39 protein-coding genes and 1 tRNA gene (1 of these 40 running past the window's edge) are annotated in these 57,671 nt (G+C 37.7%); 19 read left to right on the top strand and 21 right to left on the bottom strand.

All coding sequences use genetic code 11. The features are described 5' to 3' along the window. A partial coding sequence (locus H344_RS21975; RefSeq protein ID WP_456236335.1) for a transposase occupies positions 1-172 on the bottom strand: 172 nt, incomplete at its 3' end. A 322-nt stretch (positions 173-494) separates the two neighbouring features. Here H344_RS21975 and H344_RS0110870 point away from each other — a divergent pair. Beyond that, positions 495-1,550: an IS110 family RNA-guided transposase gene (locus H344_RS0110870; RefSeq protein WP_026810350.1), complete on the top strand. Its 1,056-nt coding sequence runs from the start codon at positions 495-497 to the stop codon at positions 1,548-1,550. A 353-nt stretch (positions 1,551-1,903) separates the two neighbouring features. On the opposite strand, the gene H344_RS0110875 is transcribed toward H344_RS0110870, so the two are convergent. The 6 genes from H344_RS0110875 to H344_RS0110900 form a co-directional block, all read right to left on the bottom strand. Beyond that, positions 1,904-3,145 (bottom strand): hypothetical protein, encoded by a 1,242-nt coding sequence (locus tag H344_RS0110875; RefSeq protein WP_026810351.1) that lies wholly within the window; start codon positions 3,143-3,145, stop codon positions 1,904-1,906. Positions 3,146-3,453: 308 nt separating this feature from the next. Then, positions 3,454-3,852, bottom strand: coding sequence for a hypothetical protein (locus tag H344_RS0110880; RefSeq protein ID WP_157378230.1), 399 nt, complete (start codon positions 3,850-3,852; stop codon positions 3,454-3,456). Between the two features lie 11 nt (positions 3,853-3,863). Then, entirely contained in the window at positions 3,864-6,392 is a 2,529-nt protein-coding gene (locus H344_RS20070) for a type IV secretory system conjugative DNA transfer family protein (RefSeq protein WP_051254265.1), read from the bottom strand. A 101-nt stretch (positions 6,393-6,493) separates the two neighbouring features. Next, positions 6,494-8,038 (bottom strand): toprim domain-containing protein, encoded by a 1,545-nt coding sequence (locus H344_RS0110890; RefSeq protein ID WP_026810353.1) that lies wholly within the window; start codon positions 8,036-8,038, stop codon positions 6,494-6,496. Positions 8,039-8,102: 64 nt separating this feature from the next. Next, complete coding sequence (locus H344_RS0110895; RefSeq protein ID WP_157378232.1) at positions 8,103-8,801, bottom strand: hypothetical protein; 699 nt, start codon at positions 8,799-8,801, stop codon at positions 8,103-8,105. A 254-nt stretch (positions 8,802-9,055) separates the two neighbouring features. Continuing rightward, positions 9,056-10,279, bottom strand: coding sequence for a hypothetical protein (locus H344_RS0110900; protein ID WP_026810355.1), 1,224 nt, complete (start codon positions 10,277-10,279; stop codon positions 9,056-9,058). A gap of 60 nt (positions 10,280-10,339) precedes the next feature. On the opposite strand from H344_RS0110900, the gene H344_RS21045 reads away from it, so the two are divergent. Together H344_RS21045 and H344_RS0110910 are read left to right on the top strand one after the other, a co-directional pair. Further along, a complete protein-coding gene (locus H344_RS21045) occupies positions 10,340-11,179 on the top strand; it encodes a M23 family metallopeptidase (protein ID WP_051254266.1) in 840 nt (279 codons plus the stop codon). Between the two features lie 376 nt (positions 11,180-11,555). Further along, complete coding sequence (locus H344_RS0110910) at positions 11,556-12,017, top strand: JAB domain-containing protein (RefSeq protein WP_051254267.1); 462 nt, start codon at positions 11,556-11,558, stop codon at positions 12,015-12,017. 525 nt (positions 12,018-12,542) lie between these two features. Here H344_RS0110910 and H344_RS0110915 read toward each other — a convergent pair. Further along, a tRNA-Met gene (locus H344_RS0110915) sits at positions 12,543-12,616 on the bottom strand. A 142-nt stretch (positions 12,617-12,758) separates the two neighbouring features. Here H344_RS0110915 and H344_RS0110920 point away from each other — a divergent pair. Beyond that, a complete protein-coding gene (locus H344_RS0110920) occupies positions 12,759-13,142 on the top strand; it encodes an START-like domain-containing protein (protein ID WP_026810357.1) in 384 nt (127 codons plus the stop codon). Between the two features lie 52 nt (positions 13,143-13,194). Then, positions 13,195-14,040, top strand: coding sequence for an aminotransferase class IV (locus tag H344_RS0110925; protein WP_026810358.1), 846 nt, complete (start codon positions 13,195-13,197; stop codon positions 14,038-14,040). Positions 14,041-14,055: 15 nt separating this feature from the next. Here H344_RS0110925 and H344_RS0110930 read toward each other — a convergent pair whose 3' ends face one another. The 5 genes from H344_RS0110930 to H344_RS0110950 all read right to left on the bottom strand — a co-directional run bounded on the left by H344_RS0110930 (position 14,056) and on the right by H344_RS0110950 (position 18,570). Further along, entirely contained in the window at positions 14,056-14,616 is a 561-nt protein-coding gene (locus H344_RS0110930; protein WP_026810359.1) for a YqgE/AlgH family protein, read from the bottom strand. Between the two features lie 112 nt (positions 14,617-14,728). Continuing rightward, complete coding sequence (locus H344_RS0110935) at positions 14,729-15,001, bottom strand: HU family DNA-binding protein (protein ID WP_026810360.1); 273 nt, start codon at positions 14,999-15,001, stop codon at positions 14,729-14,731. A gap of 178 nt (positions 15,002-15,179) precedes the next feature. Then, a complete protein-coding gene (gene fmt / locus H344_RS0110940; RefSeq protein ID WP_026810361.1) occupies positions 15,180-16,127 on the bottom strand; it encodes a methionyl-tRNA formyltransferase in 948 nt (315 codons plus the stop codon). After that, positions 16,127-18,028, bottom strand: coding sequence for a RecQ family ATP-dependent DNA helicase (locus H344_RS0110945; RefSeq protein WP_026810362.1), 1,902 nt, complete (start codon positions 18,026-18,028; stop codon positions 16,127-16,129). Before H344_RS0110945 ends, fmt begins: the two co-directional genes overlap by 1 nt. After that, entirely contained in the window at positions 18,028-18,570 is a 543-nt protein-coding gene (locus tag H344_RS0110950) for an AAA family ATPase (protein WP_026810363.1), read from the bottom strand. Before H344_RS0110950 ends, H344_RS0110945 begins: the two co-directional genes overlap by 1 nt. A 117-nt stretch (positions 18,571-18,687) precedes the next feature. Here H344_RS0110950 and H344_RS0110955 point away from each other — a divergent pair, with 117 nt between their 5' ends. From H344_RS0110955 to murA, 3 genes are all read left to right on the top strand, one after another. Continuing rightward, a complete protein-coding gene (locus tag H344_RS0110955; protein ID WP_026810364.1) occupies positions 18,688-18,975 on the top strand; it encodes a DUF493 family protein in 288 nt (95 codons plus the stop codon). Positions 18,976-19,067: 92 nt separating this feature from the next. Beyond that, complete coding sequence (locus H344_RS0110960; protein WP_026810365.1) at positions 19,068-19,721, top strand: DUF4290 domain-containing protein; 654 nt, start codon at positions 19,068-19,070, stop codon at positions 19,719-19,721. A 15-nt stretch (positions 19,722-19,736) separates the two neighbouring features. Further along, positions 19,737-21,044: a UDP-N-acetylglucosamine 1-carboxyvinyltransferase gene (murA, locus tag H344_RS0110965; RefSeq protein WP_026810366.1), complete on the top strand. Its 1,308-nt coding sequence runs from the start codon at positions 19,737-19,739 to the stop codon at positions 21,042-21,044. A 111-nt stretch (positions 21,045-21,155) separates the two neighbouring features. Here the strand turns inward: murA and H344_RS0110970 are convergent, their stop codons facing one another. The 4 genes from H344_RS0110970 to H344_RS0110990 form a co-directional block, all read right to left on the bottom strand. Continuing rightward, positions 21,156-22,652 (bottom strand): SusD/RagB family nutrient-binding outer membrane lipoprotein, encoded by a 1,497-nt coding sequence (locus H344_RS0110970; protein ID WP_026810367.1) that lies wholly within the window; start codon positions 22,650-22,652, stop codon positions 21,156-21,158. Between the two features lie 11 nt (positions 22,653-22,663). After that, complete coding sequence (locus H344_RS0110975) at positions 22,664-25,693, bottom strand: SusC/RagA family TonB-linked outer membrane protein (RefSeq protein ID WP_157378235.1); 3,030 nt, start codon at positions 25,691-25,693, stop codon at positions 22,664-22,666. A gap of 493 nt (positions 25,694-26,186) precedes the next feature. Next, complete coding sequence (locus H344_RS0110985; RefSeq protein ID WP_026810370.1) at positions 26,187-27,692, bottom strand: RagB/SusD family nutrient uptake outer membrane protein; 1,506 nt, start codon at positions 27,690-27,692, stop codon at positions 26,187-26,189. An 11-nt stretch (positions 27,693-27,703) separates the two neighbouring features. Further along, the gene (locus H344_RS0110990) at positions 27,704-31,003 is read right to left on the bottom strand and encodes a SusC/RagA family TonB-linked outer membrane protein (protein ID WP_034256462.1); all 3,300 of its coding nucleotides are present in this window, start codon (positions 31,001-31,003) and stop codon (positions 27,704-27,706) included. Positions 31,004-31,336: 333 nt separating this feature from the next. Here H344_RS0110990 and H344_RS0110995 point away from each other — a divergent pair, with 333 nt between their 5' ends. The 6 genes from H344_RS0110995 (at position 31,337) to H344_RS0111020 (ending at position 39,205) form a co-directional block, all read left to right on the top strand. Continuing rightward, on the top strand, positions 31,337-32,239 hold the full coding sequence (locus H344_RS0110995) for a dihydrodipicolinate synthase family protein (protein WP_034256464.1): 903 nt from the start codon (positions 31,337-31,339) through the stop codon (positions 32,237-32,239). A gap of 112 nt (positions 32,240-32,351) precedes the next feature. Beyond that, complete coding sequence (locus H344_RS0111000) at positions 32,352-34,379, top strand: GDSL-type esterase/lipase family protein (protein ID WP_051254268.1); 2,028 nt, start codon at positions 32,352-32,354, stop codon at positions 34,377-34,379. A gap of 45 nt (positions 34,380-34,424) precedes the next feature. Continuing rightward, complete coding sequence (locus tag H344_RS0111005; RefSeq protein ID WP_026810374.1) at positions 34,425-36,476, top strand: family 20 glycosylhydrolase; 2,052 nt, start codon at positions 34,425-34,427, stop codon at positions 36,474-36,476. 13 nt (positions 36,477-36,489) lie between these two features. Continuing rightward, a complete protein-coding gene (locus H344_RS0111010; protein ID WP_026810375.1) occupies positions 36,490-37,143 on the top strand; it encodes a GDSL-type esterase/lipase family protein in 654 nt (217 codons plus the stop codon). An 89-nt stretch (positions 37,144-37,232) separates the two neighbouring features. Next, positions 37,233-38,009, top strand: a complete 777-nt coding sequence (locus H344_RS0111015; protein WP_034256466.1) for a creatininase family protein — start codon at positions 37,233-37,235, stop codon at positions 38,007-38,009. A 59-nt stretch (positions 38,010-38,068) separates the two neighbouring features. Then, positions 38,069-39,205: a sialidase family protein gene (locus tag H344_RS0111020; protein ID WP_051254269.1), complete on the top strand. Its 1,137-nt coding sequence runs from the start codon at positions 38,069-38,071 to the stop codon at positions 39,203-39,205. 56 nt (positions 39,206-39,261) lie between these two features. On the opposite strand, the gene H344_RS0111025 is transcribed toward H344_RS0111020, so the two are convergent. Then, complete coding sequence (locus H344_RS0111025) at positions 39,262-39,981, bottom strand: FadR/GntR family transcriptional regulator (protein ID WP_026810378.1); 720 nt, start codon at positions 39,979-39,981, stop codon at positions 39,262-39,264. Positions 39,982-40,158: 177 nt separating this feature from the next. On the opposite strand from H344_RS0111025, the gene H344_RS0111030 reads away from it, so the two are divergent. Then, positions 40,159-41,325, top strand: coding sequence for an AGE family epimerase/isomerase (locus H344_RS0111030; protein ID WP_026810379.1), 1,167 nt, complete (start codon positions 40,159-40,161; stop codon positions 41,323-41,325). A 773-nt stretch (positions 41,326-42,098) separates the two neighbouring features. Continuing rightward, positions 42,099-44,711 carry a sodium:solute symporter family transporter gene (locus tag H344_RS0111035; RefSeq protein ID WP_026810380.1) on the top strand — a complete coding sequence of 871 codons (2,613 nt, stop codon included), beginning with the start codon at positions 42,099-42,101 and terminating at the stop codon, positions 44,709-44,711. A 1-nt stretch (position 44,712) separates the two neighbouring features. Here H344_RS0111035 and H344_RS0111040 read toward each other — a convergent pair whose 3' ends face one another. Next, positions 44,713-47,697, bottom strand: a complete 2,985-nt coding sequence (locus H344_RS0111040) for a ligand-binding sensor domain-containing protein (protein WP_026810381.1) — start codon at positions 47,695-47,697, stop codon at positions 44,713-44,715. Between the two features lie 249 nt (positions 47,698-47,946). On the opposite strand from H344_RS0111040, the gene H344_RS20080 reads away from it, so the two are divergent. From H344_RS20080 to H344_RS0111055, 3 genes are all read left to right on the top strand, one after another. After that, positions 47,947-51,060, top strand: a complete 3,114-nt coding sequence (locus tag H344_RS20080; protein ID WP_084148782.1) for a SusC/RagA family TonB-linked outer membrane protein — start codon at positions 47,947-47,949, stop codon at positions 51,058-51,060. Between the two features lie 12 nt (positions 51,061-51,072). After that, the gene (locus tag H344_RS0111050; RefSeq protein WP_026810382.1) at positions 51,073-52,812 is read left to right on the top strand and encodes a RagB/SusD family nutrient uptake outer membrane protein; all 1,740 of its coding nucleotides are present in this window, start codon (positions 51,073-51,075) and stop codon (positions 52,810-52,812) included. Between the two features lie 310 nt (positions 52,813-53,122). Continuing rightward, positions 53,123-54,718 carry a sulfatase family protein gene (locus H344_RS0111055; protein WP_034256468.1) on the top strand — a complete coding sequence of 532 codons (1,596 nt, stop codon included), beginning with the start codon at positions 53,123-53,125 and terminating at the stop codon, positions 54,716-54,718. 304 nt (positions 54,719-55,022) lie between these two features. Here H344_RS0111055 and nhaA read toward each other — a convergent pair whose 3' ends face one another. Both nhaA and H344_RS20085 read right to left on the bottom strand, forming a co-directional pair. Then, the gene (gene nhaA / locus H344_RS0111060; RefSeq protein WP_026810384.1) at positions 55,023-56,321 is read right to left on the bottom strand and encodes a Na+/H+ antiporter NhaA; all 1,299 of its coding nucleotides are present in this window, start codon (positions 56,319-56,321) and stop codon (positions 55,023-55,025) included. Between the two features lie 180 nt (positions 56,322-56,501). Beyond that, on the bottom strand, positions 56,502-57,671 hold the 3' portion of the coding sequence (locus tag H344_RS20085) for an arylsulfatase (protein ID WP_051254271.1). 408 nt of this gene lie beyond the right edge of the window; the window shows 1,170 of its 1,578 coding nt (coding positions 409-1,578); its start codon lies beyond the right edge, outside the window — the gene reads right to left on this strand; it ends in the stop codon at positions 56,502-56,504.

The following is a 57,671-nucleotide window of genomic DNA, read 5'->3' on the forward strand; positions in this document are numbered from 1 at the left end:
GCCTGGAGGACCGCATGCGGTTCATATAACCGTAGATATAGAGTTTCAATAAATCTGCCGGATTGTATGGCGGTCTTCCCTGGGCGGGCAATGGATCAAAGCCCAATTCTCGCAGATCCATGCTTTCCACAAACTGATCGATAAAACGTACTGAATTGTCCTGCGGAACCATGTCGTCCAAACAAGTGCTGTAAAGTGTTAACTGCTCCCGGTCTTGTCCTTGTTGATATTCCATACCTTAAGTTACAAAAAACCGAGGTTGGATCTGAAGATGATGCAACGGGTTTTCAACAAGGTTATTAAGTTTTGAGACAGTCTGACGGTCTCGTATAACCGTCAGTTACGGGTTAATAATATGCGTTAATTTTCGGTTTAGCACAGACCTTAGCAATTCCGCGTGGATTCGGACGTAGTCGAATCCGCCGTAATTGCGGTTAGCATCTATGTAAAAGCAGTAAGTCGAGTATCTTTAAGATGAACTAAAAATTAAAGATATGAACACTCAAATTACTGCCACACCTAAGTTATTCATTGGTATCGACATACACAAGCGTAGTTGGAAAGTACATTGTGCGACTGATCTTTCATCCGGCAAGACTTTTAGCATGCAGCCTCATGCGGAATTGCTTTTGGAATATGTAACCAAACATTATCCAGCTTATGAAGTGTCTACCGCCTATGAGGCAGGCTGCTGCGGGTACCACGCACATCGTTGCTTTGTAAGTTACGGTTGGCGCTCATTGGTAGTCAATCCAGCCGATATTTTCAGAAAGGGCAAGGAGCGTCACACTAAGACAGACCGAATAGACGCGCAGCTTATAGCGCGTGAATTAAAAGATGACAGACTGAGTAGTATATGTGTGCCAGATAAATGTAGAGAGCAATTACGTAGTTTGTTTCGTCGTAGGAATGATTTGGTAAAGGATATGCGTCAGATCAAGAGCTATATCAAAATGCAGTTGTTGTATTATGGTATTAGCATACCACAGGATCTTGATAACGACCATTGGAGCCATAAGTTTAGGGATTGGGTTGATAGTCTGGATTTTGAGTATGATACTGGCAATGAAGTTTTGCGAAGCCGTATGCGCAGCTTTCGGTTTATTGATCAGGAGTTTCGTGATGTTTCTACATTATTGCGTCGATATACTAAAATACATTTCAAGAAAGATTATATGCTTTTACGAAGTATTCCTGGGATAGGTCCAATAGTTGCCAGTGGTATTTTGAGTGAATTGGGAGACCTACGCCGTTTTAAGAATATTAAACATTTGGCCGGATATGTAGGTCTGGCGCCGGGCATTTACCAAAGTGGTGATACCGTCCGCCATACCGGTGTGAGTATGCGTGCTCACCGCTTAATACGAAGTTATTTCATAGAAGCTTCTTGGCAGGCTATTCGAACAGATCCCGTGATGCAGGGCTATTACCGCAAGCATCATGGAAAAAATGTGAAGAGTGTCATTGTAAAGGTAGCTAGGAAACTATTAAGTAGAACATTAGCTGTAATAAAGACGGAGACCCCTTATGTGATAGGGGTATTGGAATAAAATTAAGAGGATGAACGGTAATACAATAACTAAGCTCACCAAGAATAGTAGATTTGCTTGGATCACAAAACAATGTAGGTGGACATTACCCATGTATCACATCGGTTAGCAAGTGACCAGGCTTATTATAACTTATAATCATACAGATGCTGGTGACCACTTCTGCTAAGACGAGGATCACATATAGGATGCCGAGCAAGTTATATGGTATTGAATTTTAAATGATGCACAGCCTCATTCATAATTCAATACGCTTAAAACTAATATTATGAGATAGTTAAAGGATAAAATATTAACTTTAGAGAACTGGACTAGTGCTTTTCATAGGATACATTGTTAGCTGTAGTACTTTTTTAATCAGGTAAATGAAACGCTAAAACTCCTAAATTAATTTCTCTGTTTCTATCTCCATTAAGGTGAAAGATATAATTCCACCAAGTCTCACCATTTTGTTTTTCAGTCCGAACATAATTCGGGTGAGTTTCTGTTATTTCCGAAATCGTTGAAATCACATTACTCATATCTTTGTTTTTTACAAATATTACTACTGAAGTTTTAGAATTGCGAAATGTTAGATAACCTAACAATTGGTCAATAGTCTCAAGATAAAGTTTTTGTCCACCCCAAAACTTGCATTCAGCAACGAAAACTACATCACTATCATATCGAATTAGAATATCTGTTTTTCCTGTTTTATTGAATGTTTCTCCACTTGCACTTCCAAGTTCGAAATTTGGGTCAAGAAACAATAATATATGGTCTCTTAAATCTTCTTCACCTTTTCCCGAATAAGTTGATGTCATTCTTTCAAAGTTCTTTCCTACATCGTAAATTATTTTTAAGATTTCCTCGTAATTTTCAATTGATAAAGTAGGTTCTGGTTTAAACCCTTTTTCATATACTTTTGGTTCAATTCGGATTTTCTTCCTTAACTCGGGTTTGGGTACAACAAAAGTTTCTGCAACATTTTCCTTTTTCTTAAGTGGTACACCAAGAGAAGAAAGCAAATCATTTTTTGAGAGTAGTTTTTGTTTTCGCTCCTTTATTTTTCCTAAAGCAAAATCCAAAATTTCATTGTTGAAATTTTGGCAATCTTTCTTCACAATGTTGTAGTCGGATAAGATATAGCGTTTGCTATCCTCAAATGACCTTTTAATTTTTTCAGGGTCGTTATTAAAATTTATTATTTCAGTAGTTATACTGTTCTCGGTAACACCAACTTCTATACTACCTGAAACAGAAAAGGAACTTTCTCCTTGATTCGCTAATATGTAAATATCGCCAGTGTAAGGAATGTGATAAACTATAACATCACGTTTGTATTTTTTACCGCTATAAACGTCAAAACTGCCAGGAAATCTTTCAGCTGGTATATCTTTTTCGTAGCTCTCAACATATACATTTTCAAAATCTAATTCCGGAAAGTCAATAAGATGGTCTTGAATTAAAAATTCAGCAAACTCGACTTCGCTAACATTTAAAATGTAATCTTCTGATTTTTGATTTATTTGGCTTTCAATCGTACGAGCAGAATTTCCAAAAACATTCTTTAGACTACCTTCTCTATATAATTTTATTCTATTTCCTCGATACATTTTTTTTGTATTAAAGCTAACGTAGGTGTATAGTGTGAATTGGTTATATATCTATTTTAGGATCCACCAATGTAAGACTTTATTTACTGTTTTGGAAGTGGTTTTACAAAGTGGTAGTCGTCCTGTTGGTAAAATTCGATGAAGTAGTAGGATTAATCGATGGGTAATGGGAAACCTTAAGCCTGATTATCGGAAAAATGAAGAGATAACACAATTAGCTCCTCATTCTTCAAGTGAGGATGGTTTGCAGTAGGGGAGAAGACTCACGACTTTACATTGGAAGAGACTATCTTAGAGGTGGTTCCAATTTAAATCTTCTTTTTAAACTCGGTAAGAGCACTTACAATAGCGGCTTCCATTTCCTTGTATTCCTCTTGTACATCGGCTTGGTATACCACGTTTTCGCCAATATTGGTCTTTGGGATAAACTCGTTGTCCTCAGAAAGAATCCATGCCGGATTATACCCAAGGGAATAGTAGTATAAAATCAATTTAATGGTTGTTAAGGATATGGCCCCTCGTTCTACATTGACCAAGGTATTGTAGTCCATATCGAAACGCTCGGTTATCGCTTTAATGGAAAATGCGCTTGTACGTCGGTTACCGGTATCTTTTTGTATCAGCTCCTCCCGTATCAATTTTAAGCGTTCACTGATATAATTAAAATCCTCGGTAGGGGCTTTCATCAACTCGTAAATGTCTTTCATGTTTTGAATGATTAGTTTTCTATGTCCATTATTGTTGGAAAGCTAGAATACAAGCTGTCCAAATCCCTTTCCTTACTATTGGTAGGCTCGATACAGTCCGATTCCACTAGCGTTTCAAAGTTAGTGATTTCATATTGTTTACGATAAGCATCTGCCAATGCCTTTTTGGGCCTGCTATGAAAATCGGTAATAAAACCCCTGGCGATAATGTCGTTCTCCTTTAGAGACTTTTCTATTTCACCGCCTATCTTATTTTTGTCAAATACCGCTAACTTCGGTTTTTTTCCTGTGGCGCGATGATACTCACGTTCCACCAGGGTATTAATATTTTGGATTACTTTCATGAAATTTTCCTCCAAAACCCTGTTTTTCTCTTGCTCTCTGAACATCCGATCTATCAAACTCGTAATATATTCTTTTATAGAGTTTCTTGAATCCATATTCTCTCTTATTAAGCTCTCTACTCTTGGCAGATGATCAAATAGTTTTATTTTCTTTGTCATTAATATAAACTGGGACTGCGTTAAAGAATTTTTATAACGTGTTTTGGTAAACTCTTCAAGGTAGTTCTCGTAGAATTTTTCGGGATCCCTCTGATGGAAATCGAGATGCGTCACCACCTCAAAAAAATCGAGGTTTTGTAAAATGCTCATTTTTGAGGCAACCAATTTCTGATGGTGCTTATTTTTAAATTCGGTGTGAGAAGGCAGTTCGTATTTACCCTGGATTTTCTTTGCTTCCATGTTGGGTTTTAACAATCCACAACATAGTTTTTGTGCTATCGGGTGCTCAAAGGTGTCGGCCACAATACCTGCAAAATGCCCGGTGGACATACTGGTTATCCTGCTCTTTGGTAACAAAGAGGAAAGGATGGTGCTAAAATTGACCGTAGTATCTTGGTTGGAAACCGCTTTGCTTCTTTTTTCTTGATGGATACGGCCAAAAATCTCACTGATCCGACGGGCGGTTTCTCCTTTTGCAGCACCACTAAAGACATTGGAGCAGTTGTCAAAAATCACCTCTGCCAATTCCCTGCCGTAATCGGCTATTAATTGAGTGATACTCTGTATGCCCAGTACGGTGGCTACGTAGTTGGCCCTTCCCGTATCGATAATCCTACGCAGTCCCATAATGAATACAGTGGGAAGTTCATCCAAGATCAATCCCATGGGCCTACACCCTGGTTTGTTTACCACCTGAAGTGCTTTGTTAATGTACAGGCCTATGGGAGCAGCATATATTTCAGAACGGTCTGGATTGTTTTGGATGCAGACTATTTTTGGGCGTTGGGGATTATTGATGTCCAATTGGAAATCGTTACCGGTCATGATATAATAGATTTCCTTGCTGGCCAGCATCGAGAGGGAAATCTGGGCACTGGCGGTCTGTCCGGCTAATTGCTGACTTGCTTTTCGCTCCATGGCATCCTTAAAGGGAATCATTAGACTGCGGACTTCCACCTCCTGCATCATAATTTCCAAGAGGTATTCGATGTTGATGGTAGATAAGGTAATCACATGGGGCAGGGTACAGAGGTATTCTCCTGTTTCCTCGGATTTCTTTTTTAAATACCAGATCAGCCCGGCTACAAAACTAATGGCGCTTTTGGAGAAAAAATCACCTCGTTTGATCCATTCCCTGTTCAGGTTCTTCATGATAATGGTAGCGGCATCCGAAGCGTCCGTCTGGTTTTGCATAAGGTAAGGGTCTATAGGATTGCAACGGTGCGATTTCTCAATGTTGTCAAAGCTCAAGATGTAGAATTCGGGTAGCCTTTGTGATGGGTCTGCTTTGTGGGGTTGCTCTTTTTTCCGGCGCCAATAATTGTAGGCGATTTTACTGAGCGTGTCCAATTTAAAATCGTAGATCAGCATGGTAAAGTTTTTAGTGATCATCTGCTCAATAATCTCTTCGATCAAGGCAAAGGATTTCCCACTACCTGGGGTGCCTATGACCAACAAAGCCCGAAACAGGTTTACGAAATTCACCCACCCTTTGCGGAGTTGTCCCCTGTAACGATACTCATAAGGGATGTTTACGGAATGCTCGGTAGCTATCTTTTCTTCCATTTGCAGGAAGGATTCGTTCTGGTCGTTGAAGGGGTCCTCCTTGGCCTCGTTGGAAAAGCCTGTCACTTGGAATAGGTAAACGGTGCCGGTGACCGACCATATAAAACCAAGGCAGTACAATAAAAGGGAGTACCCTAGTAATGTAATATGAACAGGTTTAAAATATGCTGTAATGAACAGTAGCAGACTCCCGAATGAAAAGTATACCAATCCGGTGACAAGGGAGCTGCTTTCTTTTTTTCTGGGATTATAGAGCAACACGCTTCCCAAAATAATCAGTAGCAATAAGGCCCTACTGAGAAAAGGTTTTTGCAATGTATTGAAACGTCCTAGAAACTCATGAACCAATTCGGAAAGGGGTGAATCCCATTCCAGGTATTGCAGTAATGGGTAGTACGGAATATATCCCAATACTGCGAAGAAACCTACCGATAGTAGCATGGCCGAAAAAGCCAGATTTTGATTGTTCATAATCGGTTTGTTTTAGTTATGCGTACTCTACTTATTCTATGACTGTATTTTACTTTGGTTAAAAGAAATACCGTGTTCACTGAGGAATTTTAATAAGCTCTCTATAAGCCCCTATTTAAAGAAGGAGCGTCTTGCTCCCTCAATAGGTTGTTCCTTCTAGTGATTTTCTCAACGGACGCCTGCTTAAAATGCCCTTTTATATGTCCGAAGGGCAGCGTAATGGTATCCCCAGGGCCAAATTGGCAGCTAATGCCGTCCTGGTTGATGGCTACTATAGTCCCAATGCTATCCGGGTTATGGTGTCCAACGCTGTATTTTAAAGTTACCTTATCTCCAACCTCCATACTATTGGGCTTACAAGCTTCCCTCTCTTGAAACTTTTTCTTTTGGGAATTCAATAGATCGTCGTTCCAGTCCTTTCCAATCGATTTGTGGATGGTGATGTGAAAAGGTAAATAGATCGTACTAATGGTTTCGATAAGAGCCTTGAAGGGATGTGTTTCTCCTTTCTTTATGGGAACGTTCATTACCTTCTGTATGTTGAATTTCCACGAGATTTTATCGTCCGTTTTAATCCATTGGACCCATCCTCCCTGTTCTAAGGCCGTGGTTGTTTCCGCTAAACTATGTACATGAGTTCTTAATTTATTTCTGCTATCGTCGAAATAGTTAATGGAAAAATTAACATCTCCGCGTCGGAACAGTGCTTCTGCCTGTAGATCCTGATTATGAAAATTCAATAAACTTGTGAGCAATTTTATATCGAACTCGAATCCCTTACGATCGTTGTCCATGATGGATTTTAGGATCGTCTTCTTGGAGCCGAGATAGGGGGCGGTTAGCTGGTTGAAGAAAACGAGTTTTTGAGCGTAGACGTTTCCGCTGAAGGAAACATAAAAGTGTTGAGGGCTTCCATGGAGTTGATGGTAGGAGAGGAGGTCTACGGCACTTTCCCCAACAACAATCGCAGAGGGATCTTTTATGGGAGCGGAATAAAACAGGAAGTGGTCCTTGCGGTTAAGAACAAGACGAAACTTTCTAAGCTTATTCTCATTTTTACTTCTATAGGCCTTGTTGAACAATATGTAATTCTGTGGGTTGCCTGCCAAATCGTATTTTGGAAAGGCGATATTCGCTATTTTACGCCCATTTTTTTTATTGGGATAGGCATTATAGATACGGCCACAAAAGTTCACGCTTTTCAGGGTAGCCATGGTTATCCCCCTTTGATGCAATAGGTAACTGGGATTTTCCAAAGGGGCAATAGTAAAACTCAGTTCCAAGGGTTTGTTTTTGGAAGTAGTCTGTCTTTTCTTTAAGGGGATGCTGACTATCTGTGCACTGGAATTCGCAATTTTTAGTCCTTCCCGTACGGCCTCGTAAAAGTTGTTGCTCCGCTTTAAAAGAAACTTAAAAAAAAGTCCCTTGTCCAGGGAATCGTTTCGGTTGAAATAGGTCACCGGATCGCGGCCTGTATGCAGTACAATGCGGTCCTTGGAATTCTGGAACTCCAGGGAGTTCGCACTTTTCTTGATTAAGGTATAGCCACTTCGATGGAGGAAACCAGAAAAGTGAACCTCAGAATTGATTTTAGAGATCAGTGTTTTATAGTGCTGAGGATCGTCTATATAATTGGGCCCGTTCATGGCAATGAAGATAAAGGCCGACCTATCCCGTAGACCGACCATTGGTTATATTTGTACTAAGAAACTACCCCTTGAGGGTATTGTTGAGGGGATCTTTTTGTGGTTCAGCCAGAGCGGATAGTTCAGCCTTTTGCTGTTCCATAGGTTCACAACTGCGATATAGGAATCGTTGCCCCTTGGCGCTCCATCGTACCTTATAGGTCAACGGTCCTTTTTGTGTTTTCTTTATCGTAATCTTAACCTCTTGGCCCTGGTTTAGTTTTTCCGCTTGGGAGGCGGTCAGCTGTTGGCCCAGCACATACATATTTGCAGAGACGGTAGACTTAGTGCGAATGTTGTTCAGTTTGGGCTCATAATAGGCCAGCTTTTGAAAGGTCTGCCCATCCAAGGAACTTCCTGTAAACAGGACGGTCTTCCCCTCTTCCACCATGGCATGGAATTCCTCCTTGGTGAACTGGTACCGATAGGCAATCGCCTCCTCCCATTTAACTGGTTCGGTGCGTTTTACCTGCACGTCCAATTTTGAGCCATAGGTAGGATGGTAGAGCATTTGCACCATTTTTACGGATTCTTTTAACTTCCCGTCCTTGACGTAAGTAGTCGTTAATTGGGCTTCCTTTCCCTCTACAATGTTCTCCTGGATGTTGGAAGCTAATTTCTCGAAGCTTATATAGGCCCCTTCCAAGCGTCTTTTGGCATCGGCCACAGCAAATTGCTGATCCCTGGTTTTTCGGACTTCCACATGAATGCTGTTCTTTGGCATTTCGAAGGGTGGATGGTTATGGATCTTTATCTTAAAAGTGGTATCGTCTATGGATACGGCTTCGCCCTTTTGCCATACTTGGTTGACATAGACGAAAACTCTTTGAACTGTGTTTTCTACTTGATTCTCCATTTTTGAGTGATTTTAATTGTTACGGAATTTGAATTTGTTACCTTTGAATAACTTTCAGATCAGGAGTGATTTGTGAGTTACGGAATTTGAAGAAAAGAGGGCGGGAGCGTCCTCTTTTCATTTTAAAGCGCTATTCTGTATTCTTTCAATGGCACCTCCTTCCCTTCATTGACCTGGTTGCACGTATTTTCCCATTCGACATACCAATTCGCCGATCGTGGTTTTAGAATGTCGATCGTTTTGTTCAGGTAATATTTGTAATAGGACCAGACCAAAACCTTGATTGCGTGCGATTCTATAGGCAATCGCACCCTAATATCACCATTGTCCTTGGAAACCAAAATGCTGAATTTATTGAGCGTGTTTTGGTCGATGATTTTAGTGTATTCCAGCATTCGCTGGCCCAAGGCCTTGTTATAACGCCTTATATGATCGTATAATCGGGTAAAGGATCTATCACTTCCCATGGGGAACCGTACCATAAGCGTACGGTCGGTATGGGTCAGTTGCAGCTTGGAACCCTGTAGATAGGTGAGTAATTGCAGGTCCCGTAAATATCCTTCTATCTTTCCTTGGCCCGTGAAACTCAAATACAGTTTATCCACCTTTGTAATCCGCTGTATTTGGAAGAGGATATTGGTTGTCTTGTAATTAAGGGTGCCCAAGGCGAGATAGACCACATTTTCCAATCGGAATTTCTTATGGAAGGCCAGGGCTTCCTTGGGGTTGCTAAATAGAAATAGGCCGTCTATTTTCTTGGGGATATTGGAATACCATAGGGAGTGCCCTATGGCCGACTCACCAAAAGGGACAACCTCCTTGCCCATATCACGGAAATAGCCGCATACCTCATTCTGTAAGTTGAACAGCGGGAACAGTGGATCTCCTTCCTCGCTAAGAAAAATGCGTCCAGTAAAGGGACCGTTTTGCGCTATCTGGAAAAATTGCGTTTTCGATGATTCCTCTAGGGGTTTGCGATAGGAATGAAAATGGTTGAAATCCATCTCCACCATTTTTAAACCAGAGTTTGGGTTATTGGCTATAAGGAGGGATTCTGTTTGGATCACTTCCTCATAGCACTTGGATACCTTGTCCCAAATCAATTCTTCTTTGGCCCCCTCCATTTTTGATACATGGGCCGTAATTAGGTCCGAAGCAGCAAGTTTTTCCTGAGGCCGTTGTACCGTATAATAGAGATATCCCTTCTCCGTGTGTATGACTATACAATGCTTTCCGCCCTTTTTAAATAGAAGGTAAGTGTCCTCGGAGCGGAGGAGTTGGAACCCCAAATATTCGAAAAGTTTGGGGAGATGTATGAGATGGATTTTTGTTAGCCAATGGTCCATAGATATAAATTAGTTATTAATTTGTATATTATTAGTGAATTTGCGTATAAATACAAATATATGAAATTTTTCACTTTCTTTTGGCTTTGGAATAAAAAAATAGGAGGTAAGGAGCTGGAAACCAAGATGGTTTTCGGGAAAAAGGGACTATACTATATGGTAGTGTTCATGGTGATCAGTCTTTTCTATATCCTTCAGTATGGCTTGGGTAGATCGGATCAACAGTTGGAAAATGCCGTGAAAACAATGGAGTTATATGAAGTACGGTTGAAGATGAACATGAATGATAGCCTGACTACTGGGCAGGAGGCAGTAATGGAGCGGGAGCGATTGTTGATGGCTATTGAAACGCGCATAGTAGGTTTTCTATATCGAATACCGGATTACTCATACGTAAGCTCACTGGAAACCTACCTAAAGTACCGTCCAAATTTGTTAGCGCAATTTCCTGCTGCCGTACCCTTGGGAAAGGGCAACTACTCTATTTCCAGTAACTATGGGATTCGTACTCATCCCATTTCTCAAAACGAGAAAACCCATTTTGGGATCGATTTATCCGCCCCAGCCGGAACCACCGTACATGCAACGGCGTCCGGTACCATCAAGGAGGTAGTGTATTCCAAAAAGGGGTACGGTACCCATATTGTTATATGGCATCGCTTTGGCTTTGAGACGCTATATGGACACCTGGAAAAAGTCTTGGTCCATAAAGGAGAGTCAATAGCTCAGCACCAGATTATTGGCACGGTGGGAAGTACAGGAAGCTCTACAGGTCCTCATCTACATTATGAAATACTTAAAAACAAAGAGAAGATCGATCCGCGACCTTCCTTTGATCTAAAAAAGAAAATCTATGATGAGTTGTTCCTTAGCAACTCCGGAACGGAAGGAGTCGAGTAGGAGTCTTCCATTAATGGATTCTTAATATTATAGGCTCCTGGTTCCATAAACTATCGATCCAAGTTTCCAAACTGTTACTGATTGGTTCCAATTAGGCCCCTAATTGTTTTATGGGGACAAACTCAATCCCGGTTTTTATTAGCTCGAATATCTTAGTAGGTCGAAGGAATTGCCAAGACCTAATAAGTCAATTTTCATGACCATGCTGCAAGTTAATCAAGCCGCCTTTGCCCGGTCCATGTAGTATTTGAAAAAATGGGGTATCCCTCCTGTCGGGGGAGCCCACCGCAATTTTTTAAAATCTCCACTTGGACTTATCCGCACCGCTGCGCTGCTGTTGATTGTGTTGGCCGCATAATCTTAAAAATTTACTATCATGGAAAAAACTAGAATCGCAACCTTTAAGGATTTTGTTGGAGAATTAACGGCTATTTACAAAAGAACCACACTGCCTACGTTTAAGATAACCACTTCCAGTGATGTGAGAACTTTTATTTATCCTTACTTCGAGGATATTATGGATGATCACGAGGAGGTGAAGGTCATCCATCTGAACCGAAAAAATCAAGTGGTAAACGTTCACCATCTAACCTCCGGAACCGATAGTGGCTGTCTGATCTCGGTAAAAGACGTACTCCGGCAAGCAGTCCTGATTAAGACACATAGCATAATTCTTGTTCACAATCATCCCTCTGGGAACCTAAATCCCTCAGAAGCCGATAAGCAAATATCAACCAAATTGAGGAATGCTTCTAAACTATTGGATATTCCCACGCTAGATAGTATCATCGTTACCAGGGAAGGATACTACTCCTTTGCGGATGAAGGGCTTTTATAGGCCCTTTTTTTGATTGTTTATGCTCTGATTGTATTCGAAAATGGACTGCACTAATTTCCCAGATGCTTTATCTTCCGTTGGAGAAACTCAAAGGCTGGTAACTAAAATAGTTCCAATAACGGCCCTGACCTTTTCAGATTCGCCGTTTAATCATATAATTTCTCACCCATAACTTCAAAAATTATCGTCTAATCCAACTTTTAGGGATAGGAATAAATTTAAAGAAGAGGCTATTATCCTTTAAAAAAGAGCAAGGAGACACGACGAGACAAGATGAAAATAATCAAGTTTTTTAGAAGGGGGGAGCCTAACTGTGATTGTTTCCTAGTAAAATCGACCAACAATAGACTGTTGAAACACGCTAAATAAGTTCAAATTGGGACAGTTTTTTGAGTCTGAGAAAGACGACTGTAACTATATAAGTTGTTGGATAATAGGCGAAATAGTGGACAAAATGTTTTACCTATGTTTTACCTAAGAAAAAAACCCAGAAGATGAATCTCCTGGGTTGCCTGTATTTACTTGTAGCGAGATCGGGAATTGAACCCGAGACCTCCGGGTTATGAATCCGACGCTCTAACCGACTGAGCTACCTCGCCATTTGTTTTTTTTAACGGGTGCAAATATATAGTTTAATTTTTAGTCTTTCAAAATTTGAACGCAAAAAAAATTAATATTCTTCTTTTATTTTTTTATCCTATATAAATATATATATTGACACCCATTAAACACTACATAGTAATGAACGATAAAGTTAAATTTGAACTCGAATTTGTGATACAGGCTTCACCTCAGCTTCTGTATCAATATATATCCACTCCCTCAGGGCTTTCGGAGTGGTTCGCCGATAATGTAAACTCTAGAGGAGAGAAGTTCAGTTTTATTTGGGACGGTTCCGAAGAGGAGGCGAAATTATTAAAACGTAAAAGCGAAGAATTCGTAAAATTTACGTGGGTAGCCGAGGAAGATGAAAGTTTTTTTGAATTGAGAATTCGAGTTGATGAAATAACGAAGGATGTTTCTTTATTTATCACCGATTTTGCAGAAGAAGATGAGGTGTCCGAGTCTAAAATGCTTTGGGAAAACCAAGTATCTAGTTTAAAACAAGTTTTAGGATCTACTTAGGCCTTTTGTGAAATAAATGTATCTTTGGCCTTGATTTTTCAAGGCTTTTTTTATGATTAATTTTAATGGAGACCTACTTTCCAACGATTCATTTTTTCTAAACCACAATAATAGGGGGCTACGCTATGGGGATGCCCTTTTTGAAACTATAAGGGTGGTGAATGGCAAACTATTCTTTTGGGAAGATCATTACCTAAGACTAATGGCCTCTATGCGTATTCTACGTATGGAAATACCCATGTCTTTTACTATGGAATATTTAGAGGAGCAGATAATGGCATCAGTTACTTCAAATGCTCTAGAAAATACTGCGGCGCGCGTACGACTAACTGTTTTTAGGAATGATGGCGGACTCTATTTACCCGATACTAATGATGTCTCTTATCTTATTGAGTCGGCTAAATTAGATGCTCCTTTTTTCGTTCTTAACACAGATCCATACGAAGTGGAACTTTTTAAAGATTTTTATGTCAACCCAGACATGCTATCTACCTTAAAGACCAATAACAAGCTTATAAATGTTGTAGGGAGTGTTTTTGCAAAGGAAAATGGATACCACAACTGTTTGCTTGTAAACAATAATAAAATGGTGGTAGAAGCGCTAAATGGAAATCTATTCTTGGTAAAAGGGAACCGAATTAAAACTCCTTCATTAAAAGATGGTTGTTTAAATGGGATTATCCGTAAAAAATTAATTGATATTCTGGAGAATCTAGATCAATATGAATTAGAAGAAGCTCCAATTTCACCTTTTGAACTTCAAAAAGCAGACGAACTATTTATTACCAATGCGGTGGTAGGGATTCAGCCGATTAGCAAGTATAGGAAAAAGGAATATGCTACTACCGTAGCTATGGATCTTTTAGGCAAGTTAAATGCTGCTGCGAGGCTAAACTAGACAGGGCTAATTAAATCAGTTTAAATTAGGGTTTTCAGGAGAATTGGACCATATAAGATAATTGCCACCCAATTCTAACATCTTTTCTTTCCAAAATGCATTTGCAGATTTTTGGATGATGGAGCAGTGGTACACATTATCTACTACAATCCAAGATTTGGAATTGAGTTCTGCATCTAATTGAAGTGAAGACCAACCAGAATACCCTAAAAAGAAGCGAATGTCATCTTCAGTAATTACCTTATTGTTGATCATTTCTACAATGCTGTTAAAATCGCCTCCCCAATAAATACCATCGGAAATTTCAATACTGTTTTCTACCAACTCCGGAACTTTATGAATAAAATAAAGGTTGTCCTGTTCTACAGGGCCTCCATTGTAGACCTGAAAAGGTACTTCAATCTCGGTTACTAAATCGCTTATAGTGTAGTTTAACGGTTTGTTTAAAATAAAACCAACAGATCCTTCTTCATTGTGTTCTGCAAGTAATACTATAGATCTGTGAAAGGAAACATCACCAGAAAGAGTTGGCTCGGCAATAAGTAGTTTACCTTTTTTTGGTTTTTCCGCAATCATAATATTCTCTTATATCTTCTAAAGTAATGAATTTAATGTAATTAAAAAGAGTTTTTTATAAAAAAAAAGCACTTCTAATGAGAAGTGCTTTAGACGTATTCTTAATGTGGGACTAGTTTACAGAGTTACTTAAATCTGAACCTGCCTTAAACTTAACAACATTTTTTGCTGCAATTTGAATAGTTTTACCAGTTGATGGGTTTCTACCTTCTCTTGCATTTCTTTTAGATACAGACCATGATCCGAAACCTACTAAAGATACTCTATCACCTTTCTTAAGAGATCCTTCTACATTTCCTAAAAATGACTCTAATGCTTTTTTAGCAGCTGCTTTTGTAATGCCAGCATCGGCTGCCATTGCATCTATTAATTCTGTTTTGTTCATAATTTCAATAAATTAATTGTTATTATTTATATTTTAATACTCCAACAAAATTATACGGATTTGGCAGTAACGCAAGTAAAACGGGGGTAAATCGCTAATATTGTTAATAACTTCGGGTCATTGTTGATAACGTTGGGCAAATTAGGCGATTCTCGCTACCGTCAATGTACATAGGGGTTTAGCGCATATGGGCGTTTTTATCCAATTTTAAGCCGTTTAATACTTCTTTTGTCGTCATCCTACGTTTTCCTGGAAGTTGAATTTCTAGAAGGTTTATGTAGCCTCCCATTACTGCAACCTTTAACTCGTTTTTAGTGAAGCTTATAGCACCAAACTCCTCTTTGTGTTCTGCTTCTTCTTTAGTTGCTGTATAAATTTTCATGGTTAATTTATCTTCCCCATTATATAAAGTACTCCAAGCTGTAGGGTAGGGGCTTAATCCCCTTATTTTATTATATACCTTATCTATAGGTTTATCCCAAGCCAATTTACACGTATCTTTATGTAACTTGTGCGCAAGCTTTAATTGGCCATCGTCTTGCTGTTTCTCTGGGCTTACTTCTCCGGCCATTAGCTTTTCTACAGTTTTAATTACTAGTTTGGCTCCAAGAACCATTAATCGGTCATGAAGCGAGCCAGCTGTATCCTCTTCGCTAATAGAAGTTTTTTCTTGTAATAAGATTTCGCCTGTATCTATTTTTTCATCAATAAAAAATGTGGTAGCACCAGTTTCTTGTTCCCCGTTTATAATTGCCCAATTTATTGGCGCCGCTCCACGATAATTGGGGAGTAGGGACGCGTGTAGGTTAAATGTCCCCATATTAGGTATTGCCCATACAAGCTTTGGAAGCATTCTAAAAGCTACTACAATTTGTAAATCTGGTTTTAGGGCTCTTAGGTTTTCTAAGAATTCCTCATCTTTTAAATTAGTAGGCTGTAAAAGTGTTAACCCATTGGCGGTAGCATATTTTTTAACAGCAGATTCGTTTAATTTTCTTCCTCTACCAGCAGGTTTGTCTGGAGCGGTGATTACGCCCACTATGGGAAAACCTTCTTTGTGCAAGGCTTCTAATGTGGCTACTGCAAAATCTGGGGTGCCCATAAATACGATTCTCGGTTTTTCCATCATCTGTTTATTTCGTATTGATTTATTGAATTTATTCTAATCTTTCCGTCTTCTAATAATCCCTGTAAGGCTATAAGAACGGAGCTGTCCTTATAAGTTAGGATACGGGTTAAATCTCGGGAACTTTGACTATTTATGGATAAGTGCTTTAAAATTTCTTCTTTAATAATGGAGATAATATGTTGATCTACAGGATTCTTTTGAATACAGACATCACATTTACCACAATTAGGAGTGGTTTTCTCACCAAAATAGGAAAGGATTTGTTTGCTTCTGCAAACGGTGCTATTATTGGCATACGCCAAGATTTGATTCACATTCTCCGTTTTTACGGCTATAATCTGCTTTATTTTACTAGCAAAAATATTGATGGTACGTTCGTCTTCCCTAGGAACTAAAAAGGTAATCTCTAAGTCATTGTGTTGTGCATGATACTTAATAATTTCATCCTTCTCCATTTTCTCTAAAATGCGGATGATATCTTTTTCTGTTTTATTAACTTTTTTAGCGATTAAAAGCACATTTATTTTGGTGTTAAAATCGAACACGCCACCATAAGTACGCAAAATAGTCTGTATAATAGGAGCCGATACCTGATGCTTATCTATATAATCGAAAATTTCCCTTTTTGATGTAATAAATTGGATAGTAGTTTTCTGAGAAAACGATTCCGTAAGGGAGATAACCGAATTTTGATCTAATATTCGAAGTCCATTGTAGCTTAGGTTAGCTTTTAATTTATAGGTGTCACAAAAAGAATTAAAGGGTAATTGGAAGGTTTCTCCACTGCCTTCCCCAAAAGGAATTTGGAAATAATTGTTCAGTTTGTTGTAGAGGAGTTTTATAAAGGTCACATCTGGTAATGCTCCTAAAAACTGATTGCGTACTTGGGATTTATCCTTTTGGTTTAAAATCATCACGGCTTGAGCTGGCTCCCCATTTCTTCCTGCTCTTCCAGCTTCTTGGAAATAATTCTCCATACTATCAGGAATTTGGTAGTGGATTACCAAGCCAACATCGGCCTTATCTATTCCCATCCCAAAGGCGTTTGTGGCTACCATCACTTTTACCTTGTTTGTTAGCCAATGGTCTAACCGCTCTTCCTTTTCCTTTTTGCTTATTCCACCGTGAAAAAAAGTGGCCGTATGCCCTAATTGGGTTAAATAATTCGCGATTTCAACCGTCATTCTTCTATTGCGAACGTAGACAATGACACTAGATTTCGCTTCTCGGCATAATTCTCTTAACCTATAGTTTTTATCTTCATCCCATATAACATTAAAGGTAATATTATTTCTTGCAAAGGAGTCTTTTACCTTAAGGGGGGCATTTAGTTTTAGGTTTTCGCAAATATCCTGTATAACCAAATCGGTTGCAGTAGCAGTTAGCGCTATTACAGGCACATTGGGCACTAGATCCCTAATTACTGAGCATTCTAGATAGGCAGGCCTAAAATCGTTTCCCCACTGCGATATACAGTGAGCCTCATCTATGGCGATAAGGTTTACGTTCATTTGCTGTATGCGATCCCTAATTAGTGTTTGTTGTAAGCGTTCTGGAGAAAGATATAGAAACTTATAATTTCCATAAAGGCAGTTGTCTAAAAGCTGGTTCACCTCTTCATGGGAGATTCCACCTGTTAGGGCAATGGCCTTTATCCCTAGGGATTTTAATGATTCTACTTGGTTTTTTATCAATGCAACAAGGGGTGAAATTACTATGCAAATTCCGTCATTAGCTAAGGCAGGAACTTGAAAGCAGATCGATTTTCCTCCACCCGTAGGGAGGAGTGCCATCACATCCTGTCCGCCCAATACCGCATGGATAATTTGCTCCTGTGAATTTTTAAAATCCTGGAATCCCCAATATTTTTGTAATATCTCCTTGGGTTGCAATTGCACTAGATAGTATTTAAGCTATTTAATATAAAAGTAACTCTTTCATCTACACTTCCCTTGGGGACTTCAATAATGTTGTATCCATATTCCTTATAGGTTTTTTCTAAAAATGAATGGATACGGACGGCTTCTTCATAGCTTTCATACCGCTCATTGTCCGAAGCGTGAATCTCTTTCCAAGGTGGAAGTAAAAAAACATGGTCATATCTTGGCGTTTTACATTGCTCTACAAAATGAGGTCCGTAAGCTTGACCGAAACAATCCATATAAGCAATGACATCTGGGAGGCCACGATCAAAGAAAATTAAGGGCTCGTCAATTTTTTCTGAAGCATAAAATTGTTTTGCTCTCCCTTCCATAATACGTTCACTAAATAGTAAGGGATCCGTTTTAAACAATTGTGGAATTCCCTCTTCCCTAGCTTTTAAGGTAATTTCTCTGGAAATTTCTTCGTAGCAAAAATGACCAAGTGCTTCTATTTTATTAATGATAGAAGTCTTGCCAGTGCTAGGTCCACCTGTGATGACAATTTTTTTAGAATTCAAATAATGAAATTTAGTGTTTCGAAAAATATATGAGAAAATAGTCCTGCAAAGAAAGGAAATACCCCAAAGATTAAAAAATTGACAAGGATACTTTATATATTTGCCAAAAAAATGGGCATGGATCAAGATAAATCGAAGGAATTTTATAGTCGACTTAAAGAGCAATTATCAACCGTAAGTAAGTGGCCATCTGACTACTTGTATAAGTTTATAGTTCCTACTAATGAGTTAAAGATTAAGGAGATAGAGAATTGCTTCAATAATACAGGGGCCGTAATAGAATCTAGAACTTCTAAGAATGGTAAATATACCAGTTTGTCCATCACGGTTAATTTGAAAAACCCAGACGAAGTTATTAAATTATATAAGGAAGTAGGGAAGGTAGAAGGGGTAATATCGCTATAAAATAGCATATCTAGCATAATTTTATTAATTTGCAACCGTTATTAAGAATACTTCTCTTATCATAACATAAATCATAGCAAAAACATTTCAATTTGAATTTAGTAGAAAACTTAGAATATAATACTGAGCGCTCAAAGCTTATTATTCCCGAATATGGTCGTCATTTTCAAAAAATGGTAGACTATGCGGTTACCATAGAGGACGATGAAGAGAGAAATAAGGTGGCAAATGCTATTGTTAGCGTAATGGGTAATATTCAGCCACACTTACGTGATGTTCCAGATTTTCATCACAAATTATGGGATCAGCTGTTCATAATGTCAGATTTTAAACTGAACGTAGAATCTCCGTTTCCAATTACTTCCAAGGAAGTATTGCAAAAAAGACCAGAACCTTTAGAATATCCGCAAAACTTTCCAAAATATAGGTTTTATGGTAACAATATTAAAAGAATGATAGATGTTGCTGTAAAATGGGAGAAAGGCGATAAGCGTGCGGGTTTAGAGTACGCTATAGCCAATCACATGAAGAAGTGCTACCTTAATTGGAATAAGGATACAGTGGACGATAAAGTTATTTTTAAGCACTTATATGAGCTTAGCAACGGGGAGATTGATCTTGCTACTGACGGTGAAAACCTAACTGATAGCGGTCAGTTTTTAAAAAATCGCGTAGCTAAGACCCCAAGAAACTCTTCGTCAAAAAAATCTCAAAGAAATCATTCTCGCGGTAAAAAGCGTTACTAATATTTTCCACCTTTTATGGGAACATTTAAAATAGAGGGCGGTCACCAATTACATGGTGAGATAACGCCACAAGGGGCAAAGAATGAAGCCCTTCAGATACTTTGTGCTGTATTACTTACCCCAGAAGAAGTATCCATAACCAACATTCCAGATATTGTAGATGTCAATAAACTGATCTCCTTATTAAAGGATTTGGGAGTAAAAGTCCAGAAAAAAGGTCAGGGGGCTTATAATTTTAAGGCCGATGATATCAATCTGGATTACCTTCAATCTGCTCAGTTTAAAGAAGATGGTCGTGGATTGCGTGGTTCAATAATGTTGGTAGGACCCTTATTGGCTCGGTTTGGGAAAGGTTATATCCCAAAACCAGGAGGCGATAAAATTGGTCGTAGACGATTAGATACTCATTTTGAAGGCTTTATTAAATTGGGAGCCAAATTTAGGTACAATAAAGAAGAACATTTTTACGGGGTAGAAGCAGATCGTTTGCAAGGAACCTATATGTTATTAGATGAAGCTTCCGTAACAGGAACTGCTAATATTGTAATGGCAGCTACGCTAGCAGAAGGTAAGACTACTATCTATAATGCCGCCTGTGAGCCTTATTTGCAGCAGTTGTGTAAGATGCTCAATAGAATGGGGGCGAAGATTAGTGGTGTAGGATCTAACTTGCTAGAAATAGAAGGAGTAGAATCTTTAGGAGGTACGCAACACCGAATGCTTCCAGATATGATTGAAATTGGTAGTTGGATAGGGTTAGCAGCCATGACCAAAAGTGAGTTGACTATTAAAAATGTAAGCTGGGACGATTTAGGGCAAATCCCTACTGTTTTTAGAAAACTAGGTGTACAGCTAGAGCGTAGGGGAGATGATATTTTTATCCCTGAGCATAAAGATGGTTATAAAATTCAAAATTATATAGACGGATCTATTTTAACGGTATCGGATGCTCCTTGGCCAGGGATGACTCCAGATTTGTTAAGTATTATCCTTGTGATGGCTACCCAAGCGAAAGGGGAGGTCTTAATTCACCAGAAAATGTTTGAAAGTCGACTTTTCTTTGTAGATAAGTTAATAGATATGGGCGCTAAGATTATTCTTTGCGACCCGCACAGAGCTACTGTAATTGGGCACAATTTTAAGTCGAACTTAAAGGCGACCACTATGGTTTCTCCGGATATACGTGCGGGAGTTTCCCTGCTTATAGCCGCTCTGTCTGCTAAAGGTACTTCTACCATTCACAATATTGAGCAAATTGACAGAGGTTATGAGAATATAGACACCCGTTTAAGAGCTATAGGAGCTAAAATAACTAGAGTATAAGAATGTCTATGAGGAGAGAGATTTATCTTCTTTAGAGGTTATTAAAACGTAAAAAAAACTCCCGTGAAGATGATTCACGGGAGTTTTTTTTATGATGAGTGACAACGGTTATTATTCGGCAGTATTCCACCAAAGTGGCGTAGTTAACCGGATATAGGGATTGTTATCGGGCATATTAACATAGTTCCTATCTTCTTCGTTATACTCGTACATCATGGCTTGAATCCAGTCATCGTCATTAGGAAAAATATCCAAATTTACGTTTTCAGGTCTTTGCAAGCCATGATAAATAGCTTCACTATAGTCCATTCTTCTCATATCTACCCATGTCTCAGGGTTTAAAACATTGGCAATATATTTCTGAACAAAAATATGGGATAGCCCCAAATTATCTTCTCCTATCTCTACGTCCAACATCGTCATATAGTCCAAGATCTGATTAGAGGGCACCATTAGCTTTTCAAAATCAGCTCTTACTCCTTCCTTAAAATCTGCATAGGCACCGGCCTTGTCTCCTTTTCTAAACTTAGCTTCAGCAGAAATAAACTTAACCTCGCTATAGGTAATCATGTAGGTGGGAGAGCTTGCACTGGTATAAAAGCCACCATTACCTAGGGAGTAATCGTCTGCAGGGTTCCCTGCAAGACCGCGACCAATAACTACCCCATGGTAACCACCATTAACGGCTTCTGGAACAATAATTTCTAATCTAGGATCTTGAAAAGGAGTACTTAGGTTGAGTGGATTTTTTAACAAATTCACAAAGAAATCTGAAAAGAAATCAAACCTAGAGGAGCCATATCCGTTGGCGCTAAAGGGTTGATTGTCATTTTCTGCTTCACCACCTCCATAGTTTTTCTGAGCGTTTAATTCATTAGAATTTATAGCATTGTTGCAGGCTTCAATGATAGCATCTGGATTATACGCCATATCACCAGAAGATTTCTTGCTTAGATGATTTAGATATCTCGCTTTAAGGGAATACGCAAATTTTTTCCAGTTTTCCTGATTGCCGCCATAAAGTACGTCACCATTTTCTTGGTTAAGAGTAATTGTGCTACTTTCATCCAAGTGCATTATTGCTTCGTCTAATAACTGGAAAATGGTTTTATAAGCTTCTTGTTGTGTTACAAATTTAGGCGTAATGTTCATGGAAGACTCTCCGTCATAAGTGTCTCCAATTACTATATCGCCATATTGATCAGTAGTCATTCCCAAAATATAAGCTTTTAGGATTTTTCCAACAGCTACAAAATTCGGGGATTCATGTTTTTTACCTAGAACAATTAAATCTGCTGTATTAGGCAGGGCATAAACATAGGCATTTTGCCAAAGGAAATACCTTCCTGTTGTAAAGGTATTGCTCCAAGTTTCAGAATCGTAATTAGCAACGTTCTGTGCTCCATACTGTACAACTCCCAATACTTCGCGCATCCCGCGATACTGTGCAGTTCCCGTAGTATTTTCAATTGCGCCCTGAATTCGGTACTGAGGGGCTAGTGATGTGGTTGTAGGGGCTGTTTCAGAACCATTCACATCAAAATAATCATCTGAACAGGAGGTGCTCGCTATAAGCACCGTTAACCATAAATATTTAACTATTTTCATCTTTGTCTTTTTTAGAAAGTAAATTTTAATCCTAGATCGAATCCTCTTGTACTTGGAGTTCCCAAGTTGTCTATGTACATAGATCCTGCTCCAGATATGCCGGCACCAAAAGTGTTAATTTCAGGATCAATTCCACTATAGTCGGATATGGTAAATAAATTTCTACCGGTTGCATAAACTTGTAGTGAATTAATTGAAATTCTTTCTAGTATATTTTTAGGGAAATTATAGGATAGCGTAACATACCTTAATCGGGCAAATGATCCATCTTCTATAAAATTCTCTGAATTAGCGGAATAGTAATTTTGAAAATAATTTTGATTCTTTAAAATAGGAACCTGATTTGGATTTCTATCTACTGTAACCCCAGTAATAGTTGTAGTCTGACCCCTATCTAGTGTATTAGTGCTAAGCCCATAATAAGCTAAAGCAGATTCGGTAGCATTGTAAATATTTTGTCCCTGAACGATATCTAGCAAAAACGATAATTTTAAGTTTTTGTAACCTACACTATTGGTAATTCCTAAGGACCAGTCTGGCAGCCTATTTACATTAGTATAGGTATCATCGGTTAGGATAGGGTAGCCGTTAGAGTTTACTACTACCTCTCCATTGTCATTTAGTTGTGGACGTTTCCCTCGTAGTCCAAATAAAGAGCCATCCAAGATAGCGGCACCTGCTGCAGAATTTCGGAAAGTCCAAGAGTCAGAAAGGTATACTTCACTTAAAAATCCGGGAAGATCTAACACTTTGCTTTTATTCATGCCGAAGTTGAAATCCATTCCCCAAGAAAATCCATTGTTAGAATCCATAATTCTAGTAGTAAGTAAGGCTTCAACTCCAGAGTTTTCAATGGTTCCACCATTAAGGGTGGCGTAGAAAGTCCCTGTTGTAGGAGGGACGCGGATATCTCTTAGAATTTGATTCTCTGATTTATTTTTGTAATAACTTAGGTCTAATGACATCCTATTCCCTAAAAACCTCATATCAGCACCTATCTCCAAACTGTTGGTAAATTCTGGCGCTAGATTTGGATTACCTACATTTACACCGTTCCATGTGTATGCAGAACTTGCTAGACCATTAATGTTGGTACCCAGTGAGCTTTCTAAAGCCCCAATAGGCGCATCTTTACCTACCCGAGCCCATGTGGCCCTAAGTTTTAGGTAGTTTAACCCATTGTCCGTTTTAAGATTATCGATTAAATCTGTGAGGACTGCAGAAGTACCTACAGACGGATAGAAGAAAGACCTTTTGTCTTTCGGAAGGGTAGAAGACCAGTCATTTCTTCCAGTTGCCGTTAGAAATATGGCATCTTTCCATGCAAATTGAAGTTCTCCAAAAACACCTACGATTCGTTTTTTGGTAATTATCTCATTTATTTGCTGATTTTCAATAAGGATATTTCCTATACTATATATCCCAGGTGCTTGAAAACCACGTCCGCTACTATAGGTAGTTCTAACATCTAGCTCTTCTACCGAGTTTCCAGCCATAGCGTCTATAGTGAAATCTGTGGATACCTCTTTGTTATACCGCAATATAAAATTGGAGGTAAGGCTACTGTGGTCTTTTTCAAATTGACTTATACTGCCTTTGTCCTGATTTTCGATTAAAGAACCGTCGCCGATTACTTTCTTATTAAATTCGGAATAGGTATCAATCCCTAACTTGTAGGACAGGTTAAAGTCCTCCAAAAACTTGTAATTAAGGCTAATTACCCCTAGAAGTCGTTTTACCTGATCTGTATTTGGGCTATTATTAATACTCCAATATGGATTATCGAATTGCTGATCTAGGAAAAATTGCTTCTGAGAGCCATCTGCATTGCTATAATCTTTGGCGTTTACGTTGGAAGGATAGGCAAGCAAACTTCTAAAGCTTCCTCCGGTTGCATTTCCTTGTCTAGTACTTGCTGTTTGAGTGTCAATATAATTACCAGACACTCCTAAGGTTAGATTTTTTCTTATATTGGAATTTAAATTCACTTTAAAAGAGGTCTTATCATAACTGGTACTCTCGATAACTCCTTCTTGGGAAATGTCTCCAATAGAGAAATACATATTCCCCTTTTCGTTTCCATTAGAGTAACTTACATTGTGGTTTTGTGTAATAGCGGTTTGGTAGATATCCTTTAAGTTATTGAAAAGCGGTGAACCTGAAGCGATTGGCTCTCCCCAAGAGAATTCGGATTCTGGATCATAGGTAAAGGAACTGTCTGTACCTATTTGCATGCCTTGACCATATGTAGTTTGTACTTCCGGGGTTCCCAACACATTATCTGCGGAAATGGATCCCGAGTATGATACTTTGCTAACTCCGGCTTTTCCTTTTTTAGTAGTGATGATAACGGCTCCTTCAGATGCCTGAATTCCGTATAGTGCAGCGGCAGTGGGCCCCTTAAGTACTGAGATACTTTCAATATCCTCAGGATTAATATCAGATGCACGGTTGGTACTAGCTACAATTAAACTAGAACTAGTGGAATTATCTATTGGAATACCATCTACTACAAAAAGAGGTTGGTTGTTTCCGGTTATAGAAGTACCTCCACGGATTAGGATTACAGAGGAAGCTCCAGGAGCACCTCCAGAATTTACTACCGTAACTCCAGAGATTTTTCCCTGAAGACCATTAACCATATTGTTTTGGTTCCCTTCCAATAATTGTTCCGCATTAATGGCTTGTACGGCATTGGTAAGAGATTTCTTTTTACTTTCATTACCAAAAGCGGTAACCACTACTTCATCTAAACTAGTGGTATCTTCTTTTAAGGTAACATTTAAAGTGGTTTGTGACCCTACGGAAATTGTTCGGGGTTGCATTCCTAGATAGGAGAATAATAGATTATCACCTTCTTTTGCGTTAATGGTGTAAAACCCATCAAAATCCGTAGTGGTTCCTGTAGTGGTTCCTACAACCAGTACAGTGACTCCTGGTAAGGGGACACCGCTATCGTCGGTAACCTTACCTTTTATGCTTTGTCCATGTCCAACGATGGAGCATAGCATAATACATGCAAGCATTAATTTTAATTTCATAATTGGTTTAGTTGATTTATTTAATACAAGTATATTAAAATTTGTCCATACGATTCACTTAGAACAAGTAGTAAATTTTATTGAAATTAAATGCGAATGTGCTGGTGTTGATGGTAAAGTTCTGGTTTTCAGGATGGTTATGTCTTCAATAAAAGAGTGTTAGGTGGTATGGTATTAGATTAAGTGGCTGATAATAAAGTTAAAAGGAGAGAGAGTAGGTTTAGGAGCGTTCTAATATGAGGAAGGGCAGTATAAGTTTGTTTCTTTAACTGCAGTAGAAATCACGCTTAAAGTTGATTACTCAATAATTTATCAGGGTGATCATACTAATCCGTTCTGGGCCTCCTATTCCGGTGTGGACGTGATTACCCAAGGTAGTTGCTATAAATGCGCGGGTTGCGTTGACTAAGAGAAGTATTAAACAAAAAAAAGGAGGGGTTGATTCCCCTCCTTTAATTAAAAAAAACAACTAAACTAATTAACTAATACTAACTTAATTATACCCAGGCGTTTGTTCCAACAATGGGTTTCTTCCGATCATATCCGTGGTAATAGGCAATACCATTTTGTATTCATCCCCAGGGCTTAAGAATTCAATATTGTCCAGTACATAATTGGTACCAGCCCTTCTTAGGTCCCACCATCTTTTACCTTCTCCAATAAACTCTTTATAGCGCTCATTAAGTATGGCATTGGTATTGTCTGTCTCGGAACCGTTGGTATAACCGTGGGTAAGAACATCATAATTATCCCCGTAGGCTCTCTCACGAATTTCGTTTATTTCGCCTGATGGATCTTCGCCCAAAAGGTTTTTGGCTTCAGCCAAAAGCAACAACACATCTGCATATCTATAAATTGGCACGTCATTCTCAAAGATTCTTTCGGAACCAACGATAGGACCAAGAAATTTATTGAATACAGAGCCAAAATAGGCAGACTCGTCATAGGTAGGATATCCCGTTCCCCCGTTGTCGTCCGTGTATAACCTAATAAAAGTGGCATCCTTACGGCTATCGTCATTGTCATCCAATAAAAGGATGGTTTTTTCGGACTGCCCGTAACGGTTGGCGCCATCGATTACAAAAGTTTCCATGGAATCCCCGTTATCATTAAAAGTAGGGTTGATTTCCGTACTTCTACCGGTATGGCTATTGTAAAAGTTTTCAGCTTCGTCTTGCTTATAATCCAGAGCAAAAATAAACTCGATGTTATCTTCATTGTCAACTCCCCATAAATCTTCAATACTAGGAGCTAAGTCCACACCAAGTGAGGCAATCTGCTCCAAAGCAGTTTTAGCCTCTGTAAAATCGGCATTGCCGCCACCAAGTAAGTTTCCGGACCAGATGTAAACATCACCTTTAAGGGCCAAGGTTGCCGCTTTGGACCAATAGGACCTACTGCCCTCAAAAAAACTGTTGTCAGATCCAAAAGCACTCAAAGAGGCTGTTATGTCCGACTTGATCAAGTCCATTACCGCACTTTGTGGAGATCTTTCCCTAGCTAAGGACGCAGGATCTACAACACCTAATGGTTCCAATGTAATTGGAACATCGCCCCATGTCTTCAATAAAGTGTAGTAATACAAGGCACGTAATCCGTAAGCTTGACCTAACATATGGGTTTTGTCACCTTCATTAATGAAATCAATATTGGGTACATTTACCAAGAAATCGTTCAATCTATGGATTCTGGTATATAATCCTGCCCAACCTCCAAAAGGGGCCGTCGCTACCGTAATATCCGATCTGATCAAAGACTCGTTAAAAGGTGATTCAAAAGCTCTTCCGCCCCATATATCACTTCTAATTTCTCCCAATAACCATAGGTTTTGGGCGGAAGATCTTAAGTTTCCGTACAAGCCCGAATGGGCGGTTCTTGCTCCAACTTCTGAATCCCAGAAACCTTGTGCCGTTAATTCACTGGGACTGGTCAGCTCCAATTCGCTCTCACATGCCCCTAAGGCAAATGAAACTATTAATATGTATATGTATTTTTTCATTTTATTAAAATTTAAAATGTTAAGTTAAGTCCAATTGTAACAGTTCTTGGTACTGGGAAGGCTCCATATTGTATACCTCCTACTTCTGGAGTTTCCCCAGTATAGCTCTTAAAGTAATGTAGGTTGCTTCCTGTAACAAAAATGTTCAGTCTTTTAATAACATCCTTAAAATATTCTGAAGGAACGTCATAACTTAGGGTTACCTCCCTTAAAGCGAAGTAATCCCCCTTCTCCCAGAACTGGGCATTTCCAGCGTTTAATAAACTGGAACTATCGTCATATTCTCGTCCTTCACCACCTCTCCAAACATTCTTTGTTCCGTTTACAAATACAAAACGTGGCCATTCGGTGTCTGTATTATTGGGTGTCCAAGAATCCAACACTTCTGTTGGTTGGTTTAGGTTACCCTGTGTTTGACCATAACCTTTGTTTCTAATATGGTTCCATATTAAATGTCCTGTCGCAAAATCCGTTTTTACAAACAGGTTGAAGTTCTTGTACCTTAAACTAGTTGTTAAACCCCCAAGAAAATCCGGGGTAATTCGTCCAATAGCCTTTCGGTCCAGGCTATTGATAACGCCATCGCCATTTTGGTCCTTCCATTTTACATCTCCGGCAAAGTGCTTAAACTTGTCCCCAGGTAAAAAGGTATCCTCAATGCCTGCATCTGCATCTGCATCTGCTTGATCGGTATAAATACGTTCTTGTTCATAGGCAAAAACAAGGTCGTTCCCTACGCGTTGTCCTTCCTGTAGACCCCCAACCCATTCTTCTTGACCAGTTTTTGCATTCCAGATCAATTGTCCGTTCTGCCTATTTAAATCATTGGCATTTTCAGGAAGCTTTATCACATAATTCTTATTGGAAGTAATGGTTGCCCCAACATTCCAAGTCAAATCTTCGTTCTTGATAATATCGCCGTTCAGCTGCAATTCAAAACCTTTGTTCCTTATTGTACCGTTGTTGGTCAATATACTGCTAAACCCAGTATAATAAGGTAAGGTAAGATCGGCTAACTTGTCTTTAATGTCCCTTGAGTAGACATCGGTTATTATTGTAAGTCGGTCATTAAAGAACGAGATATCCAGACCGGCATTAAGGGTGGTCGATTTTTCCCACTTTAGGTCCAATGTAGGCAATAGGGAGTTTGCATAACCAGTTTGTCCACTATAAATACCTTGACTACCATAAGCGCCAAAAACCCCATAATTAACAGGTACATTAAAACCTCGTATGTCCTGTGTACCTCCCAAAACTTCCTCATTACCATTGACACCATAGCTCAATCTTGGTTTTATCCTAGAAATGGTATTGCTGATTTCAGAATCAGAAAAGAAACTCTCATTATGCAAGTTCCAACCAAGGGATACACCTGGAAAAAAACCGGTTTTATTGTTCCCCAATCTGGACGACCCGTCATTTCTAAAGGTAAAGCTAAATAAATATTTATAGTCAAAATCGTATAATAATCTACCAAATGCGGATGAAATTACATACTCAGTTTCAAAGCTAAAAGGAACACCATCGGCTTCTGCGCCTTCGCTCAAGGTAGGAATTAAATCTGAAGGAGAATTTCTTGTTCCCGCAAAAGTAGTGTAGAAATTATTTTTAAAATACTCCGCACCGATCAGTGCATTGAAATTATGTTTATCAAAACGCTTTGTATAATTTAGGGTTCCGGTCAATTGATTTCTCAAAGTCCTTTCTAAACTCACTGAAGCCTCCCTAGTAGTTCTTAATGGGCCTGTAGTACTTCCCGTCCTATACGCTTTATTGAAGCTTTCGTCATGATTGTTAATGGTGAAATGGCTTCCATTTACGGCGAGGATTAAATTATCCAATATATTCCAGTCTAATCCAACAGATGCAGATAAACGCTGCTCTAGATTTTTTCTGATAAACTTATCTTGGAAGTAAAGAGGGTTACCAAATCCTTGGTTTTGTCCAACAGTATAAGTGTTAGAGAAGGTACCGTCAGGATTATTGTCATAAGTTCTAGAAGTAGGTGCTTGACTTTGGAATCTTCTAAATACAGTATCATCACCTCCTAAAGGACTCCTACTTAAATTAGAATGAGAGTATAGTACATTAGAGTTGACTTTTATTTTGTCTGAAATTCTATAAGATCCAGAAAATTTACCAGAATACCTTTTAAATCCAGAGCCTAATGCCAATCCATCGTTATCTAAGTATCCTAAACCTAAATAGTAAGATCCTTTTTCGTTACCTCCGTCAAAAGATAGGTAATGATCTTTAGAGGCACTTGTTTGATAAATACGATCGCCAACAGTTTTGTTATCGTAAAACAATATTTGTTGAGATGGGTTTAAAACATCTGGTATAGCATTCCATCCAGGCTGGTTTAATAAATACTGGTTGTCTGCGTTTAGCAATTGTGTGGTAAATGGGGAGTCAATAGTGTTTCCTCCAGTACCCATTGCGTTGGCTCCATCCAAAAATGCGCCAAAAGATCCAGGATTGTTAATTGCTTCTCTGTACCAAGCAATTGATTGTCTGTTGTAGTTAATGAAATCTGCTGCACCAATATACTTTTGGTCGTTTCTTTCCTCGTTCATACTATACTTATACTTATAGTTGATAGAGGATTTTCCAACTTTACCTGTTTTAGTGGTAACCAAGATAACGCCATTAGCAGATCTTGCACCATATATTGCTGTCGCTGCAGCATCTTTTAAAACTTCAATAGACTCAATATCGTCCGAGTTTAAGGCGTAAAACGATCCGGGAATTCCGTCAATTAATACTAAAGGTGAACCTGTCCCATCAAAATTAGTTCCTCCACGTAAGACGATTTGCGGAGTAGAACCAGGCTGACCAGTGGTATTTGTAACCCTTAAACCTGCGATAGTTCCTTGTAATGCTGTAGCGGCATTAGACCTAGTGGAGCTCTCTAAAATTTTGGTGTCTAATTTAGAAACCGAAGTGGTTAAGGTGGCCCTAGTTTGCGAACCGTAACCGGTTACAACAACCTCGTCTAATAAGGCTGAGTCTTCCTGTAGTACAACATCTATGGTGTTTTGGATGCCTACTGGAATACTTTGAGTTGTAAATCCAATATAGCTAAACACCAAAATAGCACCCTCGCTAGCTTGAATGCTGTAATTTCCGTCAAAGTCTGACTGAGTACCTGTTGTGGTGCCCTTGACTAAGACGTTAGCCCCAGGTAGAGGCTGCCCACTGCCATCGGAAATAGTTCCGCTGACTGTTTTTTCCTGTGCATACAAACCGCCCATAAATAGAAAGGCAGATAGTGCGAGCACATACTTCAAAAGTTTGTTTTTGTGTATCATTTTGTTAGTTCTTATGTATTACATAATGCAATAATATCGAAAATATAAACATTAACAAAACTTTTTGATTTATTTCTAAGGGGTGAATTTTGAGATTTAAGGGGTAATTATTAGTCAAGTTTGTTAATATCTTATTTTAGTTAGTTGTTTTTTAATATTACTTTAATCTAATCTCAGATTGAGAATAATCTGGTTTAGCATTGTATCATTGGGGATTGTTGGGTTTAGAGGTTTTGGGATAAATAATTTCTATATTTCCGAAATAATATATATTGTACAGCTCAAAATCTTTAATTAAGTTTGTATTATGTATAACATAATTGAAAAATAGATATGAAAGGACTTATAGCAGCGACCTATGCACCAATGCACCAGGATTCTTCGCTTAATTTGGGGATTATTCCACAGTATGCGGAATTCTTAATTGGTAATGGGGTTAAAGGCGCATTTATAAACGGATCTACAGGGGACTTCGCTTCACTGTCCGTTGCTGAAAGGAAAGAAATTACCACGGCATGGGGTGAAATTAAATCGACTGATCTTTTTGTTATAGATCATGTAGGGCATACCAGTTTAAAAGAAGCAAAGGAATTAGCTAAACACGCTGCAGATAAGGTAGATGGTATTGCTGCTCTTGCACCTTATTACTTTAGATTGTCTGATATTAATAAGTTGGTAGAATATTGTAAAGAGATAGCCGCTTGCGCTCCTAATATTCCTTTCTATTACTACCATATTCCTGTGCTAACAGGAGCAAATTTCAATATGGCAGAATTCTTAGAACTCGCTACCCCACAGATTCCAAACCTTGCCGGCATTAAGTTTACTAACAATAATCTTATAGATTATAAGTATTCCAAAGAATTTAACAATGGCTCTGCTAATATCCTTTTTGGGTTCGATGAAATATTGCTTTCTAGCTTGCCTTTTGGTGCAGATGGATGGGTAGGTAGTACTTATAATCATTTGGCGCCATTATACTTAGCTGTTATTGAAGCTTTTAATAACAACGATCATGAGTTGGCCGCAGATCTTCAACAGAAATCCATGAAATTTGTGGATACATTAAATGCTAAAGGCGGATTTAACGGTGCTGCAAAATCGTTTATGAAAGCATTAGGTCTAGATCTTGGTCCAAGTAGATTTCCACATGTTACGCTTACCGATTCACAGATAGAGGAGGCAAAGGCTGAATTAGATGCATTGGGAGTTACGTCTTATTTAGGTAAGATTTAAAGGGATACAAGCCTTAAGCGAGTTTATTGTTCGCTCCCTGTGGAAGATGAATTGTTTTAACAGTATTAAATTGAGATATTTTTATTTGCTTACAATTTTACTTACTTTTTCTATGCAGGGACAAAAAATAAAAGTCGCCTGCGTAGGGAATAGTGTTACCTATGGTACCCGGGTAGCAGAAAGGGAGCGAAACGCTTATCCTGTGCAATTACAGGAATTGCTTGGTGATAATTATGAAGTGGCCAATTTTGGTTATCCAGGAGCAACGGCACTTAAAAATGGGCATAAGCCCTATTGGGATAATCCTATTTTTAAGGAGTCTAAGTCCTTTCAGCCCAACCTAGTTATTATTCATCTTGGTCTTAATGATCAGGGGAATAATAATTGGCCAGCGCATAAGGAGGAATTTGTCTCTGATTATCTAGACCTAATTCAAGAATACAGAAACCTTCCTTCTTCTCCTGAAATTATTATCTGTAAAATGTCCCCTTCCTTTTCCGGTCATCATTGGTTTGAAGAAGGGATGCGCGAAAATTACCAGGAAATTCAAGCTAAAATCGACACAATAAGAGAACTAGCAGGTGTTGATGTGATAGATTTACAAGAACCTTTGTATCGCTTCCCCGAATATTATGCAGATGATCTTCATCCCGCCAAGGAAGGAGCTACAATTATCGCTAATAAAATAGTTCGTTTTATAAGCGGGAATTACGGTGGATTAAAGCTTCCCTTGCTATATGGGGAAAATATGGTTTTCCAAAGAAATGTACCCTTGGTTATTAATGGTACGGCCAACGCTTTGGACAACATAACGGTACGTTTTAACGGTGAGACAATACGAACAAAAGTATCCCCGCACGGACAATGGGAGGTGGCATATCCTGCTAAAGAGGCTGGCGGACCTTATAAGCTTTCTATAAAGTCTAAGAAATCGGGAGAGATTAGTATATCTAAAGTCTATATAGGCGAAGTGTGGCTAGCTTCCGGTCAGTCCAATATGGGTTTTAAAGTAAAAGATGAGCAAAACGCGACTTCTATCTTAAAAGATTCCCTAAATGCGAATGTTTTCCTTTTTTCAATGGATCCTAAGGCGCATACCAGTAATCATACCTTTACAAAAGAAGAGTTGCAAAACAGTAATGCAGCAAATTATTTTGAGCCTTCTGGTTGGAGTAATAAGCCTGGTGCTATTATGGGAAATTTTTCTGCTATAGCTTATTCCTTTGCATATAACCTTCAAAAAGAACTAAATATACCCATAGGAATTGTAAATAACGCGGTAGGTGGTTCTACCACCCAGAGTTGGATTAGTAGGGAAGCTATGGAAACAACACACCAAACCATTAGTTTGCTAAATGATACCCATCTAAATCCCTTGGTACAGCTATGGGTGTCCGAGCGAAAAGCAAAAAATTTAGCTAGCATGAAGGACTTTGGAATAAAAGCCAGACACCCTTTTGATCCTACTATGTTGTTTGATGCGGGTATTTACCCTATTAAGGACTATGCTATAAAAGGTGTAATCTGGTATCAGGGGGAATCCAATGCAGAGCGAGAGGAGTTGCATTCTAAATTGTTTAAAATGTTGGTTTCCGATTGGCGTAATCATTGGAATAATCCAGACCTGGCATTTAACTTTGTACAGTTGAGTAGTATAAACAGGCCTAATTGGGGGGTGTTTAGGGATTCTCAACGGAGATTGTTGTCCATTCCCAATACAGGAATGGCCGTATCTTTAGATGTGGGGCATCCTACGGATGTGCATCCCAAAGAGAAGTGGGTATTAGGTAAACGCTTGTCTAATATCGCTTTAGCAAAGAATTATGGCTTTAATATTCCGCATTCAGGACCTTTATTAGATTATGTGAATGTAAATAATAGCGTTTTGGAAATTCATTTTTCCCATGCAGACGGTTTAAGAACCAATGATGGGAAGGCTGTTCGGGATATAGAAATTGCTGGTGCCGATCAAGTATTTGTAAAGGCAGAGAGCCAAATTAATAATAATGTTTTAGAGGTGTGGAATAAGAGCGTTGAGAAACCAAGATATGTTAGGTATGGATATAGTTCCTATACTGATGGGAATTTGATTAATAAACATGGTCTCCCTGCGTCTACTTTCTCCAATTTGGTAGATTAGTAAATCCCAAATAATCCTTATCTTTTAATTAACCTTAAAAAATTCATGGAAACTATTTTTAATAATACATTTACTAAAAGCGTATATAAAGGACTAACGGTCTTGGTTGTAGCACTATTTTCTTTAAGTGTTAATGCGCAGATAGAATTTAATAAACTAGCTAAGAAATACCCTATAATTCCGACCCCGCAGGAAGTGGAGTATGGGAATAATGAAAGAGCTTTTAAATCCATTAGCATTATTAGGAACGATTTTGAAAACCTAGATTTGTCGCCACAAAAGGTGGTGGATTATGATGGAATCTGGGTGGAATCTAAAGGGATGCGAATCCAATTAATAAAGGATGACCAACAACCTAATGAGGAAGGGTATTCTTTAAAAATTGATAAGAACATAACTATTACAGCACCTACCGTAAAGGGTGCTTATAATGGGCTTCAGACGTTAAGACAACTGATAAGAAGTAAAGGGAGAAGGTTTACCCTGCCTCAGGTAGATATAAAAGACTGGCCAGCCTTTAAGATCCGAGGTTTTATGCACGATACTGGACGTAATTTTCAAAGTATAGAACAACTAAAAGAGCAAATAGATATCCTTGCTCAATATAAATACAATGTTTTTCATTGGCATTTAACCGATGATCCAGGATGGCGTTTGGAAAGTAAATTATATCCAGAATTAAAAGCAGATAAATCTTTTAGCAGACACGTAGGGAAATACTATACTCAAGAAGATTTCAAGGAAATATTGGCCTACTGTAAAGAGCGTCAAATAACCTTAATCCCTGAATTCGATATTCCAGGGCATACCAATGCCTTTAGAAAGGCTTTTGGGATTAAAACTATGAAGGAAGAAAGGGTGCTTCCTATTCTTATCGATCTTTTTGATGAGCTGATGGGGCTTGCCGATGCTGAAGAAATGCCATACATCCATATAGGGACCGATGAAGTAAGAAATGCGCCTGAATATGTGGAGGACGAGATGATTCTTACTCTAATGAATCACATAAAAAGTAAAGGGCGTGAGCTAATAGTTTGGAAGGAAGGTATTGTAATTGAAGAAGATTCAACCTCTATAAATCAACTTTGGGCACAGCATAATGTGCGTGAGGGACACCGATTTATTGATTCTAGAGCTAATTATATTAACCATTTGGATCCTTTTGCTGGGATGGCACGACTGTTTTTTCAGCAACCCTGTAGACAACCAGCTGGAGATTCATTGGCTTTGGGAGGTATACTTTGTGCCTGGCCAGACAATAATGTGGCAGAGGAACGTGATATTTTAAAACAGAATCCAATTTATCCTTCTATAGTCTTTTATTCAGATGCTATATGGAAGGGGAGAGAGAAAAATTATCCTGAGTACTGGGCTAAACTCCCCCCAAAAGGAACAGAGGAGTTTAATAGGTTTAAGCATTTTGAAGACAAAGTGGTAGTGCATAGGGATTTGTTTTTTAAGGGTAAAGAATTTCCTTATGTAAGGCAAACTGATGCTTCATGGAAGGTTGTAGGTCCTTTTGATCATAAGGGTGATCTTACAACTTCTTTTCCAGTTGAAAAGGAGCTAGCACCTTCTTATTTGGTGGATGGTAATGAGTATTCGTGGGACGATAGTCCTGTTGGAGGAACCATACATTTAAAGCATTTTTTCGGTTTCCCAGCAATCACAAACGCTAAAGATGGCACCTACTATGCTTATACTAAAATTTACTCCCCAGAAACTAGGGAACAGGCATTTTGGGTAGGATTCTATGGGTGGTCTAGATCTGGAGGTAGAAGGGGAGGACCCGCACCTAGTCTTGGACAGTGGCATATTACCGAGCCAAAAATTTGGGTGAACAATAAGGAAATCTTGCCCCCAGTTTGGAAACAGCCGGCATTGGCAGTAGCTACGGATGAGATTCCATTCGTAGACGAAGATTATTTTTATAGAGAGCCCACTATGATAAAATTGAATAAGGGGTGGAATACTATACTATTGAAAGTTCCACATGGAGGTGGTTCCTGGAAATGGATGTACACCGTAATGCCAATAGTCATTGACGGTAATGATGTTAGGGAAGTTACCGATTTAAAGTTTGATGCCTCCTTTTAATTGATAAAAGCGTATGAAACCATTGTATTTTTTTATTGGATTTATATTAATGGCCTTAAGTGCAGAAGCACAGTCATTCTCTGACCATTATTATAAGCGGAAAGCACAATTTGAAGCGGAACCTGATACCCAGGGGGAAATAATCTTTCTAGGGAACAGTATTACCGAAGGTGGAGATTGGAGGGCACTATTTCCCAATAAAAATGTGGTGAATAGAGGAATAAGTGGCGATGTAACCGTGGGTATTCTCAACCGGTTATCCGAGGTAACCTCTTCCCAACCAAAAAAATTATTTCTTCTAATTGGGACTAATGATCTTGCTAGGGGGAAGACAGAATCTTATGTAGTAGATCATGTGGCATCCATTTTGCAGGAAATAAAAAGTGAATCGGGAAATACGGAATTGTTTTTGCAAAGTATCCTTCCTGTAAATCCTACAGTAGGTGATAAATTCATGGGTCATAAAAAGAATCAGGAATTGATAGTCTCCGTGAATAGCGTGTTAAAAGACCTTTCCAAGAGGATGAATGTAAAATTTATTGATCTCCATAAAAAGTTTAGGAACTCAAAAGGAGAATTAAAAGCGAGATATACCCATGATGGATTGCATTTGAATGAGAATGGTTATCAGAAATGGAAGAAGGTCTTAAAGCCTTATCTAAAATAAATTGGAGATATAGTGCTCAATTTTAAGGTATAGATTGTGTAACAACGGGTGAATCTGTACATTAAGGATCATTTTAAATAGAATAAACTATGAAGAAGCAAAATATCAGACCTTACGTATTGGCAGAAAATAATTGGAAATCGGTAAAAGAAACCGATTACCAGGTAGCTGTGTTACCATGGGGTGCAACGGAAGCCCATAATTATCATTTACCATATGCAACAGATAATATTTTAGCTGAAAATGTTGCGTTGGAAGCCGCAAAACAAGCTTGGGAAAATGGTGCGAAGGTGGTGGTGTTACCAACTATACCTTTTGGGGTGAATACTGGGCAGATGGATGTTAAGCTTTGTATGAATATGAGTCCTAGTACGGAATATGCGGTTTTAAGGGATGTGGTACAGGTTTTGGACGCACAGAACATAGATAAACTAGTTATTGTAAATGGGCATGGTGGAAATAACTTTAAACAATTTATAAGAGAATTAAGTTTAGAGTTTCCAAAAGTGTTTGTCTGCGCTTTAAACTGGTGGAATAACACGGATCCGAAACCTTATTTTGATGAACCAGGAGATCACGCTGGGGAATTGGAAACTTCCGTAGTTATGCATTTAACTCCACAATGGGTTTTAGATTTAAAAGAAGCTGGATCTGGAGCAGCCAAAACCTTTAGAATAAAAGGTTTAAAAGAAGGTTGGGTGTCCTCGCAACGTAGGTGGACACAAGTAACGGAGGATACCGGTGTTGGAAATCCGGAATTGTCCACTGCCGAAAAAGGAAAGAATTTTTTCGAGGTTTCTGTTAAGAATATAGGAGAGTTTTTGGAGTCTCTTTCTAAAGCGGACGTTAATGATATGTACAAATAACAAATCATAAACACTTAAATAAGAGAATAGTAGAATAATTATAATTTAATAAACGTAAAATGAAAAAAGTATTTTTTGGGCTGTTACTTGGTACCAGCATGATCTTATCAGGACAAACGGAGAAGCATAAAATTGCCGATGGAGTAAAGGTTTATCAAGACCTATTTAATGCTGACGAGGTAGATGGAGTAGCCTGTTTTAGAATTCCTGCGATTATTACCGCCCCTAATGGAGATCTTATTGCCGCTATTGATGAACGGGTCCCTGGTTGTGGCGACCTTAAATTTAGTAAAGACATCAATATTGTAATTAGAAGGAGTAGTGATAATGGGAAGACTTGGAGTGATATAGAAACTGTAGTGGACTTGCCATACGGACAGTCGGCTTCCGATCCATCGCTTATAGTGGACCGCGATACCAAGGAAATTTTTATGTTCTATAACTATATGGACTTGGATAAGGAAAAGGATGTTTACTATTTCCAAGTTGTTAAAAGTTCTGATAATGGAAAAACTTGGACAAAGCCAGAGGATATTACTAGTCAGATTGCCAAAGAAGAATGGCATAAAGATTTTAAGTTTATTACCTCAGGACGTGGAATCCAGACTAGAGACGGGAAGTTATTGCATACTATGGTGAACCTAAATAGCGGACTTCATTTGTTTGCAAGTGATGATCACGGAAAATCTTGGTATTTAATAGACACGCCTATACAGCCTGCAGATGAGTCAAAAGTAATTGAACTTGCTGATGGTACTTGGATGATTAATGCTCGTGTAAATGGTGCAGGAATGCGTTATGTGCATCGTTCAACTGATGAGGGTAAAACATGGACTACTGCAGAAGAACCAGAACTTATAGATCCTGGTTGTAACGCTAGTATAATAAGGTATACTGCTATTGAAGACGGCTATAAGAAAAACAGATTGCTTTTTTCTAATGCAAAAATGGAAAAAGGAAGAATGAATATGACTGTTCGTGTGAGTTATGATGAAGGAAAAACTTGGACAGAAGGGAAAACGATCTACTCAGGTGGTTCCGCGTATTCTTCTTTGACAGTGCTAAAAAATGGAGATATAGGATTGTTTTTTGAGCAAGATGGGTATACTAAGAATCCATATGTGAGCTTCTCCTTAAAATGGTTAACAGATGGTGATGATAAGTATAAGAAGCCTTCTAAGAGAAGGAGAAAATAATTTTAAAATTATTAACTTCATTCAATAAAGAGTAAAAAAATAGCGGGCATTGCCCGCTATTTTTTATTGTTTTTAAATATTCTATCGAAATGAGGTTCTAAATGCCTTCTCATAGCAACCCTAAAGGTTTCTGGGGTGCCTACTTTTAAATTATCCAATAACATTCTATGGGTAACAAACTGACCGCTAGAATATTGATAATCTTTTAGATTGGTTTCACTCTGGTGAACAAACTCGAATACGGGGAGTAATAAATCTTGGAACTTTTTGAGGGTGGTGTTGTTAGACATTTCATAGAGTTTCCCGTGAAATGCTATCTCCTTATCTAAAGAAAACATGCTCTTATTATAACTAGTCTCCTCTTCCAAGACTACAATTTTTTCTAAATCCTCTATATCCTTTTGGGTTTTATGCTCAAAAAGAAAATCGGCCATCCCCATTTCCATTATAAGTCGGAATTCAAATAAATTTTTCAGTGTGCCTGAAGCCAAAAGAGTGGGGTCTAACATGCGCTCAAAATTATGCATAATATCAGGGTTGGTGATAATCATTCCCCTGTGTTTCTTAGACTCAATTATCCCTAATGTACGCAAGCGTAGAATAGCCTCTCTTACTACAGTGCGACTAACCCCTAATGATTGGGCGAATTCCATTTCCTTAGGTATAGCATCACCCGCTTTTAAATTGTTTTCCTTAATAAACTGTAATAAACGCGCTTCTACTTTATCTGCAAGAGATAAGGTTTCTAAGGGTTCTATTTTTGAAAAATTATTCATAATATTGGTTGGTTTATTTTCATGACCAGCAAAGATTTCAATACTTCAAGGTGCAAAAATAGCATTGTAATTGAATTATACTCCTTAAGTCAGTCTATTCTCAACTATTTCTAGAATAGAACACAACTAATATAAGAATATTTTTTAGATTTGTATTATGTATAACATAAGTTGATAATGAAAAATTCTACTCTTTATAAAAATACCCTATTAAACGATGTAATTCCGTTTTGGGAAAAACATTCCCTTGATTTGGAGCATGGAGGCTATTTCACCTGCTTGGATCAAACGGGGGAAGTGTTTGATACTGATAAGTTTATATGGCTTCAAGGGCGACAGGCTTGGACGTTCTCGATGCTGTATAACCAAGTGGAGAAAAATCCAAAGTGGTTAGAAATTGCAAAATCGGGAATCGATTTTCTTAGGAAGCACGGTATGGACAAAGATGGAAACTTCTATTTCTCCGTAACCAAGGAGGGTAAGCCATTAGTGCAGCCTTATAATATTTTTTCAGATTGTTTTGCTGCAATGGCATTTAGTCAATATGCAAAGGCGACAGGTGATGAGGTGGTAAGAGAGTTAGCTAAACAGACTTACTATAATATCTTAAAGAAAAAGGACAATTCTAAGGGGATTTATGAGAAGAATACGGATGTAAGACCTTTAAAAGGATTCTCTTTGCCGATGATTCTCTCTAATTTGGTCTTAGAGTTAGAAGATGTTCTGGACAATGATGAAATAGAAAGAACCATAAACTTCAGTGTAAACGAAGTAATGGATGTCTTTTTGCAAAAAGATTCCGGTATTATATATGAATTTGTAAATCCAGATGGTTCTCTTAGTGATAGCTTTAACGGTCGGTTATTAAATCCTGGCCATGGTATTGAAGCTATGTGGTTCATGATAGATATAGGAGCTAGGAGAAACGATACGGAACTAATTGATAAGGCTACAAAGGTTATATTAAATATACTTGATTACAGTTGGGATGAGGAACATGGCGGAATTTTCTACTTTTTAGACGCTATGGGAAAACCACCGCAGCAGTTGGAATGGGATCAGAAACTATGGTGGGTTCATTTAGAAACCTTAGTGGCATTAGCAAAAGCTTATGAACACACCGGGAACAAGGAAATAGGAGAGTGGTACCAAAAAGTACATGACTATGCATGGACTCACTTTTCAGATCCAGATAACGGTGAATGGTTTGGATACCTCAATAGGGAAGGAAAACCTTTACTGACCTTAAAAGGAGGGAAGTGGAAAGGATGTTTCCATGTACCAAGAGCTATGTTCCAATGTTGGAAGAGCTTTGAAAACATAGAAGCAAAAGATAGTGAATAGGATTTAGTACATAGTATTGAGATTTGAGTGTTTATAGACCGATTGCTCGTACTTAACTTAGTTAGATCAATAAATAATAAAGTAAGGCTTCTCCTTTAAGATCAAGGAGGAGCCTTTTTTTTGTAAAAACAAAACGGAGGGATTGTTTTATAGTATTAAGTACAAGGTAGTTAGGATTAAGATTAGAATTTAGTAGTGAGAATTGAGTATTGAGTCCCTTATTAAGTTAAAGATCTCTTATCAAAAGAATTGGCTTGATCAGCGAACTCATGCTAGGACTTTATCATGCTTTTCGGAAGCGGACAATTTTTTTAAAATCTAAAAAATGGGGATTAATAGTAATTCAGAAATATGGCTTTATCCAAAGTCCTCCCTAGGCAAAGTGTTGATGGTTAAGTAGTTGGGTTTGCTTAGTGCCAATCTAAAACACCTTAACTTTGAAATATTATTTTTTAAGATTAAATAGTATGCGTTTCACTGGGCTTACTGCTAAAATAATTTATTGAATTAAAATTCTTGGCTATCGCTAAGGCTGGCTCCTCTAAGCCAAGGTATACCATACTAAGGAAGGGATGAATTAATTACCTTTTTTGCTATCTAAAATCTACTTTCCAATAGGGTTTTAACTATATTTTTTAAAGTATATTTCTGCTTTATTTTCTAACATATTTACAAAATGGACTATCTTAAAAATAAAATCCGCTTTATATGTTATACATAATACTTGATTTTATTATCTTGTGGCTTTTAAAGTATTGAAAAACTGTTACCTAATGAATATTCGTAAAGTTGTCTCTCTCTTAGTTTTGATTATTTTAATTTCTACTGGTCTATATGGGCAAGAAGAATCCAAAATAAAGCTGTCTAACCTACCAACCTTACCAGCTGTTGAAGCAGGTAGTAAATCCTTAGGATTTGCAGGGATGATGGGCGGTGTTCATAATGGTGTGGTTATCGTTGCTGGGGGTGCTAATTTCCCAACAGGGCTACCGTGGGAAGGAGGAGCAAAGGTATGGTACAATTCTATCTATATTTTAGAGAACGATAGCTGGAGATTATCCTCTGAAACGCTCCCCTCACCTTTAGGATATGGGGCTTCTGTTTCTACTGATAAGGGAGTTTTAATTATTGGAGGAGATAATCAAGACCAAGTTAGCAGTAGCGTTTCTTTGTTATCCTATAATCAATCTAAAAGTGACATTGAAATAACATCCTATCCAGATTTACCCGAACCCTTGGCCTATACTTCTGCTGTTTTGGAAGGCGATTATGTCTATGTTGCAGGGGGGATGAATGCTGAAAAAAGCAGCAATTCCTTTTATCGTTTAAATTTAACGGAGAAAAAATCCTGGGAGAAATTGGAGGACTTCCCAGGAGAGCCACGCGCTCTTCAGGCCATGGTGGTGCAAGAAACCTCACACTCTAGAAACATTTTTTTAATAGGAGGTAGAAACCAGTCAAAAGGGAAAATATCTACTCCTCTTACGGAATACCTTTCCTACGACCTCAATAAAAAACATTGGATTAATAAGGGAGATCTAAAAGTTAATGGCACGCCTAGGGTAATAATGGGAGCAGTAGCAGAGCCAATGGGGTCTATGCATGTGTTACTTTATGGAGGGTCTGATGACCTCTTGTTTACCCAATTAGAAACGTTAGGACAACAGATCAGTCAAGCTAATAATGATAGTATTGCCAAAAAGTTAATAGAAACAAGAGATCAGATATTAAATACTCACCCTGGTTTTAGTAATGAGGTTCTAGCATTTAATTCCATTACAGATAAATGGTACGTGTATGATACGCTAAATGTAAAGCTACCCGTTACTACCTTAGGTATTAAAAAGGATAATGACTTTCTAATTGTGTCCGGAGAAATTTCTCCAGGTATTAGAACCCCTGAGGTGTATAGCCTAAGTGTGGATGAGCCTGCTCATACCTTTGGCGCCCTAAACTATATGGTCTTGGCACTGTATCTTTTAATTTCGTTATTGATAGGAGTGTATTTTGCAAGAAAACAGAAATCTACGGATGATTATTTTGTGGGTGGTGGGCGAATTCCATGGTGGGCCTCTGGACTTAGTGTCTTTGGAACTTTATTAAGTGCCATTACTTTTATGGCCATCCCGGCGAAAGCATTTATAACGGATTGGTCGTTCTTTCTGTTAAATATTGCAGCAATTGCCATTACTCCATTGATCGCATTCTTGTTCATTCCATTTTTCAATAGAATGCATATATCAACGGCCTATGAATATTTGGAAAATCGCTTCAATTATTTGGCTAGGGCTATTGGTAGTATTTCCTTTATTTTATTCCAATTAGGGAGAATAGGGATTGTGCTATTGTTGCCTTCTTTAGCAATTTCAATTGTTACCGGTATCTCTGTTGAGACGTGTATCCTATTAATGGGACTCTTATGTGTGCTTTATACTGCATTCGGTGGAATAGAGGCTGTAATTTGGACTGATGTGCTACAAGTTGTAGTATTAATGGGAGGAAGTATTGTGGCAATAGTCTGGATTCTTTTGCATACAGATACCCCAGTAAATGAAATGATTGCATATGCATCTGAAAAGGAAAAGTTTCATATTATAAACTTCGATTTTAATTTTACCGATTCTACTTTTTGGGTAGTGTTTATCGGAGGCTTGGCTTCGGCCATGGTTACTCAAGGAACAGATCAGACTATTGTGCAGCGGTATTTAACGAGTTCAAGTATAAAAGACTCTCAAAAAACCCTATATACCAATGCCTTGTTAACGCTTCCTGCTACAATTATATTTTTCGGTATCGGTACACTACTTTATATATTTTATACAGAAATGCCAGAAAGACTCTCTCCTGCAATTTCTAATAACGACTCCCTATTTCCATGGTATATAGTAAAGGAGCTGCCTGTAGGGGTGTCTGGCTTATTGATAGCCGGAATTTTTTCTGCTGCTATGTCTAGTATTAGTAGTAGTTTAAATTCGGTTTCCACCGCTTTTTGTAATGACCTTTACAAGCGTTATGATCCTAAATTAAGTGACATTGGTATGTTAAAAATTGCACGTATCGTCACCGTCTTTGTAGGAATTTTTGGAGTGCTTTTAGCGTTATGGATGGCTAACTCTAATATAAAATCGCTTTGGGATCAATTTTACAGGTTCCTAGGACTGTTTACTGGTGGTTTAGGAGGAATGTTCCTATTGGGGATGTTAACTAAACGTGCCAACAGTACAGGCACCTTGTTGGGATTGGTAGTTAGTGGTATTTTGTTATGGTATATAAGTGTGTATACTTCCATTAACTTTTTAATGTATTCATTTATAGGAGTGGCTTCTTGTTTCGGTTTCGGTTATGTGTTTAGTTTATTTTTTAAAGACAAAAAATCACAGGGATAAATTAGGTTAGTTTATTGAAAAAATCCTCATAACTTTCGTTTACTGAGATATTCAATTTTTTCCGCAATCGGTGGCGCGCCACCTTTACAGAACTTAAAGAAATTCCGAAAAGAGTTGCAATGTGCTGAGAATTAAAATTTAATTTAATCAAAGCACAAAGCCGTATTTCACGATCGGTAAGCTGTGGACAATAATTTTTTAGGTCTTTAATAAAGGTGGTGTGAATCTGATTGAAAAGATTATAGAAGTTTTCCCAATCTTCGTCCAACATTAAGCTATCATCAATAAGGGCGACAATCTTTTCTAGATTCCGCTTTTTGGGAGTAGTCTCTTTGGTTTCTTTCAGTAGGTTACTCTTTATCTCTGTTAACAAGTGGTTTTTATGAACGGTTCTAAGGGTGTAGTTAGTTAGTTCCTCGGTTTTAAAGTTTAGCTCTTCTATTAGTTTCTTTTGGGTTAATTCTTGGTTGTCCTTTTCGGCCTGTAAAAGGGCTATCTCACTTTGATGAACCTTTTCCTGCTGACTTTTTACTTCTTCGGTCTTAGATGCTACCAATAATTCTAATCTTTCCTGTTGTTTCTTTATGGTGGATAATCTCAGTTTAATGAACAATAGTATTAAAAGTATTCCAGTTAAAATGCTTAGAACTCTAACCCAACTTTTTTGCCAAAATGTAGGGAGTACGGTTATGTTAATGGAGGCAAGTGAATAATCATTGTTATCGATATTTTCGGCAGAATTTACCATTAGGGTATAGTCCCCAGGCTTTAAATTAGAAAAGGTGAGTGCTTGTTGATTTCCAACTATTTGCCAATCGTTATTTAAGCCTTTCAGTTTATAGGCGTAGATATTTTTTTTAGGATTCCAATAATCAGAACTTGAGTAATTGATAGATAGTATATTATCACTAGGAGTTAAGGTTATATGATTGTTATTTCTAGAATCAATAATTAAATCTCTTTTGCCATCCTCGCCTAGAATAGTTCCAGAGGTGAAAAATACTTTAGAAGTCCCTGTATTATTTTCATTAAGCTCAGATGCTTTAAAATAGGAGAGCCCTAGTCGGCCTCCCATTAATATATGATTGCTTTTGGTTAAAATGGCACTTCCTCCTCTATAGGAGTGAACACCATATCGTAAACCAAAGTTTTCTACGCTTCCGTCTGGTTTAATTTTGCTAAGTCCTAAATTGGTGCTGCACCATATATTTTTGTCACGGTCTAAGAAAATATTCCCAATAATGTTGGCTTCCAAACCTTTTTCTTCACCTATTCGTTTAAATTTATTATTTGTTCTATCGTACTTATTTAGGCCGTGGCCATAGGTGCCTATTAATAGGGAAAGGTCCTCGTCTTCTGTAATAGACCTAATACGATTACTGCTAAGAGAATGTGGTGTAGTTTTATCGGATGTAAAAGACAATACCGTATCAGATTTAATAACATTTAAACCTAAGTTGGTTCCTACCCACATATCTCCCTTTATGTCATTATAAAGAGCGGTAATAAAATTTGCGTTCAGATTGTTAGTATTATCTGTAGTTATTGTCCGAATAATTTTTAAATCCGAATTATAGACATTAATGCCCGAATTTGTACCTACCCATACTTCTCCATTCTTGTTTTTTTCAATGGCAAATATGGCCTTGGCTTCATATCGATCTTCTGCATTTAGAAATCTATTATTCTTAGTATCGAAAATATTTAAACCTCCCTGGTAAGTTCCAATCCATATTCTTTCCTCATTGTCTTCAAATAGTGATATTATATTGTTTCCGCTTAAATCATCATTTTTATCAGGGTTATCTATGAAAACCGTGACCTCTCCGTTTTGTGGGTTATAACGTCTTAAGCCATTCCTTCCAGCAGTTATCCAAATATCCCCGCTACTGGCTTCCAGGAGTTGAGATCCCTGTTCATCTATTTGATTAAAGGCTAATTTAGAAGGGGGAACATGACTTATGGTGGTATGATTTTTAAAGTAGCTAGCACCACCATGCACAGTGCCAACCCATATTATATTATTAGATCCCTGATGGATACTTAAAATAGAGTTGTCCGCTATGGGGTAGTTAGTATAGGTGTTCTGCTTAAAAGAATAAAACTTATTTTCATCTTGTCGGTATAGGTTTAACCCACCCCCATCAGTACCTATCCATAGATTATTGTCTTTATCTACTAATAAATCCAAGATAAAATTATTTGAAATACTGTTTAATCTGGTATTTTTAGAAGTAGTATAATGCACAGATGTACTATCTTTATTATTGTACTTAAATAATCCGTTGCCATTAGTCCCTATCCATAAGTGGCCTTCCTGATCTTCGGATATGGCGTTAATATAGGTGTCGTTATTTTGCAGATTAATCTGGATAAATTTTGATTCTTGATATTTAAATAATTCCCCATGACTAGTACTTATCCAAATAGTGCCATTTCCATCCTGGATAATATCGGTTCCATTACTAGGGCTATTATTAGCCTCTCCTATAGGGATTTTGAGAATATTTGTTTCCTTATTGGAGTTAGGTCTTAGTGTTATAATTTCACTACTAGCATTAGTACACCATAGACTACCATCATTGGACTCCATTAGACTAATAATATATCCATTAAGGCTGTTATTTATAAATTGATCTAAATTGGTATACCTTTTAAAATAGTCCTTTTCTACATCAAAATAGAACAGTCCACTAGAAGTAGCGGCCCATATTATACCTGTATTATCTTGAATTATATCATTTACTTGGTCATTTTCATCCGGTAGAAGGTAGGATTTAGATTTTTGACCGTCATATTTGTCGATACCTAATGGAGTCACAAACCAAATAAAACCTTCTTTGTCTTGGATAATATTATTTATTCTATTATCCGAAATGCCGTCTTCGAAAGTGATTTTTTGAAACTGAATTATTCGGTCTTGAGTATAACCGTTAAAACTTAGGAAAACTATTATAAAAGTGACTGTTAACTTAATTCTGTCCATAGGGTTGTTACTCTTCGTTTAGGGTAAATATATGTAATATGCTATTAAATCTATGGTTTACAAGGAATTTATGTTGAAGAATGTTATTAAATTATTAATTAAATGTAACCTTTTTGTAATCCTATGTAACCTAAATTTATACCTATATTATCTTAATTTTCTGTTAATATAATTTAGTTTCGCATGTTATATGTAGACTTGGATTAAATATTCACTAAGTCTTCTAATTAATTAACCAAAACAATTCAAATGAAAAAAATTGCAATTTTTTGCTGCTTGCTAATGGTGCAGATGCACTTATTTGCACAGCAGCCCGCGATTACCGTAAAGGGTACGGTTTCTGATGCGGAAACAGGAGAGCTCGTTCCGGGCGCCAGTGTAATTGAAAAAGGCACGGGTAACGGGGTGGTAACCGATTTTGATGGTGAATTCGAAATCAAGGTACCAAGTAACGCTACTTTAGAAGTTAGTTATTTGGGGTATGGTTCTACGGCTGTTAAAGTAAACGGACAAACTCAGTTACAAATTAGACTTGAGTCGCAAGCAGAAGAGCTTGGAGAGGTGGTATTAGTAGGGTATGGTACACAGAAAAAGGAAAACCTAACCGGATCGGTAAGTACTATTGCAGGGGAGCAATTAGAAAGTCGCCCTGTTAATAATGTAATGCAGGCGTTACAAGGTGCCGCACCTGGTCTTTTATTAACTGTTGGGAATTCTGGTGGTGAGCCGGGAGCTAATATGAATATGAGCATTCGTGGAGTAGGTAACCTTCAAGGTACTGGATCTCCGTTGGTAATTGTTGATGACATTCCTTTAGACAATCCATCAGATTTAAACAACATTAACCCAGATGACATAGAGAGTGTTTCTGTTCTTAAGGATGCAGCTTCATCTGCAATATATGGTTCAAGAGCGGCTTTTGGGGTGATAATTGTTAAAACTAAAAGTGGTGAGGCAATGGATGGGAATAGGTTTACCTATTCTAATAATTTTATTTATTCTTCTCCTTTAAATACTCCTAATATGATGAACTCTTTGGAGTTCGCTAATTACTTTAATCTTGCCGCTACAAATGGTGGTAGTGGTGCGGTTTTTTCGGATGAAGTTATGGACCGTATTAAGGCATATTTAGCTGATCCAGAAAATACTCCGGTAACTGTTCCTAATCCAGATGGTACCCGTTGGCAACAGTATACGGGATCTAATGCCAATACAGATTGGTTTAAAGAAATGTATAAAGGAATTGTATTCCGTCAACAACATAACCTTAGTTTTTCTGGAAAACAGAAGGGAATTAACTATAATGTTTCAGGATCTATTTTAGATGCTCCAGGAATTATGAATTATGGAGATGATTCCTATATGCGTTATACCTTTAACTCAAAAGTTTCTAGTAAAATTAATGAATGGTTAACTTTTGATGCTAACCTAAGGTTATCTCGTGCTGAGACTGAGCGTCCAAGCTACGACAGAGGTTTATATTTGCATAATATCGCTAGAAGATGGCCTACCAATGGAGTAGTTATGCCTAATGGTAGTTATAGTGATGGTTCAGAAATTCCTTTTCTATTACAAGGTGGTCGTTATAAAAATATAAATCAAAGTTTGGATGGATCTATAAGCTTGATAATAGAGCCTATAAAGGATTTAAAAATTAAGCCAAGTTTACTATATACTTCTAATAACTATAGCTATGGTAATCATAATGCTAAAGTATCTGTTTTGGAACCAGATGGTGAAGAAAGATTTATAAGAAGTAACAATGGGTTTTCTAGGTATGCTAGTGAGAGAACATATTTGTCTCCTAACTTGGTAGTTTCCTATGATAAATCCATAAACAACGCACATAATTTTGCAGCTTTAGCTGGATACCAACAGGAGGATACTAAATATACCAGCTTATATGGATCCAAAAATGATCTTATTACTGATGGTGTGCCTTCTATCTCTACTGCGGTAGGTGAGGACAATGTTAACGATTCTGCGGGTTCATTTGCTACTCAAGGGTATTTTGGTAGATTTACCTATAACTATAAGGAAAAATATCTTTTTGAAGTGAATGGTCGTTATGACGCCTCTTCACGTTTTGCTTCGGATAGTCGTTGGGACTTCTTTCCATCTATCTCTGCAGGATATAACATGGCTAAGGAAAACTTCTGGGGAATAGATCAGATTAGTATGTTTAAGTTCAGATATTCCACAGGTAGTATAGGTAACCAGAACGTTCCTAATTATCTATATATTGGTCGTATGCCTATTAGAACTAATTTATGGTGGTTGGGCAATAATGGAAGACCTAATTATACCTTAACCCCAGGTATTATAAGTCCTAATATTACATGGGAAACAGTGTCTACAGATAACTATGCTTTGGATATAGCTGCACTTAATAATCGTTTGCAGTTCTCGTTCGAATACTTTATAAGAACGACAAAAGATATGTTTGGTCCTGCAGAACGCTTACCAGCAGTGCTAGGTACCAATGCACCACAATCTAACAATGCAAACCTAGAGACTAAAGGTTTTGATTTTAACGTATCATGGAAAGACATGATAGGGGATGTGAACTATAATGTAGGGTTAGTGCTTTCGGATGCAGTAACTACGGTAACGGAGTATTCAAACCCAAACAACTTATTGAATACCTACAGAACTGGCCAAAAATTAGGAGAAATCTGGGGCTTTGAGACAGTAGGATTGTATCAGAATCAGGCTGAAATAGATAATGGACCAGATCAAACTCCTGTTTATGGTGGTGTGTGGTTCCCTGGAGATGTACAATATAAAGACATCAACGGAGATGGAAAGATAGATTATGGCGATTCTACTACTGATAAACCTGGTGATAGAAAAATAATAGGAAATTCAACCCCTAGATATAGCTTTGGATTTAATGCAGGACTGGATTATAAAGGGTTCGATTTTTCTATGCTATGGCAAGGAGTTGCTAAGAGAGATGTGTGGACAGGTGATGCCTATACTTTTGGAGCAGTTGGTAATTTATGGCAGTCTGCAGGGATGAAAGAGCATCTTGATTATTGGTCAGAAGATAATCCTGGTGGATTTTTCCCTAGACCTACTTTCCGTTCTACCTGGAGAAACCAGCAAGTACAAACTAGATATTTACAGAATGCTGCCTATTTGCGTTTGAAGAATATAAGCTTAGGATATAATTTCCAATCTGATATTCTTGAGTCTCTTGGGTTACAAAAACTTAGAATCTTCGTAACTGGCGAGAATCTAATTACAATATCAGATATATCAGGAATATTTGATCCTGAAGCTACCGGTGGATACTGGGGTAACGGAAAAATTTATCCGCTACAAAAATCCTTGTCGATGGGATTGAACGTACAATTTTAAATATAAATTAAGATGAAAAATATTAGATACATTACATTTTTGCTGCTTGGGATTTTTGCGATGTCCTGTAGCGATGATTTGTTAGATAAGCTTCCGGAAGATGAAATCTCTCCAGAACAATATTGGAAAACACCTAATGACCTGGCGTTATTTCTAAATCAATTTTACACTACATTCCCGGTGCATAGTGGGTGGAATGGTGGAATCTTCGAATTTGACAATAACAGTGATAACCTGGCAAATGTTAGCATCAATACTAGATTTGTTGGTAGCAACAACACTGCGCCTACTTCCGATGGTACCTGGAATGGAAATTACAGCAATATTAGGAATGTAAACTATTACCTAGAAAATAGTGCAACCGCTGAAGGTCCAGAAGACCTTATTAACGCTTACAACGGTGAAGCTTACTTTTTTAGAGCAATGTTTTACTTTGAGCTATTACAAAAATTTGGAGGAGTACCTTATATAGATAAAGTGTTAAATACTGATTCTCCAGAATTGATGTCAGCTAGAATTCCAAGAAATGAATTGGCCACCAAAATTATAGAGGATCTAGATAGGGCTATAACTGGTTTAAAACCTAAAGCATCCACTGAAGCCTTTAGAGTGCACAGAGGAATGGCTTTGGCCTTAAAATCTAATGTTGCTCTTTATGAAGGGACTTGGGAGAAATACCATGAAGGAACTCCATTTGGAGCTCCTACCAATGAAAGTACCAAGTTTTTGCAATGGGCTGCAGATGCTGCTGAAACTTTAATAAATGAAGGTAACTATACGCTTTACAACAACGGAGAAGAAAACACCTATTGGAGTCTTTTCAACAAGGTAGATTATTCTGGTGTTTCTGAAGTAATGTTCTGGAAACAATACGATACTTCTGAAGGGGTAGACCATAGAGTAGGTCACTATATTCCGCAAAATGGTGCAGGAACTGGTGTTACAAAATCCTTGGTAGATTCTTACTTAAGCATAGACGGACTGCCAATTGAAGTTAGTCTTTTGTACGATTCTAGTCAAGAAAGTAGCCTTTCTGATATCGTTGTGAATAGAGATCCTAGGCTAGCCCAAACCATTTGTACACCGGGAGATCTTATTACGGAAAGAGCCGGTAATCCAGATATATACTTTGAATATCCAACATTTAGAGAAAATAATGAGGTAGTTTCTACAACTGGATATCAAATTTATAAAGGAGGTAGCACAGACGAAGGACAAAGAACAGAAAGTACTATTGGAGCTATTATCTACCGATATGCAGAAGTACTTTTAAACTATGCAGAAGCTAAAGCAGAACTAGGAACTTTAACTCAAGCAGATTTAGACAAAACCATCAACTTGCTAAGAGCCCGTGTTGGAATGCCTTCACTAACTCTTACACCTGTTGCTGACCCTAATAAAGCATTTCCTGAGCTAAGCGATCTTATTAATGAGATAAGAAGAGAGCGTAGAGTGGAAATGGCTTTGGAAGGAAAGCGTTTTGATGATCTTATGCGTTGGAAAGCGGACCACCTTATTATAGGTAAAAGACACCAAGGTTTTAAAATTGTTGGAAGTGATATGGAAACTGAATTTGCAGATTTGTTAGGTAGTTCTATCCTTGTTAATGACGAAGGTTACATTGATCCATACATTAATGCATTACCTACTGGTTTTGGTTTTAATCCTAATAGGGACTATTTATCAGCTATCCCGTCGGAGCAAATTGTACTAACTGGTGGTGCTGTAACACAAAATCCAGGTTGGGAATAGAGAAGGTTCTATAACCGCAAAATTATATTAGTTGTTAGTTGAGAATCCCGCTAGAAATTTTGTCTAGCGGGATTTTTTTTAGTTAAATATTAACCAATCTAGGAGAACTAACACCTTTTTTAGTTTTTAATTATTGCCATAAATAAAATCCTTTGATAGATCTGTAATAACTCAGCTATAATTTTATAACCAACAAAGGTGTTTGTGTGGTATTTATGAAATCATGTTATATTTGAGACATTTTAAAAATAAGCACTTGTTTTCTATGTTTATATTGCGTGTGGAATTTATTTAATTTATTATTTTAATTATGAAGTATTTGTATGTTCTTAGTTTGTTGATGCTTTTTAGCTCATGTTCCGAAAAAGAACAAGAGAAAAAGACAAAGCCAAACATTATTTTTATCATGTCCGATGATCACGCTTATCAAGCCATTAGCGCTTATAGTGATAAGCTGATTCAAACTCCCAACATAGACAGGATTGCGAATGAAGGTATGCTCTTTACCAATGCGAGTGTTACAAACTCTATTTGTGCACCTTCTAGAGCTGTGATCCTTACTGGGAAACACAGTCACCTAAATGGGAAGATAGATAACCTTAGTAAGTTTGATACTACCAATGTTACGTTCCCGCAAATTCTGCAAAAGGCCGGTTACCAAACAGCCATGTTTGGGAAACTTCATTTTGGTAATAATCCAAAAGGTTTTGATGAATTTAAAATTTTACCTGGACAAGGTAGTTACTACAACCCAAGATTTATTACACAGAAAGGAGATACCATTATAAATGGATATGTTACGGACATTACAACCGATTTAGCCTTAGACTGGATGGAACATCGCAGGATTCCAGAAAAGCCATTCTTATTAATGTACCTACACAAAGCTCCTCATAGAGCCTGGTACCCAGATGAAAAGCATTATAAGGAATTCACTCAAAAAACGTTCCCCTTGCCAGAAACGTTGTTTGATGATTATGAGGGTAGGGTAGCAGCAAAAACTGCAGAAATGAATATTTTAGATCATATGCACTTGTCTTATGATAATAAGATAGAAGAAGATGTTTTAAAACGTCTAGATGTTAATTCTAGAATGAATAGGAATGAAGTATACCGAATGACTCCAGAGCAACGCAGTAGTTGGGATAGCGTGTATGGTCCCATTAACGAAGATTTTGAAAAACGTTATCCTTCTATGGATGATAAAGAGTTGATGGAGTGGAAATATCAGCGTTATCTTCAGGATTACTTAGGTACTATAGCCTCCGTTGATGATAATGTAGGGCGCTTATTAACCTATTTAGATGAGAATAACCTTTCGGAAAATACGGCAGTAGTCTATACTTCAGATCAAGGGTTTTACCTTGGAGAGCACGGTTGGTTTGATAAGCGTTTTATGTACGATGAATCTTTCAAAACACCACTCTTAATAAAATGGCCTAATAAAATAACCCCTGGAACTACAGAAGATGAAATGGTTCAAAATCTAGATTTTGCTCAAACCTTTTTGGAAATGGCAGGAGTAAATGCACCAGAAGACATGCAAGGTGAAAGTTTAGTGCCTCTTTTAACAGGTAAGAAAGAACTTTGGGATAGGGATGCTGTTTATTATCACTATTATGAATACCCTGCAGAACATGCGGTAAAAAGACATTACGGTATTGCTACCAAAGAATTTAAGATTATTCATTTCTACCACGATGTAGACGTGTGGGAATTGTATGATCGACTTAATGACCCTCAAGAAATGAACAATGTATATAATGATCCTAAATATGCAGATGTGGTAGCTGAGATGAAACAAAAGTTGAAAGAAATCCGTGAAAAATATAAGGATTCGGAGGATTTAGATAATCACTATATCCAGTTGTATCAAAATAAGAACCACAATAATTTGGAGGATTAAGGTTATGATTCTCATAGAAATGGATATTGCTATAAATTTGGATTATTCATTTAATTGAATCCATACGCTTAATAAAAATAATAGCCCTGTGTAAGTATAATAAACTTCACAGGGCTATTTGTTTTATTAGAAATGCTAGTCTCGTAGAATCTAGTCTATATCTTCTGATTAGAATGAGATTTTAATCTAATTTATTTTCAGTGAATCTTGTTTTTGAATAAATCCTATTAACCACGGCTATAACCCTTATAAGTCAAGTCTGTATCTACGACTAGTTTATGTTTATTATGGGAACCTCTTATTATCACCTTTTCGATCCAGTAAATCTTAAAACCAGATAACCTACAATTCCAGATACCCCAGAACCGACCATGATCCCCACTTTTGCAGAATCAATAATTAATTGATTATCAGCAAAAGCCAAATTCGCGATAAAAATGGACATGGTAAATCCAACCCCAGCCAAAATAGCTACTCCCATGATTCGCTTAAAGGAAATATTGTCTGGTAAAATAGCAAGTTTCAATTTTATCCCAATCCAAGAGAACAAGGTTACTCCTACCAATTTACCTATAAATAGGGCAATTGCGATATGAAACAATAAAGCGGTATCCATTTTCATGTCCGTACCCACGGCTACCCCTGCATTAGCCAAAGCAAAAACCGGCATAATGAAATAGGCCACCCATCCGTGCAATTTATGCTCAGATCGTTGTAATGGCGATTTAAATTTGTTACCTAAAGCTTCTAACTCATCCATTTTTACGATTTGTTCACTAGAAAGGACTGGAAGATAATCTCGTTCAGTTTTAGCAAATCCCTCTGAAATTTCAGAAAGCCGCGTCATAAAAGAATCCATATCAATCGTTTGTCTTAATGGTACTGTAAATGCTAGTAAGACTCCAGCGATTGTAGGATGTATACCAGATTTAAAGAATAGAACCCAAATCACAATCCCAAGAATAATCATTAGGTATTTGGAATATAAATTGCGATAAGACAAAAAGAAGAGTAGTCCTAAGAGTGCAAATGCATAAAAAAGAAGCATCCAATCTATCCCTGTACTATAGAAAAGGGCAATTACAATTACTGCACCTAAATCGTCCACAATAGCAAATGCTGTTAAAAATATTTTTAAACTTAAGGGAACTCTGTTGCCTAAAACCTGTAAAATAGCCAGAGAAAATGCAATATCTGTGGCCATGGGGATTCCCCATCCAGCATGTGTTTCTGGAGAATCGTTTAAAAGAAGAAACAAACTCATAGGGATCAACATTCCACCTACGGCCGCAAACATAGGCAGAGCCGCTTTACGCAAACTGTTTAGCTCCCCGATTAAAAGTTCCCGTTTAATTTCTAATCCAATTAAAAAGAAGAAGAAAACCATTAAGGCATCATTTACCCAATAGTGTAATGGCAAAGTAAATTCAAAGGTTTCTGAGCTTATTCCCAAATGATAATGCCATAAAGCTTGATAAGATTCGGCATAACTAGAGTTTGCCCATATCATTGCAATTATAGTAGCGGTGAATAATAAAATGCCACTAAAGCTTTCTATTTTTGAGAAATTCAGTAAAGGAATGAGTATTCTTCTCTTTATCATGATTTAGATTTAGTGTATTGTTACAATCAAAAATAGTAATATTCTTAATAAATCAATTAGGTGGTAGTATTTATTTTTAACTATTAAAAATCTCTAATTTCATCCCTTGCACTAGTTATTTCCTAAACTTATCCCATCAAAGTTTCCGCTACTTTTCACCTATTCTATTAGTAATATCTATTAATTCTGATTGTATTTTAAAACCCAATCGGCAAAGATGTTATTGAGCGTTAAGACTGTATCTTTATGTTTTTCTTGTAGATTGTAGATTTCCGTAGGATCATTTTCCATATCATACAATTCCCAAATATCATTTTTAGCGTTGCGGACAATTTTCCAGTTATTTAATCGTAAAGCCTGACTATTTCTCCATTCCCAAAATAAGGGGTCTTCTCGTTTCGTTTCCGGATTTTTAAAAACAGGAAGAAGACTTTTGCCTCGAAGAGGCGTAATTTCCTCCCCGTTAAAATTCTTTGGATAAGTAGCACCCGATATTTCAATAAAGGTAGCCATGAAGTCTATAAAATGGCCTGGATAGTTTGTAAAAGTGTTGGGCTGTATTTCTTTTGGCCAATAGGCGATAAGCGGACTGTTAATTCCGCCTTCATAATTATAATTCTTGTAAAATCTAAAGGGAGTATTAGATACATTGGCCCAATCCTTTTTAAGGGAAGTCCATCTTGCTATAGATCCTCGAGGGGCATTATCATCATCATTATTTAATTCTACTACCTCTGCAGAGGCCCCATTGTCTGATACAAATAGAATTATAGTGTTATCACTAGCGTTAATTTCTTCCAATTTTCTTAAAAGTCGACCTATATTCTGATCTATTCTATCTATCATAGCAGCATAAACCTCCATAACGGAAGCCTCATACTCTTGTTCTGTTGGGGAAAGGCTATCCCAATTCTTATAAGTGGGTTTAGAGAGAGTTACATTTTCGTCTAACAAACCAATGGACCTCTGCTTTTTAAACCTTTCTTTTCTAATATGGTCATAGCCGAGATCGTACTTTCCTTTATATTTTACTATATCATCTGGCCAAGCCATTAGTGGATCGTGTGGCGCGGTATAGGAGAGGTATAAAAAGAAAGGGTTGCTTTTATTTTCTTCCAAGTAATCCAAGGCATAATTGGTAAAATAATCTGTGGAGTAAAAATCCCGTTCTTTTGGGGTGTAAGGGATATAAATAATACTATCTATTCCCCATTTCCTATCAATTCTTTTTTGTGCCGGCTTAGGTTCTCCCTCCCTTTGTAATCCTGGATTAAAATGGTTAAATGCCCCGTCTATTAATCCATAAAAACGTTGAAACCCTCTGTCATATGGATTTTCAATGCCATGGTG

The sequence above is a fragment of the Arenibacter latericius DSM 15913 genome, assembly GCF_000424985.1.
Classification (GTDB): domain Bacteria; phylum Bacteroidota; class Bacteroidia; order Flavobacteriales; family Flavobacteriaceae; genus Arenibacter; species Arenibacter latericius.

Coding starts and splice junctions, on each gene's coding strand:
- H344_RS0111010 (WP_026810375.1), top strand. CDS start 36,490: ATGAAACCATTGTATTTTTTTATTGGATTTATATTAATGGCCTTAAGT.
- H344_RS0110975 (WP_157378235.1), bottom strand. CDS start 25,693: ATGAAATTAAAATTAATGCTTGCATGTATTATGCTATGCTCCATCGTT.
- H344_RS0111055 (WP_034256468.1), top strand. CDS start 53,123: ATGAAGTATTTGTATGTTCTTAGTTTGTTGATGCTTTTTAGCTCATGT.
- H344_RS21045 (WP_051254266.1), top strand. CDS start 10,340: ATGAAATTTTTCACTTTCTTTTGGCTTTGGAATAAAAAAATAGGAGGT.
- H344_RS0110880 (WP_157378230.1), bottom strand. CDS start 3,852: ATGAAAGACATTTACGAGTTGATGAAAGCCCCTACCGAGGATTTTAAT.
- H344_RS0110970 (WP_026810367.1), bottom strand. CDS start 22,652: ATGAAAATAGTTAAATATTTATGGTTAACGGTGCTTATAGCGAGCACC.
- H344_RS0110990 (WP_034256462.1), bottom strand. CDS start 31,003: ATGATACACAAAAACAAACTTTTGAAGTATGTGCTCGCACTATCTGCC.
- H344_RS20070 (WP_051254265.1), bottom strand. CDS start 6,392: ATGAACAATCAAAATCTGGCTTTTTCGGCCATGCTACTATCGGTAGGT.
- H344_RS0110895 (WP_157378232.1), bottom strand. CDS start 8,801: ATGCCAAAGAACAGCATTCATGTGGAAGTCCGAAAAACCAGGGATCAG.
- H344_RS0110890 (WP_026810353.1), bottom strand. CDS start 8,038: ATGAACGGGCCCAATTATATAGACGATCCTCAGCACTATAAAACACTG.
- H344_RS0110875 (WP_026810351.1), bottom strand. CDS start 3,145: ATGTATCGAGGAAATAGAATAAAATTATATAGAGAAGGTAGTCTAAAG.
- H344_RS0111000 (WP_051254268.1), top strand. CDS start 32,352: ATGCAGGGACAAAAAATAAAAGTCGCCTGCGTAGGGAATAGTGTTACC.
- H344_RS0110910 (WP_051254267.1), top strand. CDS start 11,556: ATGGAAAAAACTAGAATCGCAACCTTTAAGGATTTTGTTGGAGAATTA.
- murA (WP_026810366.1), top strand. CDS start 19,737: ATGGGAACATTTAAAATAGAGGGCGGTCACCAATTACATGGTGAGATA.
- H344_RS0111035 (WP_026810380.1), top strand. CDS start 42,099: ATGAATATTCGTAAAGTTGTCTCTCTCTTAGTTTTGATTATTTTAATT.
- H344_RS0110900 (WP_026810355.1), bottom strand. CDS start 10,279: ATGGACCATTGGCTAACAAAAATCCATCTCATACATCTCCCCAAACTT.
- H344_RS0110920 (WP_026810357.1), top strand. CDS start 12,759: ATGAACGATAAAGTTAAATTTGAACTCGAATTTGTGATACAGGCTTCA.
- H344_RS0111015 (WP_034256466.1), top strand. CDS start 37,233: ATGAAGAAGCAAAATATCAGACCTTACGTATTGGCAGAAAATAATTGG.
- H344_RS0110995 (WP_034256464.1), top strand. CDS start 31,337: ATGAAAGGACTTATAGCAGCGACCTATGCACCAATGCACCAGGATTCT.
- fmt (WP_026810361.1), bottom strand. CDS start 16,127: ATGGAAAAACCGAGAATCGTATTTATGGGCACCCCAGATTTTGCAGTA.
- H344_RS0110935 (WP_026810360.1), bottom strand. CDS start 15,001: ATGAACAAAACAGAATTAATAGATGCAATGGCAGCCGATGCTGGCATT.
- H344_RS0110925 (WP_026810358.1), top strand. CDS start 13,195: ATGATTAATTTTAATGGAGACCTACTTTCCAACGATTCATTTTTTCTA.
- H344_RS0110955 (WP_026810364.1), top strand. CDS start 18,688: ATGGATCAAGATAAATCGAAGGAATTTTATAGTCGACTTAAAGAGCAA.
- H344_RS0110870 (WP_026810350.1), top strand. CDS start 495: ATGAACACTCAAATTACTGCCACACCTAAGTTATTCATTGGTATCGAC.
- H344_RS0111040 (WP_026810381.1), bottom strand. CDS start 47,697: ATGGACAGAATTAAGTTAACAGTCACTTTTATAATAGTTTTCCTAAGT.
- H344_RS0111005 (WP_026810374.1), top strand. CDS start 34,425: ATGGAAACTATTTTTAATAATACATTTACTAAAAGCGTATATAAAGGA.
- H344_RS0111050 (WP_026810382.1), top strand. CDS start 51,073: ATGAAAAATATTAGATACATTACATTTTTGCTGCTTGGGATTTTTGCG.
- H344_RS0110985 (WP_026810370.1), bottom strand. CDS start 27,692: ATGAAAAAATACATATACATATTAATAGTTTCATTTGCCTTAGGGGCA.
- H344_RS0110930 (WP_026810359.1), bottom strand. CDS start 14,616: ATGATTGCGGAAAAACCAAAAAAAGGTAAACTACTTATTGCCGAGCCA.
- H344_RS0111025 (WP_026810378.1), bottom strand. CDS start 39,981: ATGAATAATTTTTCAAAAATAGAACCCTTAGAAACCTTATCTCTTGCA.
- H344_RS0111020 (WP_051254269.1), top strand. CDS start 38,069: ATGAAAAAAGTATTTTTTGGGCTGTTACTTGGTACCAGCATGATCTTA.
- H344_RS20080 (WP_084148782.1), top strand. CDS start 47,947: ATGAAAAAAATTGCAATTTTTTGCTGCTTGCTAATGGTGCAGATGCAC.
- H344_RS0111030 (WP_026810379.1), top strand. CDS start 40,159: ATGAAAAATTCTACTCTTTATAAAAATACCCTATTAAACGATGTAATT.
- nhaA (WP_026810384.1), bottom strand. CDS start 56,321: ATGATAAAGAGAAGAATACTCATTCCTTTACTGAATTTCTCAAAAATA.